The organism is Streptomyces sp. NPDC059917 (assembly GCF_042730635.1).
In the GTDB taxonomy this organism is placed as follows: domain Bacteria; phylum Actinomycetota; class Actinomycetes; order Streptomycetales; family Streptomycetaceae; genus Streptomyces.
On the sequence record NZ_JBHWLC010000042.1, the window covers coordinates 1 to 55,315 of the forward strand.

The 55,315-nt window shown below is 73.9% G+C and carries 52 protein-coding genes and 2 pseudogenes (1 of these 54 cut by a window edge); 28 read left to right on the top strand and 26 right to left on the bottom strand.

Annotated elements, in window-relative coordinates:
- Nucleotides 1–91 precede the first annotated feature (91 nt).
- Both ACFWAR_RS23475 and ACFWAR_RS23480 read right to left on the bottom strand, forming a co-directional pair.
- A complete protein-coding gene (locus ACFWAR_RS23475; protein ID WP_385780338.1) occupies nt 92–481 on the bottom strand; it encodes a VOC family protein in 390 nt (129 codons plus the stop codon).
- 89 nt (nt 482–570) lie between these two features.
- The gene (locus ACFWAR_RS23480; RefSeq protein WP_385780341.1) at nt 571–1,449 is read right to left on the bottom strand and encodes a LysR family transcriptional regulator; all 879 of its coding nucleotides are present in this window, start codon (nt 1,447–1,449) and stop codon (nt 571–573) included.
- A 96-nt stretch (nt 1,450–1,545) separates the two neighbouring features.
- On the opposite strand from ACFWAR_RS23480, the gene ACFWAR_RS23485 reads away from it, so the two are divergent.
- The 5 genes from ACFWAR_RS23485 (at nt 1,546) to ACFWAR_RS23505 (ending at nt 7,780) form a co-directional block, all read left to right on the top strand.
- The gene (locus ACFWAR_RS23485) at nt 1,546–2,250 is read left to right on the top strand and encodes a succinate dehydrogenase (protein WP_385780344.1); all 705 of its coding nucleotides are present in this window, start codon (nt 1,546–1,548) and stop codon (nt 2,248–2,250) included.
- Nucleotides 2,251–2,252: 2 nt separating this feature from the next.
- Nucleotides 2,253–4,220 (top strand): fumarate reductase/succinate dehydrogenase flavoprotein subunit, encoded by a 1,968-nt coding sequence (locus ACFWAR_RS23490; protein ID WP_385780347.1) that lies wholly within the window; start codon nt 2,253–2,255, stop codon nt 4,218–4,220.
- Nucleotides 4,217–4,963 (top strand): succinate dehydrogenase/fumarate reductase iron-sulfur subunit, encoded by a 747-nt coding sequence (locus ACFWAR_RS23495; protein ID WP_385780349.1) that lies wholly within the window; start codon nt 4,217–4,219, stop codon nt 4,961–4,963. The genes ACFWAR_RS23490 and ACFWAR_RS23495 overlap by 4 nt, the downstream gene beginning before the upstream one ends.
- 264 nt (nt 4,964–5,227) lie before the next feature.
- Nucleotides 5,228–7,060 (top strand): Stealth CR1 domain-containing protein, encoded by a 1,833-nt coding sequence (locus tag ACFWAR_RS23500; protein WP_385780351.1) that lies wholly within the window; start codon nt 5,228–5,230, stop codon nt 7,058–7,060.
- A 63-nt stretch (nt 7,061–7,123) separates the two neighbouring features.
- Nucleotides 7,124–7,780, top strand: a complete 657-nt coding sequence (locus tag ACFWAR_RS23505) for a hypothetical protein (RefSeq protein ID WP_385780354.1) — start codon at nt 7,124–7,126, stop codon at nt 7,778–7,780.
- On the opposite strand, the gene ACFWAR_RS23510 is transcribed toward ACFWAR_RS23505, so the two are convergent.
- Nucleotides 7,764–10,172 carry an ABC transporter gene (locus ACFWAR_RS23510; RefSeq protein WP_385780357.1) on the bottom strand — a complete coding sequence of 803 codons (2,409 nt, stop codon included), beginning with the start codon at nt 10,170–10,172 and terminating at the stop codon, nt 7,764–7,766. The two genes, ACFWAR_RS23505 and ACFWAR_RS23510, sit on opposite strands and share 17 nt — an antisense overlap.
- Before the next feature lie 186 nt (nt 10,173–10,358).
- Here ACFWAR_RS23510 and ACFWAR_RS23515 point away from each other — a divergent pair, with 186 nt between their 5' ends.
- Entirely contained in the window at nt 10,359–10,583 is a 225-nt protein-coding gene (locus tag ACFWAR_RS23515) for a DUF397 domain-containing protein (RefSeq protein WP_385780511.1), read from the top strand.
- Between the two features lie 89 nt (nt 10,584–10,672).
- Complete coding sequence (locus tag ACFWAR_RS23520; protein WP_385780360.1) at nt 10,673–11,647, top strand: helix-turn-helix transcriptional regulator; 975 nt, start codon at nt 10,673–10,675, stop codon at nt 11,645–11,647.
- 1 nt (nt 11,648) lies between these two features.
- Here the strand turns inward: ACFWAR_RS23520 and ACFWAR_RS23525 are convergent, their stop codons facing one another.
- Together ACFWAR_RS23525 and ACFWAR_RS23530 are read right to left on the bottom strand one after the other, a co-directional pair.
- A complete protein-coding gene (locus ACFWAR_RS23525) occupies nt 11,649–12,434 on the bottom strand; it encodes an SAM-dependent methyltransferase (RefSeq protein WP_385780363.1) in 786 nt (261 codons plus the stop codon).
- 168 nt (nt 12,435–12,602) lie between these two features.
- The gene (locus tag ACFWAR_RS23530; RefSeq protein ID WP_385780365.1) at nt 12,603–12,809 is read right to left on the bottom strand and encodes a hypothetical protein; all 207 of its coding nucleotides are present in this window, start codon (nt 12,807–12,809) and stop codon (nt 12,603–12,605) included.
- Between the two features lie 550 nt (nt 12,810–13,359).
- Here ACFWAR_RS23530 and ACFWAR_RS23535 point away from each other — a divergent pair.
- Nucleotides 13,360–13,854, top strand: coding sequence for a hypothetical protein (locus ACFWAR_RS23535; protein ID WP_385780367.1), 495 nt, complete (start codon nt 13,360–13,362; stop codon nt 13,852–13,854).
- Nucleotides 13,855–13,896: 42 nt separating this feature from the next.
- Here the strand turns inward: ACFWAR_RS23535 and ACFWAR_RS23540 are convergent, their stop codons facing one another.
- A complete protein-coding gene (locus tag ACFWAR_RS23540; RefSeq protein WP_330333846.1) occupies nt 13,897–14,112 on the bottom strand; it encodes a dodecin in 216 nt (71 codons plus the stop codon).
- 283 nt (nt 14,113–14,395) lie between these two features.
- Between ACFWAR_RS23540 and ACFWAR_RS23545 the strand changes: the two genes are divergently transcribed.
- From ACFWAR_RS23545 to ACFWAR_RS23555, 3 genes and pseudogenes are all read left to right on the top strand, one after another.
- Nucleotides 14,396–15,658 carry an extracellular solute-binding protein gene (locus ACFWAR_RS23545; RefSeq protein ID WP_385780372.1) on the top strand — a complete coding sequence of 421 codons (1,263 nt, stop codon included), beginning with the start codon at nt 14,396–14,398 and terminating at the stop codon, nt 15,656–15,658.
- A gap of 125 nt (nt 15,659–15,783) precedes the next feature.
- Nucleotides 15,784–16,602 (top strand): GNAT family N-acetyltransferase, encoded by an 819-nt coding sequence (locus ACFWAR_RS23550; RefSeq protein WP_385780374.1) that lies wholly within the window; start codon nt 15,784–15,786, stop codon nt 16,600–16,602.
- Nucleotides 16,599–17,177 (top strand): annotated as a pseudogene (locus ACFWAR_RS23555) (lysophospholipid acyltransferase family protein); the annotation flags it as partial. The gene ACFWAR_RS23550 and the pseudogene ACFWAR_RS23555, both read left to right, overlap by 4 nt.
- Nucleotides 17,178–17,365: 188 nt before the next feature.
- On the opposite strand, the gene egtD reads toward ACFWAR_RS23555, so the two are convergent.
- Genes egtD through egtA form a run of 4 tightly spaced genes read right to left on the bottom strand, consistent with a single transcriptional unit; the run spans nt 17,366 to nt 21,990 of the window.
- A complete protein-coding gene (egtD, locus tag ACFWAR_RS23560; RefSeq protein ID WP_385780513.1) occupies nt 17,366–18,415 on the bottom strand; it encodes an L-histidine N(alpha)-methyltransferase in 1,050 nt (349 codons plus the stop codon).
- Between the two features lie 7 nt (nt 18,416–18,422).
- Entirely contained in the window at nt 18,423–19,226 is an 804-nt protein-coding gene (gene egtC / locus ACFWAR_RS23565) for an ergothioneine biosynthesis protein EgtC (protein ID WP_385780377.1), read from the bottom strand.
- A complete protein-coding gene (gene egtB / locus ACFWAR_RS23570; protein ID WP_385780379.1) occupies nt 19,226–20,563 on the bottom strand; it encodes an ergothioneine biosynthesis protein EgtB in 1,338 nt (445 codons plus the stop codon). Before egtB ends, egtC begins: the two co-directional genes overlap by 1 nt.
- Entirely contained in the window at nt 20,560–21,990 is a 1,431-nt protein-coding gene (gene egtA / locus ACFWAR_RS23575) for an ergothioneine biosynthesis glutamate--cysteine ligase EgtA (protein ID WP_385780381.1), read from the bottom strand. Before egtA ends, egtB begins: the two co-directional genes overlap by 4 nt.
- Nucleotides 21,991–22,153: 163 nt before the next feature.
- On the opposite strand from egtA, the gene ACFWAR_RS23580 reads away from it, so the two are divergent.
- Nucleotides 22,154–22,966, top strand: a complete 813-nt coding sequence (locus tag ACFWAR_RS23580) for a TIGR02452 family protein (RefSeq protein WP_385780384.1) — start codon at nt 22,154–22,156, stop codon at nt 22,964–22,966.
- 84 nt (nt 22,967–23,050) lie between these two features.
- On the opposite strand, the gene ACFWAR_RS23585 is transcribed toward ACFWAR_RS23580, so the two are convergent.
- From ACFWAR_RS23585 to ACFWAR_RS23605, 5 genes are all read right to left on the bottom strand, one after another.
- Nucleotides 23,051–24,955 carry an SMI1/KNR4 family protein gene (locus ACFWAR_RS23585; protein WP_385780387.1) on the bottom strand — a complete coding sequence of 635 codons (1,905 nt, stop codon included), beginning with the start codon at nt 24,953–24,955 and terminating at the stop codon, nt 23,051–23,053.
- 62 nt (nt 24,956–25,017) lie between these two features.
- Entirely contained in the window at nt 25,018–25,488 is a 471-nt protein-coding gene (locus ACFWAR_RS23590; protein ID WP_385780390.1) for a type II toxin-antitoxin system PemK/MazF family toxin, read from the bottom strand.
- A gap of 239 nt (nt 25,489–25,727) precedes the next feature.
- Nucleotides 25,728–27,143 carry an amidase gene (locus ACFWAR_RS23595; protein ID WP_385780515.1) on the bottom strand — a complete coding sequence of 472 codons (1,416 nt, stop codon included), beginning with the start codon at nt 27,141–27,143 and terminating at the stop codon, nt 25,728–25,730.
- A gap of 213 nt (nt 27,144–27,356) precedes the next feature.
- On the bottom strand, nt 27,357–28,052 hold the full coding sequence (locus tag ACFWAR_RS23600) for an alpha/beta fold hydrolase (RefSeq protein ID WP_385780392.1): 696 nt from the start codon (nt 28,050–28,052) through the stop codon (nt 27,357–27,359).
- A 70-nt stretch (nt 28,053–28,122) separates the two neighbouring features.
- Complete coding sequence (locus ACFWAR_RS23605) at nt 28,123–29,388, bottom strand: MFS transporter (protein WP_385780395.1); 1,266 nt, start codon at nt 29,386–29,388, stop codon at nt 28,123–28,125.
- A gap of 244 nt (nt 29,389–29,632) precedes the next feature.
- Between ACFWAR_RS23605 and ACFWAR_RS23610 the strand changes: the two genes are divergently transcribed.
- On the top strand, nt 29,633–30,835 hold the full coding sequence (locus ACFWAR_RS23610; RefSeq protein ID WP_385780398.1) for a LacI family DNA-binding transcriptional regulator: 1,203 nt from the start codon (nt 29,633–29,635) through the stop codon (nt 30,833–30,835).
- A 204-nt stretch (nt 30,836–31,039) separates the two neighbouring features.
- Here ACFWAR_RS23610 and ACFWAR_RS23615 read toward each other — a convergent pair whose 3' ends face one another.
- On the bottom strand, nt 31,040–31,195 hold the full coding sequence (locus ACFWAR_RS23615) for a hypothetical protein (RefSeq protein WP_385780400.1): 156 nt from the start codon (nt 31,193–31,195) through the stop codon (nt 31,040–31,042).
- 275 nt (nt 31,196–31,470) lie between these two features.
- Between ACFWAR_RS23615 and ACFWAR_RS23620 the strand changes: the two genes are divergently transcribed.
- The 4 genes from ACFWAR_RS23620 to ACFWAR_RS23635 all read left to right on the top strand — a co-directional run bounded on the left by ACFWAR_RS23620 (nt 31,471) and on the right by ACFWAR_RS23635 (nt 36,366).
- Complete coding sequence (locus ACFWAR_RS23620; RefSeq protein ID WP_385780402.1) at nt 31,471–32,661, top strand: thiolase family protein; 1,191 nt, start codon at nt 31,471–31,473, stop codon at nt 32,659–32,661.
- A gap of 192 nt (nt 32,662–32,853) precedes the next feature.
- Nucleotides 32,854–34,293 (top strand): aldehyde dehydrogenase family protein, encoded by a 1,440-nt coding sequence (locus ACFWAR_RS23625; protein WP_385780405.1) that lies wholly within the window; start codon nt 32,854–32,856, stop codon nt 34,291–34,293.
- Nucleotides 34,294–34,386: 93 nt separating this feature from the next.
- A complete protein-coding gene (trxA, locus tag ACFWAR_RS23630) occupies nt 34,387–34,791 on the top strand; it encodes a thioredoxin (protein ID WP_385780407.1) in 405 nt (134 codons plus the stop codon).
- A gap of 126 nt (nt 34,792–34,917) precedes the next feature.
- A complete protein-coding gene (locus ACFWAR_RS23635) occupies nt 34,918–36,366 on the top strand; it encodes a dihydrolipoyl dehydrogenase family protein (protein ID WP_385780410.1) in 1,449 nt (482 codons plus the stop codon).
- Here ACFWAR_RS23635 and ACFWAR_RS23640 read toward each other — a convergent pair.
- Nucleotides 36,363–36,830 carry an Lrp/AsnC family transcriptional regulator gene (locus ACFWAR_RS23640; protein WP_385780412.1) on the bottom strand — a complete coding sequence of 156 codons (468 nt, stop codon included), beginning with the start codon at nt 36,828–36,830 and terminating at the stop codon, nt 36,363–36,365. The genes ACFWAR_RS23635 and ACFWAR_RS23640 overlap by 4 nt on opposite strands.
- A 93-nt stretch (nt 36,831–36,923) precedes the next feature.
- On the opposite strand from ACFWAR_RS23640, the gene ACFWAR_RS23645 reads away from it, so the two are divergent.
- The 4 genes from ACFWAR_RS23645 to ACFWAR_RS23660 all read left to right on the top strand — a co-directional run bounded on the left by ACFWAR_RS23645 (nt 36,924) and on the right by ACFWAR_RS23660 (nt 40,608).
- Entirely contained in the window at nt 36,924–37,793 is an 870-nt protein-coding gene (locus ACFWAR_RS23645) for an LLM class flavin-dependent oxidoreductase (protein WP_385780414.1), read from the top strand.
- Entirely contained in the window at nt 37,790–38,221 is a 432-nt protein-coding gene (locus ACFWAR_RS23650; RefSeq protein WP_385780417.1) for a nucleoside deaminase, read from the top strand. Before ACFWAR_RS23645 ends, ACFWAR_RS23650 begins: the two co-directional genes overlap by 4 nt.
- A 226-nt stretch (nt 38,222–38,447) precedes the next feature.
- Nucleotides 38,448–38,999 carry a hypothetical protein gene (locus ACFWAR_RS23655; protein ID WP_385780419.1) on the top strand — a complete coding sequence of 184 codons (552 nt, stop codon included), beginning with the start codon at nt 38,448–38,450 and terminating at the stop codon, nt 38,997–38,999.
- Nucleotides 39,000–39,024: 25 nt separating this feature from the next.
- The gene (locus tag ACFWAR_RS23660; RefSeq protein WP_385780422.1) at nt 39,025–40,608 is read left to right on the top strand and encodes a YncE family protein; all 1,584 of its coding nucleotides are present in this window, start codon (nt 39,025–39,027) and stop codon (nt 40,606–40,608) included.
- On the opposite strand, the gene ACFWAR_RS23665 is transcribed toward ACFWAR_RS23660, so the two are convergent.
- Entirely contained in the window at nt 40,605–40,919 is a 315-nt protein-coding gene (locus tag ACFWAR_RS23665) for a DUF2087 domain-containing protein (RefSeq protein WP_385780424.1), read from the bottom strand. The two genes, ACFWAR_RS23660 and ACFWAR_RS23665, sit on opposite strands and share 4 nt — an antisense overlap.
- Nucleotides 40,920–41,061: 142 nt before the next feature.
- Between ACFWAR_RS23665 and ACFWAR_RS23670 the strand changes: the two genes are divergently transcribed.
- Nucleotides 41,062–43,821 (top strand): penicillin acylase family protein, encoded by a 2,760-nt coding sequence (locus tag ACFWAR_RS23670; RefSeq protein ID WP_385780426.1) that lies wholly within the window; start codon nt 41,062–41,064, stop codon nt 43,819–43,821.
- A gap of 78 nt (nt 43,822–43,899) precedes the next feature.
- Here ACFWAR_RS23670 and ACFWAR_RS23675 read toward each other — a convergent pair whose 3' ends face one another.
- The 6 genes and pseudogenes from ACFWAR_RS23675 to ACFWAR_RS23700 all read right to left on the bottom strand — a co-directional run.
- Nucleotides 43,900–44,562 (bottom strand): hypothetical protein, encoded by a 663-nt coding sequence (locus ACFWAR_RS23675; protein WP_385780428.1) that lies wholly within the window; start codon nt 44,560–44,562, stop codon nt 43,900–43,902.
- Entirely contained in the window at nt 44,559–45,071 is a 513-nt protein-coding gene (locus ACFWAR_RS23680) for a DUF6114 domain-containing protein (protein ID WP_385780431.1), read from the bottom strand. The genes ACFWAR_RS23675 and ACFWAR_RS23680 overlap by 4 nt, the downstream gene beginning before the upstream one ends.
- Entirely contained in the window at nt 45,062–45,697 is a 636-nt protein-coding gene (locus ACFWAR_RS23685) for a DUF6230 family protein (RefSeq protein ID WP_385780434.1), read from the bottom strand. Before ACFWAR_RS23685 ends, ACFWAR_RS23680 begins: the two co-directional genes overlap by 10 nt.
- 107 nt (nt 45,698–45,804) lie before the next feature.
- Nucleotides 45,805–46,596, bottom strand: a complete 792-nt coding sequence (locus ACFWAR_RS23690; RefSeq protein ID WP_385780436.1) for a MerR family transcriptional regulator — start codon at nt 46,594–46,596, stop codon at nt 45,805–45,807.
- Nucleotides 46,597–46,676: 80 nt separating this feature from the next.
- Nucleotides 46,677–47,882 carry a methyltransferase gene (locus ACFWAR_RS23695; protein WP_385780439.1) on the bottom strand — a complete coding sequence of 402 codons (1,206 nt, stop codon included), beginning with the start codon at nt 47,880–47,882 and terminating at the stop codon, nt 46,677–46,679.
- 96 nt (nt 47,883–47,978) lie between these two features.
- Nucleotides 47,979–48,362 (bottom strand): annotated as a pseudogene (locus tag ACFWAR_RS23700) (tetratricopeptide repeat protein); the annotation flags it as partial.
- 177 nt (nt 48,363–48,539) lie between these two features.
- Here ACFWAR_RS23700 and ACFWAR_RS23705 point away from each other — a divergent pair.
- The 6 genes from ACFWAR_RS23705 to ACFWAR_RS23730 all read left to right on the top strand — a co-directional run bounded on the left by ACFWAR_RS23705 (nt 48,540) and on the right by ACFWAR_RS23730 (nt 53,609).
- Nucleotides 48,540–49,505, top strand: coding sequence for a pirin family protein (locus tag ACFWAR_RS23705; protein ID WP_385780442.1), 966 nt, complete (start codon nt 48,540–48,542; stop codon nt 49,503–49,505).
- A gap of 89 nt (nt 49,506–49,594) precedes the next feature.
- Nucleotides 49,595–50,452 carry a PP2C family protein-serine/threonine phosphatase gene (locus ACFWAR_RS23710; RefSeq protein ID WP_385780444.1) on the top strand — a complete coding sequence of 286 codons (858 nt, stop codon included), beginning with the start codon at nt 49,595–49,597 and terminating at the stop codon, nt 50,450–50,452.
- A gap of 67 nt (nt 50,453–50,519) precedes the next feature.
- Complete coding sequence (locus tag ACFWAR_RS23715) at nt 50,520–51,587, top strand: MASE1 domain-containing protein (protein ID WP_385780447.1); 1,068 nt, start codon at nt 50,520–50,522, stop codon at nt 51,585–51,587.
- A 151-nt stretch (nt 51,588–51,738) separates the two neighbouring features.
- Nucleotides 51,739–52,929, top strand: coding sequence for a cytochrome P450 (locus tag ACFWAR_RS23720; RefSeq protein WP_385780450.1), 1,191 nt, complete (start codon nt 51,739–51,741; stop codon nt 52,927–52,929).
- Entirely contained in the window at nt 52,926–53,138 is a 213-nt protein-coding gene (locus ACFWAR_RS23725) for a ferredoxin (protein WP_385780453.1), read from the top strand. The genes ACFWAR_RS23720 and ACFWAR_RS23725 overlap by 4 nt, the downstream gene beginning before the upstream one ends.
- A 132-nt stretch (nt 53,139–53,270) precedes the next feature.
- Nucleotides 53,271–53,609 (top strand): thioredoxin family protein, encoded by a 339-nt coding sequence (locus tag ACFWAR_RS23730; RefSeq protein ID WP_385780456.1) that lies wholly within the window; start codon nt 53,271–53,273, stop codon nt 53,607–53,609.
- A gap of 15 nt (nt 53,610–53,624) precedes the next feature.
- On the opposite strand, the gene ACFWAR_RS23735 is transcribed toward ACFWAR_RS23730, so the two are convergent.
- Both ACFWAR_RS23735 and ACFWAR_RS23740 read right to left on the bottom strand, forming a co-directional pair.
- Nucleotides 53,625–54,899, bottom strand: a complete 1,275-nt coding sequence (locus ACFWAR_RS23735) for an RNA polymerase sigma factor (protein WP_385780459.1) — start codon at nt 54,897–54,899, stop codon at nt 53,625–53,627.
- A 102-nt stretch (nt 54,900–55,001) separates the two neighbouring features.
- Nucleotides 55,002–55,315 carry the 3' portion of a YciI family protein gene (locus ACFWAR_RS23740; protein ID WP_385780462.1) on the bottom strand. 43 nt of this gene lie beyond the right edge of the window, so the window shows 314 of its 357 coding nt (coding positions 44–357); its start codon lies beyond the right edge, outside the window; its stop codon occupies nt 55,002–55,004.

The window sequence follows — 55,315 nt, forward strand, 5'->3', positions numbered from 1 at the left end:
GCCCGCCTACTGGACGTAATCGGGCGTTCCGACAACGCCGCGAGGCGCGGTACCAGGCGTCGCGAGCCAGGCGCTACTTTCGAAACACGCCCTAGCGCGACGCCAGCCACTCCTGGAGCTCGATCACATTCCCTTCCGGGTCCTCCAGGTGGGCGACCCGCATCCGGTCGCCCATCGGGCCCGGGTCCCGGAGGAACCGGGCCCCCCGTGCGCGGAGTTCGGCGTGGGCGGCGTCCAGGTCGTCCACCCGCAGGACCACCAGCGCGCGGTATCCCTCCGGCTCCGCCCCCAACCGCCCCAGCACGTCGGCCATCTGCGCCCGGTCCTGCAGTGCGATCGCGGCGCCCGCGGCGTCGGGGCTGAGCTTGGCGTAGGGGCCGTTCTCGGCGTCGAACTGCGGCTTCAGCCCGAGCACGTCCCGGTAGAAGCGGTAGACGGCGGGGAAGTCGGATACCAACAGGCGTATCTGGGTCAGTTCCATACGGACCTTTCTAGCCCAGCTCCGGCCCCCTGTCCGCTCCCTCGTCCCACCCCTTGCCCAGCCCGCCCTTTGCTCGGCCGGCCCTTCGCTCAGCCGACCAGGATCCGCTTCAACTCCCGGGCCGCGCGCGGCGGGGCCACGTCCGTGCGGTGGGCGAGAGCGATCGTGCGGCGCAGCGGCGAACCCGCCAGGGGAGTCGTGCGCAGCCCGTGCCCCGCGTGGTCGACCACCATCGCCGGGACCACGGCGAGTCCCAGCCCGGCCCGCACGAAACCGAGGACCGCGTCCATCTCGCCCCCCTCCACCGTGAACACCGGCTCGAAGCCCTCGGCCCGGCACGCGGTCACCGTCAGTTCCCGCAGGTCGTAGCCGTGCCGGAACATCACCATCGGCTGCTCGCGCAGGTCCCGGATGTGCAGCGGACCGCCGTCGCCGGGCGGCGGGAGTTCCGCCGAGGAGATCACCACGAGGTCCTCCGTCAGCAGCTCCACGGTCGTGAGCGCCGGCGCCGACGGCGGCAGCGGCAGCGTGACCAGGGCCAGATCCAGGGCCCCCCGCGCCAGCTCGCGCACCAGGTCCAGCGACCCGCTCTCCTCGATCATCAGCTCGATCCCCGGGTGCGCGGTGTGGAAGGCGCGCAGGACGTCCGGCAGCAGGCCCGTGCACACGCTCGGCGTGGCCCCCAGCCGCACCCGCCCGCGCCGCAGCTGCGCCAGTTCCTGCACTTCCAGGCGGGCCGTGTCCGCGTCGGCCAGGATCCGCCGGGCCAGCGGCAGCAGGGTCTCGCCCGCGTCCGTCAGCGTGATGTTCCCCCGCGCCCGGCTGAAGAGCTCGGCGCCCAGCTCCCGCTCCAGCGCCTTGATCTGCTGGGAGAGCGACGGCTGGGCGACGTGCACCCGCTCGGCCGCCCGGGTGAAGTGCTTGGTCTCGGCGACGGCCACGAAGTACACGAGTTGCTGGAATTGCATCGTCCCAGCTTAGACCACGTCATAGTCGTGACCTATCAAGATGAGCCTCATCATGTCTTGGACCTTTGGGGCCCTTGGTCCCTAACGTCTGGACCCATGGCTCTGGCAACGCGGACGGGCCGACGGCCGTCCACCACGCGCACGCTCTGGGACTCCACCGTCGGCAAGAAGACCGTCATGGCGGTGTCCGGGTTGATCATGCTCGGATACCTCGTGGTCCACATGTTCGGCAACCTGAAGATCTTCTTCGGTGCCGCGGAGTTCAACGGCTACGCGGCCTGGCTGCGCCACATGGGCGCGCCGGTCCTGCACAGCCACTGGGGGCTGTGGATCGCGCGGATCGCCCTGGTCGCCGCCGTCGTCGCGCACGCCGTCTCGGCCTACCAGCTGAGCCGCCGCGACATCAGGGCGCGCCCCGTCAAGTACGCCCACAAGCGGCGGCGCGCCAGCTACGCCACCCGCACGATGCGCTGGGGCGGGGTGATCCTCGGCCTGTTCATCGTCTGGCACATCCTCGACCTGACCACCCTGACGGTCAACGAGCGGGCGCTGGAGGGGCATCCGTACGAGAACGTCGTGGCGACCTTCTCCACCTGGTACGGCAACGTCATCTACATCACCGCGATGGCGGCCCTCGCCCTCCACGTCCGGCACGGATTCTGGAGCGCCGCCCAGACCCTCGGCGCGGGCAACGCCCGCCGCGACCGGACGCTCAAGGCCCTCGCCGACCTGTTGGCCCTCGTCCTCTTCGTGGGATTCGTCTCGGTCCCCGTCGCCGTCATGACCGGATTGGTGGGTTGACCATGAGCGCGCACAGCCACGCGAACACCTACGCCGACTACCGCACCGGCGAGCCGATCGCCGATGCCAAGGCCCCCGAGGGCCCGATCGCCGAGCGTTGGGACCGCCGCCGCTTCGAGGCGAAGCTGGTCAATCCGGCCAACCGCCGCAAGCACACCGTCATCGTCGTCGGTACCGGCCTCGCCGGGGGCGCCGCCGGCGCCACCCTCGCCGAACAGGGCTACCACGTGGTCCAGTTCTGCTTCTCCGACTCTCCGCGCCGGGCCCACTCCATCGCCGCGCAGGGCGGCATCAACGCGGCCAAGAACTACCGCAACGACGGCGACTCCGTGCACCGGCTGTTCTACGACACGGTCAAGGGCGGCGACTTCCGCGCCCGCGAGTCCAACGTGCACCGGCTCGCGCAGATCTCCGTGGAGATCATCGACCAGTGCGTGGCCCAGGGCGTCCCCTTCGCCCGCGAGTACGGCGGCCTCCTCGACACCCGCTCCTTCGGCGGGGTCCAGGTCTCCCGGACGTTCTACGCCCGCGGCCAGACCGGCCAGCAACTGCTGCTCGGCGCCTACCAGGCCCTCTCCCGGCAGATCGCCGCCGGAGCCGTCGAGATGCACGCGCGCACGGAGATGCTCGACCTCGTCGTGGTGGACGGCAGGGCGCGCGGCATCGTGGCCCGCGACCTGATCACCGGGAAGATCTCGACCCACTTCGCCGACGCCGTCGTCCTGGCCAGCGGCGGCTACGGGAACGTCTTCTACCTCTCCACCAACGCCATGAACTCCAACGCCACCGCGATCTGGCGGGCCCACCGCCGCGGCGCGCACTTCGCCAACCCCTGCTTCACCCAGATCCACCCGACGTGCATTCCGCGCACCGGCGACCACCAGTCCAAGCTGACCCTGATGAGCGAGTCGCTGCGCAACGACGGCCGGATCTGGGTGCCCAAGGCCCACGGGGACACCCGTCCCGCCGCCCGGATCCCCGAGGAGGAGCGCGACTACTACCTGGAGCGGATCTACCCCTCCTTCGGCAACCTCGTGCCCCGCGACATCGCCTCCCGCGCCGCGAAGAACGTCTGCGACGAGGGACGGGGCGTGGGCCCGGGCGGTCAGGGCGTCTACCTCGACTTCGCCGACGCCATCCGCCGCATGGGCAAGGACAAGGTGGCCGAGAAGTACGGCAACCTCTTCGAGATGTACGAGCGGATCACCGCGGAGAACCCCTACGAGGTCCCCATGCGGATCTACCCCGCCGTGCACTACACGATGGGCGGCCTCTGGGTCGACTACGACCTGGCGACGACCGTCCCCGGCCTCTTCGCGATCGGCGAGGCCAACTTCTCCGACCACGGGGCCAACCGGCTCGGCGCGTCCGCCCTCATGCAGGGCCTGGCCGACGGCTACTTCGTGCTGCCGTCCACGATCAACGACTACCTCGCCCGTCACCCCCGTACCGAGGCCCTCGACGACACCCACCCCGAGGCCGTGGCCGCCGTACGGGAGACCGAGGCCCGCATCGCGCGGCTCATCGCGGTCGACGGCGACCGCACCCCCGACTCCTTCCACCGCGAGATCGGTGAGCTGATGTGGGAGTACTGCGGCATGGCCCGCACCGAGGAGGGGCTGCGCAAGGCGCTCGACCGCCTGCCGGAGATCCGGGAGGAGTTCTGGCGGCGGATCAAGGTCCCGGGCAGCGGCGAGCAGTTCAACCAGACCCTGGAGAAGGCCAACCGGGTCGTCGACTACCTGGAGCTGGCCGAGCTGATGTGCCTCGACGCCCTGCACCGCGCCGAGTCCTGCGGCGGCCACTTCCGCGTCGAGTCCCAGACGCCCGACGGCGAGGCCGAGCGCCGCGACGAGGAGTTCTCCTACGCCGCGGCCTGGGAGTTCACCGGGACCGCCGCCGCCCCCGTCCTGCACAAGGAACAACTCGCCTTCGCCTACGTCCACCCCACCCAGCGGAGCTACGCATGAAGCTCACCCTGCGCGTCTGGCGCCAGCAGCACGCCGACGCCCCCGGCGCCATGAAGGCCTACGAGGTCGACGGCATCTCGAAGGACATGTCCTTCCTGGAGATGCTCGACACCCTCAACGAGGACCTGATCCTGCGCGGCGAGGACCCGGTCGCCTTCGACCACGACTGCCGCGAGGGCATCTGCGGTGCGTGCAGCCTGGTCATCAACGGCGACGCACACGGCCCCGAGCGCACCACCACCTGCCAGCTGCACATGCGGTCCTTCGCCGACGGCGACACCATCGACGTCGAACCCTGGCGGGCCGCGGCCTTCCCGGTGGTCCGCGACCTGGTGGTGGACCGCAGCGCCTTCGACCGGATCATCCAGGCGGGCGGATACATCACCGCGCCGACGGGAGCCGCGCCCGAGGCGCACGCCACGGCGGTGCCCAAGCCCGTCGCCGACCACGCCTTCGAGAACGCCGAGTGCATCGGCTGCGGCGCCTGCGTGGCGGCCTGCCCGAACGGTTCGGCGATGCTCTTCACCGCGGCCAAGGTCAACCACCTCAACGTGCTGCCGCAGGGCTCCCCGGAGCGGGAGACCCGGGTGCTGGACATGGTGGCCCGGATGGACGGCGAGGGGTTCGGCGGCTGTACGCTGACGGGCGAGTGCGCCACCGCCTGCCCCAAGGGCATCCCGCTCCCGTCGATCGCGGCGATGAACAAGGAATGGCTCCGGGCCGTCCGCAAGGGCGGCCATTAGGATCGGTCATCGGGTCGGGCGGACATTCGGCGCCGGGCATTTCCGGAGCCGTTTCGGGAAAGTCCGGTTTTGTCGAAGGCTTCTCGGTGGGGCGGGTACGAGATTCCTGTGCGGGGCCTGTGACCTGCATCGACTTGTACGGAACGCCAAAGGTCCAAGGTCCTGTTCAACATTCAGCCATCTCGGCTTATTGTGATGTTGACCTGGGCGGAACCGCCGTTCACGGCCGAGGGAAAACACGACCGCGACCCCCGAGGTGTGAGCATGAGCGGCTTCCGCAGGCGCCTGCGCTGGACCGGCCTGCACCGACTCGTCCGCGTCCTGCGCCCGTCCGCCCGCGTCCCGAAGCAGCCGGGGCGCACGGAGCGCGAACGCCTCGACGGCGCGGCCCAGCCCCCGCGCCCGCCGGACCGCGAGGAGGAGCTGCTCGCCGCCCTCGCCCCGAGCGAGGGCGCCGTCCGCTACCGGGGGCGACTCGCCCTCGTCCGGGACGACCTGCTGCCCGCCGACATGCGCGCCGTGAACCTCCGGGCCGCGGCCGAAGCGCTCGAAACCGCGGGCATCGGCTACGGCCTGGTCCCCGACGGCGGCCTGCTGCACCGGGTCGCCCTCGCCCCCGGCACGCGCGCCTCCGCGCTCGCGGCGTGCGCGCGGGCCTTCACCGGCCGACCCGTCTACGCCGAACTGCTCGGCGACGGCGGAACCCTCGGCGTGACCCTCGCCGAGGCGCTCCCCGCGGCCGTCGCCGCCAAGGAGGCCGAGCGCCGCCACGACGCGGCTCCCGAGGACGAGGACCCGCACCACAAGGTCAAGGGCGTGCGCCTGCACCAGCCCGTGGTGACCTCCGGGCGGACCCTCTACCTCGGCGCCGACCACGGCTGCGACCTGGAGTTCTGGGACCCTCCGGCGTCCGGCTCGGGCGGGATCGCCTCGCTGCGCGACACCCCCTTCGGCTGGTGGGTGCCCTCCCTCGCCGCCACCTCGACCCGCCGCGTCGGCGACCGCGAGTACCCCGTCGTGGACGCCCTCGCGCGGCGCTTCCCCGACGACATCGACTTCCCGATCGACGCGGTGATCACCTGGGTGGACGCCGCCGACCCCGTCTGGCGCCGCCGCAGGGACCGCACCAAGGCCGAGTACGCCGAGTACGCCGACGGCGCGGCGCGCGACGGTCGCGCGGCCGGTGGCTCCACGGGCGTCCCCGCCGTCGACGACGCGGACCACCGCTACCGGGACCGCGGCGAGCTGCGCTACTGCCTGCGCTCCATAGCGGCCCACGCCCCCTGGATCCGGCGGATCTTCCTCGTCACCGACGACCAGGTGCCCGGATGGCTCGCCACCGACCATCCGCAGGTCACCGTCGTCTCCCATCGCGAGCTCTTCGCCGACCCCGGCGCGCTGCCGGTCTTCAACTCGCACGCCATCGAGACGCAACTGCACCGCATACCCGGTCTCGCCGAGCACTTCCTCTACTTCAACGACGACATCTTCCTCGGCCGTCCCCAGCGGCCCCAGGGCTACTTCCTCCCCTCCGGGCTGCCCCGGGTCTTCCACGACACCCGGGCCGTCCCGCCCAGCTCGCCGGAGACCCACGACGACGTGTTCACCGCCTCGCAGCGGGCCACGCGCCGCGCCGTCGAGGAGGTCGCCCAGCGCACCTACCCCCGCATCCTGGCCCACGCGCCGTACCCGATGCGCCGCTCCTTCTTCGCCCGGCTGGAGGAACGGCTCCCCGGCCGGCTCGCGGCCACCAGCCGCTCCGCCTTCCGCAGCGCCACCGACCTCGCACCGATCACCCTGGCGGCGCACCTCGCGCTGGCCGAGGGCCGGGCCGTCGAAGGCGAACTGACCCTCGCCTACGTCTCCACCGACCGCTCGCAGGAGATCGAACGGCTGCCGGAGCTGGTCCACGACCGGCGCACCGACGCCTTCTGCCTCGCCGACGACTGCGGAACGGAGCTGTCGCCGGACGAACAGCACCGGGCCGTCACCGCCTTCCTGGAGGCGTACTTCCCGGTCCTCTCCCCCTACGAGAAGTCCGCGCCCGTCCCGGCGGCCGAGGGGCAGCGCGCCCCCGAGCCTGCGCCGATCGGCTGACCCGGGCGGTCCGCACCGCGCCGCGCCCCTGACCGCGCACGGTCATGGGCGACAGTGTTCGGCATGGCAGAAGCACCCGAACTCGCCCGCAGCGGACCGCGGCGCCGGACCGTGCTCGCCGCACTGGCCCCGATCGCCCCGCTGGCCCTGGCCGGCTGCGCCGCCGAGGACCGACCGGCCGCCCCCGCACCGGGGCCGCAGCCGCCCCCCAAGGACGTCCTGGTCATGGTGATCCGGCACGCCGAGAAGCCGTACGCGGGCGACACCGGCGAGGACGACGAGGGAAACGACGACGCCGGATCCCTGGCCGTGCGCGGCCGCCGCCGCGCCGAAGCCCTGCCGCAGCTCTTCCCGCCCACCCCGGGCGCCCTCCTGCCCCGGCCCACGGTGATCTTCGCGGGCGGCGCCGCCGGAGCCGCCCGGTCCCGCCAGACCGTCGCCCCGCTGGCCGAGGCACTGCGCACGCCGGTACGGGCCGACCTCGCCGTCGGCCGCGAAGCGGACCTGGCCCGCGCCGTCCTCGCCGCCCGGGCCCCCGTCCTCGTCTGCTGGGAGCACACCGGCGTCCCGCGCCTGGTCACCGCCCTCGGCGCCGACCAGGTGCTCGGGATCCCGGCGGGCTGGCCCGACCGCTACGACCTCGTCTGGCTGCTGGCCCGCCGCCAGGGCCGCTGGAGCTTCCGCGAGCTCCCGCAGCACCTGCTCACCGGAGACGCATAGCCCGCGCCAGGTACCCGGCCGTACGCCCCTCCCCGGCCGCCACCCGGGCCGGTGGTCCGGCCGCCACCACCCGGCCACCGTCCCCGCCACCGCCCGGGCCCAGGTCGAGCACCCAGTCCGCGCCCGCCACCACCGTCATGTCGTGCTCCACGACCACCACCGAGTGCCCGGCGTCCACCAACCCGTGCAGCCGGTCCAGCAGCACCTCCACATCGGCCGGGTGCAGCCCGGTCGTCGGCTCGTCCAGCACGTACAGGGTGTGGTCGCGGCGCACCCGTTGCAGCTCGTTCGCCAGCTTGATCCGCTGGGCCTCGCCGCCCGAGAGCTCCGTCGCGGGCTGGCCGAGCCGCAGGTAGCCCAGCCCGATGTCGCCGAGCGCGCGCAGCGCGCGGTCCGCCGCCGGGACCTCGGCGAAGAACGCGGCCGCCGCCTCCACGGTCAGCTCCAGCACCTCGGCGATGTTCAGGCCCGCGTGGCGGACCTGGAGGGTCTCCTCGTTGTACCGGGCGCCCGCACAGAGCGGACAGGGGGCGTAGGTGCTGGGCAGGAAGAGCAGCTCCACCGAGACGAAGCCCTCGCCCTGGCAGGTCTCGCAGCGCCCGCCCGCCACGTTGAAGGAGAACCGGCCCGCCTTCCAGCCGCGCGCCCGCGCCTCGGGGGTGGCCGTGAAGAGCGCGCGGACCGCGTCGAACAGGCCGGTGTAGGTCGCCAGGTTGGACCGCGGGGTCCGGCCGATCGGCTTCTGGTCCACCTCCACCAGCCGCCGGACCGGGAACTCCGGCCCGCCCGCCGCGATCCGCTCCCGCACCGTCTCGGCCAGCACCTGGCCCACCAGCGTGGACTTGCCCGATCCGGAGACCCCGGTGACCGCCGTGAACACGCCCAGCGGGAACGCGGCCGACACGTCCCGCAGGTTGTGCCGGGTGACCCCGGACAGCCGCACCTCGCCGGTCGCCGTCCGCGGCGCCCGCCCGGCCCGCCCCCCGGTCCCCGCGCTCACCGGCGCGGGGTGCAGGAACCGCGCCGTGGCCGAATCGGGCACCCCGGCCAGGTCCTTTGGCGGCCCGCTGTACAGCACCCGGCCGCCGTGCTCCCCGGCCCGCGGCCCGACGTCCACGAGCCAGTCCGCGTGGCGCACCACGTCCAGGTCGTGTTCCACGACGAAGACGGTGTTCCCCGCCTCCTTCAACCGGTCCAGCACGCCGAGCAGCGCCTGCGTGTCGGCCGGGTGCAGCCCGGCCGACGGCTCGTCCAGGACGTACACCACGCCGAACAGCCCGGACCGCAGCTGCGTCGCCAGGCGCAGCCGCTGCAGCTCGCCCGCCGACAGGGTCGGCGCCGTCCGGTCCAGGCTCAGGTACCCCAGGCCCAGTTCGGTCACCGCGCCGATCCGCGCCCGCAGGTCCGCGGCCAGCACCCGGGCCGCCTCGCCGGTCGGGGGAGCGGAGGCCAGTACGGCGTCCAGCTCGGTCAGCGCCAGGGCCGCGAGCTCCGCGATCGTGCGGCCCGCGAAGGTCACGGCGAGCGCCTCGGGGCGCAGCCTGCTGCCCGCGCAGGCGTCGCAGGGGGAATCGGCGAGGAACTTCTCCGCGCGCGCCCGCAGGGTGGCGCTCTTCGTGGAGCCGAAGGTCTTCATCACGTAGTGCCGCGCGCTCATGTACGTGCCCTGGTAGGGCCGTTGGATCCGGTCCGCGTCCCGCACCGGGTGCACGGTCACCACCGGCTGCTCCTCGGTGAAGAGGATCCACTCGCGGTCCCGCGCCGGCAGCTCCCGCCAGGGACGGTCGACGTCGTGGCCCAGCACCTCCAGGATGTCCCGCAGGTTCTTGCCCTGCCAGGCGCCGGGCCAGGCCGCGATCGCGCCCTGGCGGATCGACAGGTCCGGATCGGGCACCAGGAGTTCCTCGGTGGTGCGGTGGACCCGGCCGAGCCCGTGGCAGGACGGGCAGGCCCCGGCGGCGGTGTTGGGCGAGAAGGCGTCGGAGTCCAGCGGGGACGCGTCCGGCGGATAGGTGCCGGCCCGGGAGTACAGCATCCGCAGGGAGTTCGACAGCAGGGTCACGGTTCCGACGGAGGAGCGGGAGCCCGGCGTGGAGCGCCGCTGCTCCAGGGAGACGGCGGGCGGCAGACCGGTCACCGAGTCCACCTTCGGCGCGCCGATCTGGTGGATGAGTCGACGGGCGTAGGGCGCCACGGATTCGAAGTACCGGCGCTGCGCCTCGGCGTAGAGGGTGCCGAAGGCGAGCGAACTCTTCCCGGATCCGGAGACCCCGGTGAAAACGGTCAGCGCGTCGCGGGGGACGTCCACGTCGACCCCGCGCAGATTGTGCTCCCGGGCACCCCGCACGCGGACGAAGGAATCACGGGCGGGGGGATCGGTCGACTGGCGCATTCATCACATTTTACGGGGTCCGGGTCACCGTGCCGGGCGCCGGGACACCCGTTAGGGGGACTTACTTCGCCGGGGCCACTGGCTACGCTCGTCCCTGAATCCACCCGCATGCAATTGCATATGGGATGGAGGGAGTGTCGGATATGGGATTTCGGGAAGAGGTGGCCCGTGGGGTTCGAGAACGGCATGGCGGCGGACGGCATCACATCGGTGCGCTGGGTGAAGAGCAGCGCGAGCAGCGGAATCGGGAACTGCGTGGAGGTGGCGGCCCTGCCCGGGGGCGAGTTCGCGGTGCGCAATTCGCGGTTCCCGGGCGGTCCCGCACTGGTCTTCACCCAGGACGAGATGACGGCGTTCGTGGCGGGCGCGGGCGCGGGGGAGTTCGATCACCTGCACGGAGCGAGTGCCTAGGGTAAATTCCTGGCCAATGCTTGATGAAACGGGCATGCGAGATCCAGACTGGGCCGCTGATGGCGCTTTTCAGTCAGCAAGGAGCTCGCATGCCCGGTCGTCCGCGACCACGGCGCGGGGCCACCGCCCCCCTGCCCCCAGGTCCGTCCCCCGCCGTTGCCCCCGCCGAACGCGGTCCCGCATCACGGTTGTTGGGCGAACGGCTGCGGAGATTGCGGGAGGACCAGAAGATGTCCCTCGTGGACGCCGCGGCCCTGATCCGGGGGTCCGCGTCCAAGCTGAGCAGACTGGAGCGGGGCGAGAGCCCGCCCAAGACCAACGACGTCTGGGACCTGGTGCGCCACTACGGGCTGCCCGCGACCGAGTACGACGAGATCCACGAACTCCTCGGCCAGGTGCGGCTGGAGGGCCGTGCCCGCAAGTACGAGGACCTGACCCCGGACTTCCTGCGCAGGCTCATCTCGCTGGAGGCGCAGGCGAAACGGATCTGCGCGTACGAGACCCATGTGGTCCCCGGCTTGCTCCAGACCAAGGAGTACGCCGAGGTGCTGGTGGGCCAGGCCACGGAAGCGGACCAGGTGGAGATCAGCCGGCACGTCCGGGTCCGCGAGGAGCGCCAGCGGCTGCTGCACCGCCCGCACCGCCCCGAACTCATCATGATCCTGGACGAGAGCGTCCTGTACCGGCCCGTCGGCGGACCCCGGGTGATGTGCGACCAGATGCGGCACCTGAGGAACTTCGCCTCCGACGGATCCACCGACGCGCACATCCGGATCCTGCGCTTCGACCACGAACAGGTCGGCACGGCGCCCGGGTTCCCCGTCACCCACCTGCAGTTCGTCGACGGCGGGCCGGCCGAGCTGGTGTACGTCGAGCAGTTGGAGAGCGCCGACTACGTGACGGCGCCCGCCCGCGTCCGGCGCTACCGGGAGGTCATGGACCACCTGATGGAGCGCGCCCTGCCGTGGCGGGAGAGCGTCGACTTCCTCGACGAACGGATCCGGGACTACGCGCGGCAGGCACAGCGTCCGGGGGCGGTGGAACCGGCCCCGGACGGAGGCTGATTCAGGGGATCCGCCCCACCCCGCCCCACGCGATCAGGTCCGTGGCGCGGGGGAGCGGTGCTCGGACCGGGTCCGGGCGCCAGTCGGTGACGTCCCCCAGCCCGGGGTCGATGATCTCCAGCCCGTGCAGGAAGCCGCGCACCTCGTGCTCCTCGCGCACGCGGCCCCATCTGCCTTGCGTGGCGTCCCTGATGAGCGAGGTGACCTGGGCGCGGACGTCGGGGCAGCGGCTGGTGTACTGGCACACGACCAGGAAACTGCCGGGCGCCAGGCGCTCCTTGACCCGCTCCAGCATGGGGACGACGTCCTCGTCGGGCAGACACTGGGAGACGGCGACGAACAGGGCGGCCGTGGGTTCGTCGGGCCGGACGAGCCCGCGCACCTGCTCGCAGTCGAAGATGGCCCCGGTGTCCCGGACGTCGGCGTCGACCACGGCGGTCCACGGGTTCTCGACGAGCCGGGCGCGGGCGTGGGCCAGTACCAGCGGATCGTTGTCGATGTAGACCACGCGGGCCTCGGGGGCGACGGCCCCGGCGACCTCGTGCACGTTGTCACGGGCGGGCAGACCGCAGCCGTGCTCGAGGAACTGGCGCACGCCGTAGTCCCGGGCCAGCACCCGGACCGCGCGGCGCAGGAAGGACCTGCTCGCGAGGGCCAGGGTGCGGGACCCGGGTGCGATGCCGATCAGGTCGTCGCAGACCTTCTGGTCCACGGGATGGTTGTCGACCCCCCCGAGCAACCGGTCGTAGATCCGCGCGACGCTCGGCGTGCGCACACCGTGGTGCATCCGTCCCCCTCAACCCTTGCCAGGAGTTGTTCCGGTCACAACCGACCATGTTAGAGAGGATGCGGGGCCCGCGCCGTCACCTGATGGTGTGGAAACCGGGGCGCGCGGGGGCAGGGGTCGCGCGAGATCGCGTCCGGCGGTCCCGTGGGACCGCCGGAGCGGCGGTCGTCAGGGCGCGCGGCGCCGGGCGCGCTCCCGGCGCTCGCGCCGGATCCTGCGGACCCGGCGTTCCCGCGCGACCCACGAGGCGATCGCGAAGAGGAGCGCCACCAGGGTCAGCGCGAAGCTGACGACGTCGAGGGTCACGGAACCGCCCCACCGGTACAGGACCAGGGCGATGACCAGGCTGAGCGGGGCGAGGACCGTGGCCAGCACGAGGCGCAGGAGGGTTTGCCTCCCGGACGGCTGAGGGATACTGCGCTTACGGTGCACCGGGTTCCATGCGAGGACCCCCCGGCGTAGCGGGTTGAGCAAGGTGATTCCTTTTCCCTTCGCTTGACGGACGGCCCTGGGCGCGCCAACGCTCGGGGCCGTCTTGCTGTGTTGAATGCGGAGCCGAATCTACCGTCTCCTCAACGGAAGTGACGTCCCAGCAGAACGTGCAAGGGCGCCCCTCATGGGAATTCGAATCTCCCTATGATCGGCCCACTGTTGTCAATCCGGCCGATACGGCCTGGCCCGGGTCCTGCGGGCGGTGAAAGGGGCTTTGCGCAGCGGAGGTTAGGGTGTGCCGAAGGGTCGGGAAGTGCCTCGCGAATTCACTCTCAGGAATGAAGATCGAATATCCAGGGCGACGCCGTCCCCTTGCGTGCTGACGCAATCGCCCGTGCGTATGCAACGCGTGGTGCGGGTGGAATTCGCGGAGGTGAAGGTTTCGCGGTCGCAGCCGCCGTGGCTGTCGGTGCCCGCGCCTAGGCTGGCCCGCATGAGTGATCACGCCACCCGCCGCCCCCTGGCCGTCTTCGACATCGACGGGACCCTCGCCGACACCGCGCACCGCCAGCACTTCCTGGAGGGCCGACCCAGGGACTGGGACGGCTTCTTCGGCGCGGCGCAGGACGACCCGCCGCTCGCGCGGGGCGTGGCGCTGGCGGTCGAGAGCGGCGCCGACTGCGAGGTGGTCTACCTGACCGGGCGGCCCGAGCGGTGCCGGGCGGACACCCTGGAGTGGCTGGCGCGGCACGGGTTGCCCGAGGGGCGGGTGTGGATGCGCGGGAACCAGGACCGGCGTCCGGCGCGGACGACCAAGCTGGAGGTGCTGCGCCGGATCGCCCGGGGCCGGGAGGTGCGCATGCTGGTGGACGACGACGAACTGGTGTGCCAGGCGGTGCGCGCCGCGGGGTTCCGCGTCGTGCGGGCCGACTGGGCGGCGGACGCGCCGGAGCTGCGCGAGGCGCAGGAGGGCGAGGGGCGCACCTGATCGGGGCGCGCGGGCGGGGCCGGGCTGGCAGGGCCGGGCGGGTCAGTCCTCGCCGTCGAGGCGGAAGCCCACCTTGAGCCCCACCTGGAAGTGCGCGACCTCGCCGTTCTCGATGTGCCCGCGCACCTGGGAGACCTCGAACCAGTCGAGGTTGCGCACGGTCTGGCCCGCGCGGGCGATGCCGTTGCGGATGGCCTGGTCGATGCTCTCGGTGGAGGTGCCGACGATCTCGGTCACCCGGTAGGTGTGGTTGGACATGGGGCTCTCCCGAGGGTGGGGACTGGTGCCTCGTTCCACGGTGCCCCAGTACGTCCCGGTCCGCGAGGCGGAGGCGCTGGCCGAGCGGTGCGCGGGGGGTCGTGCGGGGCTCCGTACGGGCCACATGCGGCGTTCCTGTGAACCCGTTGTGTGCACCAGGTGGAGGGGTCGTACTGGTTTGCCGCTTTTGCGCAGAGAATCCACAGCCTGAGCCCCTTGACCCGCCCATTGGTCCATGCCAATTTCAAGCCATCTGAGATCAACCCCCCAGAAGGTGACCTTCGTGAAAATGCGTTTCCTCGCCGTGTGCACCGCCCTGGTGGCCGCCACCGCGCTGACCGGCTGCAGCGTGCTGGGCGAATCGGACGGCGGGCCCCAGAAGGTCACCCTGTGGCTCATGAAGGGCAGTGCCTCCGACGGCTTCATCAAGAAGTTCACCGACTCCTACGAGAAGGACCACCCCGGGATCGACCTCGACGTCAAGATCCAGGAGTGGACGGGCATCGGCGACAAGGTCAACGGCGTCCTGAAGGGCAAGGGCAAGGAGAAGGCCGACGTCATCGAGGTCGGCAACACCCAGGTCGCGCAGTACATCGAGACCGGCGGCCTGTCCGAAGTCACCCTGGAGGGGCTGCGCGAGTGGGGCAGCAAGGACTGGCTCAAGGGCCTCGCGGACCCCGGTAGCGTGGGCGGCGCCCAGTACGGCGTCCCCTGGTACGCGGCCAACCGGGTGGTGATCTACAACAAGGACATGTTCGCGAGCGCCGGGATCAAGACGCCGCCGAAGAACCGCGCGGAGTGGATCTCCGCCACCCAGAAGCTCGACAAGGGCGCCCAGCAGGGCATCTACCTGCCGGGCCAGAACTGGTACGTGCTCTCCGGGTTCATCTGGGACGAGGGCGGCGACCTGGCCGTGGAGACCGGCGGCCAGTGGGTCGGCACCCTCGACACCAACGAGGCCCTCGCCGGCATGGACTTCTACAAGCAGCTCCAGGCGCTCGGCGACGGACCCAAGAGCTCCGACGAGGAGAGCCCCTCGCAGGCAGAGGTCTTCGCGCGCGGCCAGATCGCGCAGATCATCGCCCCGCCCGGGCAGGCCGCACAGATCGAGGAGCTCAACCCGGCCCTCAAGGGCAAGCTCGGCTTCTACTCGATACCCGGCAAGACCACCGAGAAGCCGGGCGCCGTCTTCACCGGCGGCTCCGACCTGATCATCCCCGACCACACCGCCGACCGGAAGGCCGCCGTGGACGTGATCTCGGCCCTGGTCAGCGAGAAGTGGCAGACGGAGCTGGCGCGCGAGATGAGCTACGTGCCCAACAAGACCACGCTCGCGCACGTCGTCGAGGGCAACGACGGCGCCACCGCGATGGCCCCCGGAGCCGCCCAGGGCCGGGCCACCCCGAAGTCCGCGCGCTGGGCCGAGGTCGAGGCCAAGAACCCCATCAAGCCCTACATGACGGCGGTCCTGTCCGGACAGGACCCCAAGGAAGCCGCCAAGACCGCCTCCGAGGCCATCAGCAAGGTCCTCAGCTCCGACCGCTGAGTTCAGCGTTCGCACATCCGGGTGCCGCCGCTCGGTCATGTCGAATCCAGCCGGTCACGGAAGAAGTAGGGGAGTCGGGCCGATACGCCGCCGGCCCGGCTCCCGCTTCCGGATCAGGAGCCGTCATGACCATCGCCCCCCTTTCCCCCGTCGACCTCACCAGCCTCCCCGCGGCCCCGCGCCCCGCACCCCCGCAGGCCGCCCCCGCCCACCCCGCGCCCCGCTACGCCGTCCGCCTGGCCCGCGACGAGAGCGAGGTCCGGGCCGCCCAGCGACTGCGCCACCGGGTCTTCGCGGGCGAGCTGGGTGCCCGCCTCGACGGCCCCGAGCCGGGACTGGACGCCGACGCCTTCGACGCCTACTGCGACCACCTCCTCGTCGTCGAGGAGGAGACCGAACAGGTCGTCGGCACCTATCGGCTGCTCCCCCCGGAGCGCGCCGCGATCGCGGGACGGCTCTACTCCGAGGCCGAGTTCGACCTCTCCGCACTCGCGCCCATCCGCCCCGACCTCGTCGAGGTCGGCCGCTCCTGCGTCCACCCCGACCACCGCAATGGCGCCGTCATCGCCCTGATCTGGGCCGGGCTGGCCCGCTACATGGACCGCTCCGGGCACAACTGGTTGGCCGGTTGCTGCTCCGTCCCGCTCGCCGACGGCGGGGTCCTGGCGGCCGCCACCCGCGAGTCCGTCCTGGCCCGCAACCTGGCCCCGCGGGAGTACCGGGTCACCCCGCACCACCCGTGGAGCCCCGAGGGCGTCGTCTTCCCCGACCGCGTCGAGCTGCCGCCGCTGCTGCGCGGATACCTGCGGCTGGGGGCCTGGGTGTGCGGGGAGCCCGCGCTCGACGCCGAGTTCGGCGTCGCCGACCTGTACGTCCTGCTCTCGCTGCGCCGCACCAACCCGCGCTACCTGCGGCACTTCCTCGCGCTCGCCCCCGGCGCATGAGCGCCTGGCTGCCCACCTCGCCCTGCACCCCCGACGCCTGCGCCGCCCACCACGGCCCGGCGGCGGGCGCCGTGCGCGCGGCGGCGCGCCTGGCCACCGCCGTGCTGGTGCTGCTGCTCGGCATCCTGGCCGCGCCGACCCTGCGGCTGCTGCCGGCCGGGCCCCGCGGGGCGCTCGTACGGGCCTGGGCGCGCGGGTTCGTCCGGTCCTTCGGCATCCGGATCACCGTCCACGGCAACCCCGGGCCCGAGGGGGCCCGGCTCGTCGTGCCCAACCACATCTCCTGGCTCGACATCCCGCTGGTCGCGGCCGCACTGCCCTCCCGGATGCTGGCCAAGAGCGAGGTCCGGCAGTGGCCGGTGCTGGGGCGGCTCGCCACCGGCGCCGGGACCCTGTTCATCGAACGCGAGCGGATCCGGGCCCTGCCGGACACCGTGGGGGCGCTCGCCGCCGCGCTGCGGTCGGGGGACCGGGTGACGGTGTTCCCCGAGGGCAGCACCTGGTGCGGCCGCGGCCAGGGGCCCTTCCGCCGGGCCGCCTTCCAGGCGGCGCTGGACGCGGGGGCCGCCGTACAGCCCGTCAAGATCGCCTACCGGCTGGCCGACGGGAGGCTCGCGGGGGCGCCCGCCTTCGTCGGGGACGACCCGCTCACCGCCTCGCTGTGGCGGATCGCCCGGTCCCGCGGGGTCCGGGCCGAGCTCACCCTGCTGCCGCGGATCCCGCCGGGCCGCCACCCGGACCGGCGGGAACTCGCCGCGGCCGCTCAGGCGGCCGTCACGTCCGCGCCGGTACCGCTGAGCGCGGTCCCCACCCCGCGCCGCGCGCCCTCGCGCACGGCGCCGTCCTCCGTCGCCGCGGCGACGGACAGCGACAGCGCGAACCGGCCCTCCCGGTCGGTCCACCACTGGGTCAGTTCGAGCCCCGCGGAGGCCAGTTCGTCGCGCACTCCCTCCTGACGGAACTTCGCGGAGACCTCGGTGAGGATCTCCTCGCCCGCCGTGAACGGCACCACGAGGTCCAGGGCCCGGATCTTCACCAGGGCGTCGGCGCGGGCCCGCAGCCGCATCTCCATCCACTCCTGTTCCCGGTTCCACACCGCCACGTGCGCGAAATCGGCGGTGTGGAAATCGGCGCCCAACTCCCGGTCGATGACGGCCAGGACGTTCCGGTTGAACTCGGCCGTCACGCCCTGTGCGTCGTCGTACGCCGCGACCAGCACCGCCTCGTCCTTCACGAGGTCGGTCCCCATCAGCAGCGCGTCCCCGGGCGAGAGCATCGCCCGGACGGACGCGAGGAAGGCGGCCCGCTCGGCCGGCCGCAGGTTCCCGATCGTCCCGCCCAGGAACACCACGAGCCGGGGCCCCGGCGAGGGCGGGAGTGCCAACGGCCGGGTGAAGTCCGCCACCAGCGCGTGGACCCGCAGGCGCGGCCGGTCCGAGAGCAGTACGTCGGCCGCCCCCCGCAGGGCGCTCTCGCTCACGTCCACCGGGATGTAGGTGTCCAGCGCGGGCAGCGCCTCGATCAGGTGCCGGGTCTTCTCCGAGGACCCGGACCCCAGCTCCACCAGCGTGCGCGCGCCGCTGACCGCCGCGATCTCCCCGGCCCGCTCCAGCAGGATCTCCCGCTCGGCGCGCGTCGGGTAGTACTCGGGCAACCGGGTGATCTCCTCGAAGAGTTCGCTGCCCCGGGCGTCGTAGAACCACTTGGGCGGCAGTGATTTGGGCGAGCCGGTCAGCCCCTCGCGCACATCGGTGCGCAGCGCCGCCTCCGCCGCGTTCTCGTCGAGGGTCCGGGTCAACCGGAAGTCGCCCATCGGGAATTCACTCACTGTCCTGGTTCTCCTTGCTCGGTTTCGGCGTGCTCGCGTGCGGGGGGATCTCCTTGATCGCGGTCAGGTCGACCCGGGTGCGGGAGGCGGTCAGCAGGGTCCGGTCGGGCACCTCGCACCACCGCGGGTCGTCGTCGTAGGGCTCGGACGCGACGACCGTGCGGCTCGTGCGGGCGTCGGCGAGGTACCACAACGAATCGCCCCAGGCCGTCGCCGCGATCGTGTGGCCGTCGGTGAGCAGCAGGTTCAGTCGCGACCCGGGAGCGGCGGCCGCCAGCTCCCGCACCGGTCCGACCAGCGCGTCCCCCGGACCCGCACCGGCCCGCAGGGCGCGCAGTACGAGCGCCCACACCAGCGCGGAATCGGACCGGGCCGCCAACTGGAGCAGTTCCAGGGGCGGTAGCGCCGCGGCCGCCGCGGCGGCCGAGTCCGGCCAGTCCCGGACCGCTCCGTTGTGGCTGAACAGCCAGGGCCCGTCGGCGAAGGGCGCGGCCGCGGCCTCCCCGTCCGCGCCGCTCAGGGTCGCGTCGCGGACGGCGGCCAGCGCGGCCCCGCTGCGCACGACCCGGGCCAGGTCGCCGAAAGCGGCGTCGCCCCACACCGGGCCCGCCCTGCGGTAGCGGGCCGGTATCGGGTCGCCCTCCGCGTACCAACCCACCCCGAAGCCGTCGGCGTTGACCGTGCCGTACCGCTGGTGGCGCGGCTCCCAGGACTGGCGCACCAGGGAGTGCTCCGGCTCGGTCAGCAGTCGGCCGAGCGGTGTCACGGGCCCGAGCCAGGCCATGTGACGGCACATCAGGCATCCCTCGCGGTACGGAAACCGGCGAAGATCTGGCGGCGCACCGGCAGGTCCCAGTTGCGGAAGGTGCCCCGGCAGGCCACCGGGTCCACCGCGAACGAACCGCCGCGCAGCACCTTGTGCTCCGGGCCGAAGAACACCTCGGAGTACTCGCGGTACGGGAACGCCCTGAAGCCCGGGTACGGCAGGAAGTCGCTCGCCGTCCATTCCCACACGTCGCCGATGAGCTGGCGCACCCCGAGCGGGGAGGCCCCGGCCGGGTAGCTGCCCGCGGCGGCCGGGCGCAGGTGCCGCTGGCCCAGATTGGCGTGCGCGGGCGTGGGGTCGGCGTCGCCCCACGGGTAGCGGCGCGAGCGGCCGGTCGCCGGGTCGTGGCGGGCGGCCTTCTCCCACTCGGTCTCGGTCGGCAGCCGCCGTCCGGCCCACCGGGCGTACGCGTCCGCCTCGTACCAACTGACGTGCAGCACCGGCTCCTCGACCGGGACCGGCTCCACCACGCCGAAGCGTCGGCGCAGCCACTGGTCGGCCTCGCGGTACCAGAACAGCGGGGCCTCGATGCCGTGGGCCCGGATCTGCTCCCAACCCTCGGCCGCCCACCAGCGCGGCTCGCCGTAGCCGCCGTCCGCCATGAAGGCCAGGTACGCGGCGTTGGTGACCGGGACCGTGTCGATCCAGAAGGGGTCGGTGTCGCGGACGTGCGCGGGACGCTCGTTGTCCAGGGACCACGGCTCGGTGGAGGTCCCCATCGTGAAGGGGCCCCCGGGAACGAGGACTTCGGCGGCCGACGGCGCCGGGCCGCTCGCCGGTCCGGGCTCCGGGGCGGTCAGCACCGGGCCGCCCAACCGCAGCTGATGGGTGATCAACATCGTTTCGTCGTGCTGCTGCTCGTGCTGCGCGATCATGCCGAAGGCGAAGCCGTCGTCGAGCAGGGCCGAACCCTCGAAGGCGGTGCGCTCCAACAGGTCGAACACCCGCCCCCGCACCTCGGCGCTGTAGCCGCGGGCCTCGGCGGGCCCGAGCAGGGGCAGGGCGGGCCGCTGGGCGCGGGGATGCGCGAAGGCGTCGTACAGCGGGTCGATCTCGGGACGCATCGGCGCGCGCCCGGCGACGCGGCGCAGCAGCCACAGCTCTTCCTGGTTGCCGATGTGCGCGAGGTCCCACACCAGCGGGGACATCAGCGGCGAGTGCTGCGCGCTCAGGTCGGCGTCGGTCACCGGATCGGTCAGCGCCGCCGTCCGGGCCCGGGCGGCGATCAGCGCGGCGGCCGCCCGTTCGCGCAGGTCGCCCGGCGGCTGCTGGTCGGTCCCGCCGGGCGGGGCGGTCGCGGCGCTCACGGGCGTTCCTCCTTGCGGACGGGGGTGCGGACGGGTGCGCGGCACGACGAGCGCGGCGGGGCGGCGGACCGGGACCGTGCGTCGTCGAAGCCGTCGACCTCGTCGGCCGGACAGCGGCCGCGGCGCACGAACCGTTCGGTGAACTCCCCGACGGCGTCCCGCACCCGGGTGTCCGCGCCGAGCCGGGGCAGGGCCTCGGTCGCGGCCCGGAAGCACGCGCGGGCCGCCGCGCGCAGCTCCGGATCGCGCGGACCGTACCGGGCCGCCGAGCGCCAGAGCGGATTGCGGGGCGCGGGCCCCGGGCCGTAGGAGTCGGCCAGCCCCTTCGCCACGCGGTAGGCCGTCTCCGCGGCCTCCGGGTCGTCGAACAGGGCGTGCACCACGGCCACCGGGACCAGCCAGCCGTCCGCGCCCGGCTGCGCGTCGATCATCCGCAGTTCCAGGTGCCCGCGCGGCCGGATCGGCGGGAACAGGGTGGTCAGGTGGTAGTCGAGGTCCGCGGCGGTCGGCGGCCTGGTCCCGGCGCCGCGCGCCCAGGCGCGGAAGCTCAGGTCCCGCGGGACCTCCCACGCCGCGACCGCCTCGCCCGGGTCGGCCGCGCCGTCGCGGCCGGTCGGGTCCTGCGGACGTACGCACATCACCGCGGTGTCGAGCGCGTGCCGCACCCAGGCCCCGCGCGGGTCGGCGTCCAGCGGTGGGGCGAGGGCGCGCGCGGTGTCGAGGTCGCTCCAGACGCCCTGGCGGGAACACCGCCAGCCCGCGTACGGGCCGCTGTGGGCGGGGGAGTTCGCGAAGGCCGACACCAGCACCGCGCCGAGCAGGTGCGCGGAGCGCCAGCGCCTGCCGTGGCCGAGCGGTCCGGGTTCCTCGTGGCCCGCGTCGACGCAGACCTGCACGGAGGCGGACGCGCGCATCATGGCGCGCCCGGCCGGTCCGGTGCGGTCGAAGTAGGTCTCCATGGCCCGGTAGCGCGGACTGTCCAGCAGTCGCCGCAGCGGTCGGCGCAGATCGTGCCCGAGCCCGTCGAGCACGACGCCTTGGGCGCCCAGGGCGGCGCGCACGGCGTCCAGGTCGGCCTGGAGGTCGCCCACGCACCCCATCAGGGAGGTGGCGGGCGGTGAGCTGAGCTCGAGCTGGCCGCCCGGTTCGACGGTGAACCGGGAGCGCAGGGGCAGTGCGGCCGCCGCGTCGTGGGCGGCGGTGAGCCGCTCCGGCGGCAGCGGCCGCGCGGGGTCCTCGGCGTCCAGCAGCAGCCACTCCAGTTCGGCGCCGAGCAGTCGGGGCGGGCCCGTCTTGAAACAGATGCCGCGTACGAGGTCCTCGGCGGCGGTCTCGGTGAGCGGCCGCGGGGAGTGCTCGGCGGCGCGTCCGGGGGGCGACCCCGGCGGATGTGCGCGCAGGTGCGTCAGGGGTGAGTCCTGGGGCATGACCGGATCCTCTTCTCCTGTCGTGAGCCGTGACGTCACCGTTGCCTACCCGTCGTGGTCGGGGCGTGAAGCGTGCGGATCGCATCAAGATCGAGCAAACCCGTGCTGATTCGCGCAAGTAATTGCGTTGCCACTTGCGGTGCCCGTTGCGGAGGATCGGTGGATGAGCAGCAGATTGAGGGCCATCGCGCAGGGGAACGCGCAGATCGTGGCGGCCGGGGGGTACCGGTCGCCGTCGGGGCGGGAGGTGGCGCTCGCCGCCGCCGTGGCGAAAGCCAAGGCAGGAACCACGATATATGGCCCCAATCCGGTCATCCAGGGCGAACCGGAGGGAGCGCGGAGCCGGGAGACCGTGTTCGAGGTGACCGGGGAGAGCAGTACGGTCGCCGCCCGCAGGCTCGCCCCGGGCGGACCGGTCGCGGTCCTCAACTTCGCCTCGGCCCGCAATCCCGGGGGCGGATACGTCCGAGGGGCCAAGGCGCAGGAGGAGGCCCTGTGCCGCGCTTCGGCGCTCTACGAGACGCTGCTGGAGGCCCGCGAGTACTACGAGGCCCACCGCGCCGAGCCGAGCACCTTCTACACCGACCGGGTGATTCACTCGCCCGGGGTCCCGGTCTTCCGCGACGACCGGGGCGAACTGCTGGAGGAGCCCTTCCGGGCGGGCTTCCTCACCTCCCCGGCTCCGAACGCGGGCACCATCCGCCGCCAGGAGCCCGAGCGGACCCACGAGATCCCGGCGGCGCTGGCCCGGCGGGCCGAGCGGGTCCTGGAGGTGGCGGCGCTGCACGGCTACCCGCGGCTGGTGCTGGGGGCGTGGGGGTGCGGGGTGTTCATGAACGACCCGGCCGAGGTCGCCGAGGCGTTCCGGGCCCTGCTGACGGGCCGGTTCGCGGGCGTCTTCGACCGGGTGGCGTTCGGGATCCTGGACCGCGCGCCGGGCCCGCGCCCGGCCTTCGAGGCGGCCTTCCCCGCCTGAGGCACGCCCTAGGGCGTGTTTCGAGAGTCCCGCCTGGCTCGCGCCGCGCCCTTCGGGCGCCCGGCGCTACTTTCGAAACACGCCCTAGTGGCGGACCCACGTGTACGTCCCACCGTCCGCGGGCGGCCGCGTCCAGGAGCGGGTGGTGAAGGTGTGCAGGCGCCCCTGCGCGAGCGCGTGCCGCGGCAGCCGGACGCCGAACTCCCCGGTCACCGCCTCCAGCAGCGCGCGCTCCGTCGCGGCGGCGCCGCGCGGGTCGTCGAAGAACCGGTGCGGGTCCAGCCCCGCCGGGATCGCTCCGGTGGTGCGGAGCCCACCCTCCGCGTACGTGAACGCGTACCGCTCGACACCGTCCCGGGCCACCGACAGGTGGAAGAAGGGCTCACCGCCGTCCGCTCGCAGCCCGCTCCACACCACCACCGCTCGGGTGCCCGCCCCGGCGGCCGCGGCGGGGGAGCGCAGCCGCTGCCGGTCGAAGGGGGCGGGGTGGCCGTCGAAGGCGAAGCTCCAGCCCTCACCGGCGTGCCCGACCGACACGAGCGCCCGGTCGTCGTGGGACGAGGACCGCCACCGGCCCCGCAGGGCCCTGTCGCGGGCCTCCCAGGAGGTCATCGGCAGCTGGAGGAGGAGGCCCTCCCCCTCCGGGCCACCGTCCGCGAGCCGTCCGGGCAGCTCCGTCGGCTCCACCCCCTCCACCAGGACGAACCGGTAGGAGCCGCGCCGTCCGCTCGGATCCGGCTCCGCGAGCCAGGCCAGGCCGCCCGGGTCGAGCCCGGCCGCCGGTTCCGGGACCGCGCCCCGCGCCCCGCCCCTCGGCGTGGCCAGCAGCTCACGGCCCCGCTCCGGGGTGAGCAGCGGCCCGAGCAGCGGGTCGGCCACCCAGCCCAGCGGCGCCAGGTGGTCCGGCCCGCACGGCTCCCACCGGGGCAGGGCCTCCCGCAGCGTCCGCCACGCCCCGTCGGTGTCGCCCCACCGGGCCAGCTCCCGGGCCCGCTCGACGGCCTCCCCGTACGCTCCGGTCGCCGCGTACCGGTACAGGCCGCCCCGCAGGCGCTCCAGCAGCACGCGGGCCAGGTCCACCACGCCCTCGTCGGTGCCCGGCACCGCGAACCTCGGCGCGGAGCCCCCGTGGCGCGCGTGCGCCGCCAGCAGCGGCGGCAACAGTTCGGGCGCGTACCGGGGGTCCGTCACGAGGTCCTCGAAGGACACCGCGTGGGCCTGCCCGAGCAGCCGGCGGATCTGGTCGCCGAGCGCGGCGGCGCGCGGCCTGCCGTAGCCCTTGGCCCCGTCCAGGGCGACCAGGGCCCGCTCCCATCCGCCGCGCAGCGCCTCCTGGCGGGCGCCGTTCACGAGGGCGTCCAGCTCCCGGGTCGTCTCGTTGGCGAACTCCGGCTCCCCCTCGGCCGGGCGCGCCCGCAGGGAGTGGAACTCCCGGTGCATGTCCCGCATGAACGCGCCGAAGTCGGCGTACCGCTCGGGCGGCGCGGCCCGCCAGCCCGCCCAGGTGTACACGGCCCACTCGCCGTTCTCGTCCACGTCCTCGGGGTCCATCAGGACCCGGGTGGCATCGGACTCCACGTCGAGCTGCAACCCGCGCCGCCAGAGGCCCGCCTCCCGCCGCCGCTCGGCACCGGCGTCCTTGTCGAGGTACGCCTCGAACACCTCCGCCAGCCCGGACGCGTTGTCGTGCCAGCGAGCCCGCGCGGTCCCCGCCAGCCGCCACACGAACCCGCCCGCGTGCCGCCACCCGTCGCTGACCGCCAGGAACTCCCGGTAGGACGGGGGCATCCGGCGGCCGAGGCGCTCCTCCATGGCCGCGATCCGCTCCTCGGCGGCGGGCGGGAAGCCCAACCATCGGGCGCGCGCGGCGGCCTCGTCCCGCGCGCCCCGGCCGCCACCGTCCGGCGAGGCGTCCGGTAAGGAATCCGCCCACTCTCCGCTCCACTTGAGCAGGAAGGGCCGCCAGTCGAATGCCGTGGTGTCCGTCATCCACGGGATGCTGCCAGCGACCACTGACAGCGCCCGGCCCGGCAAGATCCGAAAGAGGCGCCCTAGGCCCAGCCGTACCGCTCGCGCAGGCGGTCGACGACCAGGTGGAAGCGGCCGCGGTCCAGGGCGCACGCCTCGCGCCGCATACCGGCGTCGTGCACGCGCAGCACCCGGTCCACGTCCACCCAGGACTCCCGTCCGGACGCGTCCCAGGGCCCGGTCCCGATCGGGACCCATTCGCGGTCGTGGTCGTGGCGCTTGCTGGAGAGCTGTACGGCCAACACGGTGTCGCGGTCGGTCTCGCGGGCCACGACCAGCACCGGCCGGTCCTTGCCCCGGCCGTCGTTCTCCTCGTAGGGGACGAAGGTCCACACGATCTCGCCGGGGTCGGGGTCCCCGTCGTGGTCGGGTGCGTAGGAGGTGCGGACGGGCCCGATGGCGCGCGGATCGACCTCGGCGGTCGCCCCGGCGCCGTCGCGGCCGGGCTGGTGGGGCTGGTCGGTGTGCGGGGTGTGGTGCGAAAGTGCCGTCATCCGGCAGAGGTTAGCGGTGAGCGGGCGCGGCCGGTGCGGGACGTGCCGCGGCGGTGCCCCGACCTAGGGCGTGTTTCGAAAGTCCCGCCTGGCTCGCGACGCCTGGTACCGCGCCTCGCGGCGTTGTCGGAACGCCCGATTACGTCCAGTAGGCGGGCGATCCTCCGCCTTGCGAGGCACGGCACCAGACGCCGCGAGCCGCGCCCTTCGGGCGCCCGGCGCTACTTTCGAAACACGCCCTAGACCGGACCCGGACCCGGGGCCGCTGCGGTCGCCGCTCCCAGCGGGGCGGACCAACGTGGCCAGTGGGACTGCCAGTTCTCCGCCGCCTCCAGCTGGGCCGCGAGCGAGATGAGGAGCGGCTCCGAGGCCTCGGGGCCCAGCAGTTGCGCGCCCACGGGGAGCCCCTGGGGGGTGAAGCCCGCCGGGACGTTCACGCCCGGCCAGCCGAGGACGTTCCAGGGCCAGGCGTACGGGCAGGCCGCGATGATCGCCCGCTCGGTGTCCAGGGAACCCCGGTCCTCCAGGGCGCCGACGCGCAGGGGGGCGGTGGCGGTCGTGGGGGTGAGGACCACGTCGTAGCGGTTGAAGATCTCCCCGATCCGGTGCTGGTGCAGGGCCTCCGCGCGGCGGGCCGCCCGCAGGGGCAGGCCGCTGAGGATCCGCCCCATGAGCGTCGCCTCGCTCGTCCGCGGGTCCAGCAGCGAGGGATCCGGCACCCGGGCGGCCCACTCGTGCACGCCCCCGGTCGCGCGGGGTATGAAGCTCAGCCCGATCTGCCCGTACCGGGGGTCCTCCAGGGCCACCTCGTGACCCAGCTCCTCCAGCCGCCCGGCCAGCCGCTCCACGGCGCGGCGGATCGAGGGGTCCAGCGACTTGGAGGTGCCGGTGAACGGCATCGCGAAGGCGAGCGCGATCCGCAGCCGCCCCGGTTCGGTGCGGGCGGCCCGGGAGGCGGAGATCGGCGCGGGCCGGTGCAGGTCGCCGCGGTGGGACCCGCTGGCCGCGTCCAGCAGGAGCGCGGCGTCCGCGACCGTACGCGCCAGCACGCCGTTGACCGTCAGCCCGCGGAAGGCCTCCGGCTCGGGCCAGGTGGAGATGCGGCCGCGCTGCGGTTTGATGCCGACCAGGTGCGTCCAGGCCGCCGGGATCCGGATGGAACCGGCGCCGTCCGATCCCAGCGCGGCCGGGATCAGCCCGGCGGCGACGGCGGCCGCCGATCCGCCCGAGGAGCCGCCGGGGGTGAAGGCCGGGTTCCACGGGTTGCGGGTCGCGCCGAAGGCGGGTCCCTCGGTGAGCGGCCACTGGCCCAGCTCCGGGGTCTGCGTCTTGCCGACGACGACCGCGCCCGCGGCGCGCAGGCGGCGTACCGCCTCGCTGTCCTCGGCCTTCGGCGGGAAGTCACCGGCGCACCCGAAGGCCGTCGGCAGCCCCGCCACGTCCATGTCGTCCTTGACCGCGAGCGGCACGCCGAGCAGCGGGAGCCGCTCCCCGGCGGCGAGCCGCCGGTCGGCCGCGTCCGCCTCCGCGAGGGCCGCCTCGGAGTGCACGATCCGGAACGCGTTCAGCTCCGGCTGCGAGGCCTCGATCCGCTCCAGGCACTGTTCGGTGAGCCAGCGCGAGGTCACGCTGCCGTCGGCGAGCGCCCTGACCATGTCGGCGAGGCCGGGCACCCGGTGCGGGGTCGGGAAGGGGGGCGGGCCCGGCGGCGAGCCGGGAGCCAGGACGGCCGTGGTGCCCGGGGCCAGGAGCGCGGTCGTCGTACCAGGAGCCCTACCAGGAACCGTGCCAGGAACTGTGGTCATCGAAACCGGACCTCCCCGTTACTCATCGGTATACCGACCGTAACGGGGAGTTCTGGAAGCTTGCTATATCCATCCTTCAAGCGAGGTCATGAAGCCCTCGAAGTCGTCGCGGTGGATGGTGTGACCGGCGCCCGGCACCGAACGGACCTCGAACCCGCGGGAGGTGAGGACGGCGCCGCGCTCCGCGTCGATCAGGAAGCTCGGATCGGCCAGCTGGACCAGGGACGGCACCACCGGCGCGGCGGGCAGCAGGTCCGTACCGGCCAGGGGGGCCAGGCACAGCGCGGTGGCCTCGTCCCAGGCCGCCAGGGTGAGCAGCTCGACGTCCACGTCGGCCTCCTCCCAGCGCGGGCTCAGCATCCGGATCCGCTCCTTGGACGCCGACTTGAACGCGGCGAACATCTCGGGGCCGAAGCCCTCGCCGAGCGGGGCCAGGTGCCAGGCCGGGTCGGAGTACACCGCGCGCCGCGGCCGCAGCCGGTCCACGGCCAGGGAGAGCGTGAGGCCGCCGAGGGAGTGGCCGAGGGCGAGGTCCGCCCCGGCGGGGAGGGTTTCGACCAGGTCGTCGGCGAAGCCCTGCGGGGTGTAGTCGCCCCGGCCGCTGGCCCCGTGGCCGCGCAGGTCGACCGCGATGACGCGGTACCCGAGGGCGGCGAGCGCGGGGCCGACCCGGCGCCAGGTGCGGTGGTCGGACATGATGCCGTGGACGAGCAGGGCGACGCGGTCGCCCTCGCCCCAGGTGTGGGTGTGGAGTTGCACGGAGTGCCTTTCTGCGGGACGCGTGGTGCGTGGTGCGGGTGTGTCGTACGAGTCTGCCGGTGAGCGGTCGTCAGCGGACGCCGCGGATCGGCTTCACGGCCAGCGCCCCCGCGATGGAGAGCACCGCCGCGATGACGAACAGGGCGGTGTACCCGCCGCTGACGGACACGATCACCGAGGCCACGAACGGCGCGACGATCTGGGGTCCGGCGTTGGCGATGTTGAGGACGCCCATGTCCCGGGCCGCGTCCTCGGCCTTCGGGAGCACCATCGTCACCAGCGCCGTGTCGACGGCCATGTAGCTGCCGAAGGCGAGGCCGTTGACCACGGAGAAGGCGAGCATCGCCGACCAGCTCGCCGACAGGGCCGGGATGAGGAGCGCGACGGCCGACAGCAGCGCGGAGGCGCCGACGAAGAGCTTGCGCCGGTCGAAGCGGTCGGAGAGGTAACCGCCCAGGACCGTCGAGACCACCATCGCGACGCTGGTCAGCGGCATCAGGAGGGCCACCGCCTCCTCCGGCTCCATGCCGGCGGGCAGCAGGGTGTGGTCCTGGAGGATGTACAGCTGGTAGCCGCTCACCGAGAAGTACCCGAGGACCAGCAGCGCGCGCCCGATGAAGGCCCACCGGAAGTCGTGGTCGCGCAACGCACCGACGAAGGCGGCCAGTTGGGCGCGGACGGGCAGCGGGGCGCGGGCCGGGAGGCGCTGCTCGCGGCTGCTCGCCGTGAAGAGCACGGCGGCGCCCGCCACGACCGCGCCGAAGACCAGGTAGCCGGTGCGGTAGTCGTCGGAGAAGGCCGCGCCCAGCAGGGCGCCCAGGGTCGAGCCGAAGGGCAGGCCGAGTCCGACCGCGGCCGAGGCCTTGCCGCGGGCGCCGACCGGGATCCGGTCGGGGACCACGGAGGTGATGGCGGCCTGGTAGACGTTCATCACGGCCTGGCCGAGGCACCAGGCGATGGTGATCAGCAGGATCGTGTCGGCGAGCCCGAGGAGGAACATCGCGGGGACCGCCGCGAGGCCGCCGCCCAGGATCCAGGGGTTGCGGCGGCCGCTGCGGTCCGAGAGGGCGCCCGCGACCGGGTTGAAGACCGTGGCGAAGACCGCGGAGACCCCCGCGATCAGGCCGAAGTTGGCGACCTTGTTCGCCGGGTCGATGTGTTCGACCTGCAGCGCGAGCAGGATGCCGGCGACTCCGATGTAGAGCGCGTACATCGCGGTGTTGCCGATGAGGAGCAGGGGGAGCAGGCCGCGTGCGGGCGCGGGTGTCGAGGGCGCGGCGGCGGATGCGGCGGGGGTGGCGTCGGCGGTGCCGGTGCCGGGGGAGGAGACGGCCACGGTGCCCTCCTGGGCAGGGATGTCGGGCGGGTGAGGGGGTGCGCGCCGCCCCGTCGTGACGGCGGGGGTGCGTCGGAACACGACGGGGCGGCGGCACGGTGCGACACGGGTTGCGGCACGGTCGGTGCAGGGGTTGTGACGACCGGGTTACACGTGTCAATGAATCGTGTAACCACTGTGTAGCATCCGATTCCGGCCATCCGCTAGCCCCCGAGCCCCACCGGTCTGGAAAGATGCCACGGCAATGCCTCCCTCACCGAAGTCGTCCCCGAAGCGACCGTCGCCGCAGTCGTCCGCCCCCTCGGCGCCGCCCCCGCCGCCCGTCCCGGGGTCCACGCGGGGCCCCGCCGCGCCCGGACCGCCCGCCGCCACCGAGGTCGTCGCCGCCGCGCCCGCCGCCACCGAGCTGGTCGCCGCCGCGGCCGCCGCCCCTCCCGTGTCGCCCGCCCCCGCGCTGCCCGCCGCGCCGACCAGCGCCGACGTGGCCCGGCTCGCCGGTGTCTCGCGCGCCACGGTCTCGTACGTCCTGAACAACGCCGAGGCCGTGCGCATCAGCGAGCCGACCCGCCGCAAGGTGCGCGAGGCCGCGGAGGAGCTGGGCTACGTCCCGCACGCGGCCGCCCGCAGTCTGCGGGCCGGGCACACCCGGATCGTGCTGCTGCCCACCTCGCACGTCCCGGCCGGGCCGCTGTACAGCGCCTTCTTCAACGAGCTCCAGTGGGCGCTGCGCCGGCTCGACTACACGGTCGTCCAGTACGGCAGCCTCGGCCTCACCGGGGACCAGGCTGCCCGCGCCTGGGCCGAGCTGCGGCCCGTGGCGGTGATCTCCCTCGGCGAGATCGTCCTGAGCGCCCACAACGTCGAGACCCTCAAGCGGGCCGGTGCCCGCGCCGTGATCACGCTGGGGCCGGTCGGCGTCGCCGGGGCGCACGCGCTCGTCATGGACCAGGCCGAGGTCGGCGCCCGGGCCGCGGCCCACCTCGTCGAGCGCGGCCACCGCCGGATCGGTGTGATCGTCCCCGAGGAGGCGGGCCTGGAACTCTTCTCCGCGCCGCGCCTGGCCGGCGCCCGGGCGGCGGCCGCCGGTGCGGCCGCCATCGAGCCGCTGCCGATGGCCTACACCGAGGAATCGGCGCGGGCCCTCGCGGCCACGTGGCCGGAAAACGCCCCCGATGCCGTCTTCGCCTACAACGACGAGTACGCGATGCTCCTCATGCGCGCCCTCCAGGACGCGGGGCTGCGGGTGCCCGAGGACGTGGCCGTGATGGGCGCCGACGACCTGCTGCTCGGCCGCCTCCTGCGGCCGCGCCTGAGCACGGTGCGGATCGAGATGCCCACGGGCGACCACCTCGCGTCGCTGGTGGACCGGGCGGTGCGGGAACCCTCGGAGGTACCGGCCCGCCGCGACCTGCTGGCCGCGCGCGCCGTCCCCCGCGAGTCCACCTGAGCGCTCGGGGCCCGGGCGAGGGGCCGGGCCGGGCGCGGCACGGGGCGCGGCGATGGTTCCGACCGCGCTTCCGTGACGGCTGCGCGCGACGGGCGGCCCTCGTCCGGGCTTTGGCTGACCCGGCACGCGATCACTCGCAGCCGTGCACGCCCCGCGGTTCCGGCGCGTCCGCGGACCCGCCGACGCGCCGGAACGGTCGGTCCGCTAGCTGGGCTCGCCGGTGATGGGCAGGTTGATGACGGCGTCAGCCTCGAGGCCGGTGTCGATCGCGGCCGCCGCGACCGTGGCCTCACCCGAGAGGGTCAGCTCGAGGGCATGGGACTGAAGCTTCCGGTCGTCAGAGGAAGGCGTTTCGGGCACGGAACTCTCCGATCATGAACGGCGACAAGGCGGCACACAGTGTGGCAGCCCCGGCCGCGGCGGAGTGCGGGAACCATGACCTCGTCCCCGGCCCGTGAGCGCGCCCAGCACGGAAGGGCGGTCGGAACCCGGAGATCGGGGCGGTGCGGCCGGCGCGCGGGGCGGCCGGCCAGGTCAGGGCGGCGCCGGGGGGCGTTGACAGGCCGCGAGCCGGGGACGGAGACTGCGGGCGCGCCCACCGGCGCGCCCGCACGGATCTGCCCAGGAGACCCCGCATGCGCATCCGCGACGTCTACATCGTCGACGCCGTCCGTACCCCGATCGGCAAGTTCGGCGGTGCCTACGCCGGGGTGCGCCCGGACGACCTGGCCGCGCACGTGGTCCGCGCCCTGGTGGACCGTACGCCCGCGCTCGACCCCGCGCGGATCGACGACGTGGTCTTCGGCGACGCCAACGGCGCCGGAGAGGACAACCGGGACGTCGCCCGCATGGCGGTACTGCTGGCCGGTCTGCCGGTCACGGTCCCCGGGGTCACCGTCAACCGGCTCTGCGGATCGGGCCTGGAGGCCGTGATCCAGGCGGCCCGCGCCATCGCCCTCGGTGACGCCTGCGTGGCGATCGCGGGCGGGGTGGAGTCCATGACCCGCGCCCCCTGGGTGATGCAGAAGCCGGAGCGGGCCTTCCCCGCGGCCCACCAGCAGATGTGGTCCACCACCTTGGGCTGGCGGATGACGAACCCCCGGATGCCGCAGGAGTGGACCGGGTCGCTGGGCGAGGGCGCGGAACTGGTCGCGGACAAGTACGCCCTCACCCGCGAGGCCCAGGACGCCTTCGCCCTGGAGAGCCACCGCAAGGCCGCCGCCGCCTGGGCGGCGGGGGAGTACGCGGCCGAGGTCGTCCCGTACCCCGGCGTCGACCTGCTGCGCGACGAGTGCATCCGGGAGGGCTCGACCATGGAGGCCCTCGCCCGGCTGAAGCCGGCCTTCCGCACCGACGGCCGGGGCACGGTCACCGCGGGCAACGCCTCCCCGCTCAACGACGGGGCCGCGGCCCTGCTGCTCACCGACGAGGCGGGGCTCGCGGCGACCGGGCGCGAGCCGCTCGCCCGGATCCGGGCCTCCGCGGTCACCGGGATCGAGCCGCAGCTCTTCGGGCTGGGGCCGGTCGAGGCGGTCCGGCGGGCCCTGGAGAAGGCGGGCCGCGGCTTCGCGGACCTGACCACCTTGGAGCTCAACGAGGCCTTCGCCGCGCAGGCGTTGGGCTGTCTGGAGGCCTGGCCCGAGCTGGACCGCGGCGTGGTCAACCCGCGCGGCGGGGCCATCGCGCTGGGCCACCCGCTGGGCGCCTCCGGGGCCCGGCTCGCGGGCTCGGTCGCCCACCAGTTGGCGGCTGCCGGTTCGGGGACGGGGATGGCCGCGCTGTGCATCGGGGTGGGTCAGGGCATCGCCCTCGTGCTGGAGCGCTGACGGGCCGGGGCGGGGGCCGGGAGCCGCCGGGGCGCGGGGTCGGCGGGCCGCACGGACACGCGATCGATTCCGGACACGTGCCGGCGGCAACTGCCCAATAAGTGAACAGAATTGGGAACTCCGTTCTGACACGATGGCGCGTGCCGCCCCCCACCCCCGCAGCTCCGCCCCACCCATCGGAGGCCCCGCGCCATGCCGCTCCTCGATCCGCAGCTCTGGCAGGACGGACCGACCCTGGCCGGGGGTACGGCACCGGTCGTCGAACCGGCGACCGGCCGCACCCTGGCCACCCTCGACCTGGCCTCGGCCCCCGACGTCGCCGAGGCCGCCGTACGGGCCCGGGCCGCGCAGCGTGACTGGGCGCACGCCACGCACCTGGAGCGCGCCGCGGTGCTCCGCCGGGCGGGCGACCTCTTCACCGCCCACGCCGAAGAACTGCGCGGGTGGCTGATCCGCGAATCCGGCTCGATCCCCGGCAAGGCGGACTTCGAACTGCACGTCGCGGCCCAGGAGTGCTACGAGGCCGCGGCGCTGGCCTCGCGCCCGACCGGGCAGGTGCTGGCGACCGAGGCGCCCCGGCTCTCGTACACCCGGCGCACTCCGGCCGGGGTCGTCGGGGTGATCGCCCCCTTCAACGCCCCGCTGATCCTCGCCATCCGCTCGGTCGCGCCCGCGCTCGCCCTCGGCAACGCCGTGCTGCTCAAGCCGGACCGGCGCACCGCCGTGTGCGGGGGGCTCGCGCTCGCCGCGGTCTTCGCCGCCGCCGGGCTGCCGGCCGGGTTGCTGCACGTCCTGCCCGGGGACGCGGACACCGGGGCGGCGGTGGTCGCCGACCCGCTGGTGCGCGTCGTCTCCTTCACCGGCTCCACCGCGAGCGGCCGCACCGTCGGGGAGTCGGCCGGTCGTCACCTCAAGCGCGCGCACCTGGAGTTGGGCGGCAACTCGGCGCTGGTCGTGCTGGCCGACGCGGACGTCGAGGCCGCCGTGGCCCAGGCGTCCTGGGGGTCCTTCTTCCACCAGGGCCAGATCTGCATGACCGCGGGCCGCCACCTCGTGCACGCGTCGCTCTACGACGAGTACGTCGAGCGGCTCGCCGCCCGGGCCGAGGCGCTGGTGGTGGGGGACCCGTACCGGGAACAGGTGCACCTGGGGCCGCTGATCGACCGCGCCCAGCTGGAGCGGGTCCACGCGCTGGTCGAGGCGAGCACCGAGCGGGGCGCGAAGCTGCTCGCCGGCGGCACCCACCAGGACCTCTTCTACCGGCCGACGGTGCTCGCGGGCGTCGGCGACGACACCCCCGCGTACGCGCGGGAGGTCTTCGGGCCGGTGGCGCCGGTACGTTCCTTCGCCACGGAGGAGGAGGCGATCGGCCTCGCCTCGGCGGGCCCGTACGGGCTCTCCCTCGGCGTGGTCACCCGTGACGCGGCGCGCGGGCTGGAGCTGGCCGATCGGATCCCCACCGGGATCGTGCACGTGAACGACCAGACGGTGAACGACGAGGCGGTCGCCCCCTTCGGCGGTGTGGGCGCCTCCGGCAACGGGGCCCGGTTCGGCGGCGAGGCCAACCTCGACGCCTTCACGGAGCTGCGCTGGACGACGGTCCGCCGCACCCCGGCCGGCCACCCGTTCTGACCCGACCGGCCCCGGTCGCGGGGTCGCGGAATGCCTGCGGGGCCCCGTTCGTTCCAGGGAGCAGGAAGCGCGACAAACGGAGGTCTGGAAACCGTGGCTACAGTCGAACTCACCAAGGAGAACTTCGACCGGACGGTCAGCGAGAACGAGTTCGTGCTGATCGACTTCTGGGCGTCGTGGTGCGGTCCCTGCCGGCAGTTCGCCCCGGTCTACGAGAAGGCGTCGCAGACCCACTCCGACCTGGTCTTCGCGAAGGTGGACACGGAGGCGCAGCAGGAGCTGGCGGCCGCCTTCGACATCCGGTCGATCCCGACCCTGATGATCATCCGGGACCAGGTGGCCATCTTCGCCCAGCCGGGGGCGCTGCCCGAGGCCATGCTGGAGGACGTCATCGGCCAGGCCCGCGCGCTGGACATGGACGAGGTCCGCACGAAGATCGCCGCGGAGAAGGCGAAGACCGAGGGGGCGGGCCCGGCCGAGCCCCCCGCGCAGGCGTAGCACCACGCCGGGCCGCCCGGATCCTCCGCACCTCCCGCGGGCCGCACGTACAGTGACCCGGTACGAGCCCCTGACCGGGATTCCCGCGGGTCCTGGTGGACCGTGCGGAACCCCTGGAAGGTGTGTATGTCACAAGCGGTGGAGTACGACGTGCTGGTCCTCGGCGCAGGACCGGCCGGGGAGAACGTCGTCGACCGGGTCCGGGCGGCCGGGCTGAGCGCGGCGCTGGTGGAGAGCGAACTCGTCGGCGGGGAGTGCTCGTACTGGGCCTGCGTGCCCAGCAAGGCACTGTTGCGCCCGGCCCTCGCGCGCGCGGACGCGCGCAAGGTGCCGGGGCTGGCCGACGCCGTCCGCGGGCCGCTCGACGCGGCGGCCGTGCTGGCCCACCGGGACTACTGGACGAGCAACTGGAAGGACGACGGCGGACGCGACTGGCTCGCGTCCATCGGCGTGGACCTCTACCGGGGGCACGGCCGCCTCTACGGGATCCGGAAGATCGCCGTCACCAGCCCCGAGGGGGAGCACACGGTGCTCTCCGCCCGGCAGGCCGTGGTCGTGGCGACCGGCACCCGGGCGCTGCTGCCCGACCTGCCGGGGCTGGCCGGGGCCCGTCCGTGGACCAGTCGCGAGGCGACCTCGGCCGGGCAGGCCCCGGAGCGGCTGCTGATCGTCGGGGGTTCGGTGGTGGCGGTCGAGATGGCCACCGCGTGGCAGGCCCTCGGCTCGCGGGTGACGCTGCTGGTGCGCGGCGCGGGGCTGCTGCCCCGGATGGAGCCCTTCGCCGGGGAACTGGTCGCCGAGGCGCTGCGGGAAGCGGGCGCGGAGGTCCGTACGGGCGTGGACGTGGAGGCCGTGGTGCGCGACGGGGCGACCGGGCCCGTCACGGTCGTGCTCACCGGCGGGGAGACCCTGGAGGGCGACGAACTCCTGATGGCCACCGGTCGGGTGCCGCGCACCGACGACATCGGCCTCGACACCGTGGGCCTGGAGCCCGGTGGGTGGATCGCGGTCGACGAGAGTTGCCGGGTGCCCGGCACCGATTGGCTGTACGCGGTCGGGGACGTCAACCACCGTGCGCTGCTCACCCATCAGGGCAAGTACCAGGCGCGGATCGCGGGGGCCGCCATCGCCGCCCGGGCGGCAGGCACCGCGACCGGGGCGGACGAGGGGCGCTGGGGCCCGTACGCGGCCACCGCGGACACCGTCGCCGTACCGCAGGTGGTGTTCGGCGACCCCGAGGCGGCGGCGGTCGGGCTGACCGTCGCGGAGGCCGAACGGGCGGGTCACCGGGTGCGCGCCGTCGACTACGACCTCGCGCGGGTGTCCGGGGCGGGGCTGTACGCCGACGGGTACCGGGGCCGGGCCCGGATGGTCGTGGACCTCGACCGCGAAGTCCTCCTGGGCGCCACCTTCGTGGGCCCGGGGACCGCCGAACTGGTGCACGCGGCCACCGTGGCGGTGGTCGGGGAGGTACCGATCGCCCGGCTGTGGCACGCGGTTCCCGCGTTCCCGACGATGAGCGAGATCTGGCTGCGGCTGCTGGAGACGTACCGGGACGCCGACGGCGGGTCCTAGGAGGCGGTCGGGCCGGGAGGGCGCGGGCCGCGGAGGGGGAGGGGGCGGCTGAGGACGAGGTTGGTGGTGGTGCTGCCGAAGGCGGCCAGCTCGTCGACCACCTCCTCCAGGTGGCCCATCGAGGTGGTCGCCACCTTGAGGACGTAGCAGTCGTCCCCGGTGGTGCGCAGGCATTCGAGGATCTCCGGGCGCGCCTCCAACAGGCGCCGCAGCGGCTCGTGCCGGGTGCCCGGGCCGGGGTACTTGAGCCGGACCACCGCCAGCACGCCGTACCCGGTCCGCTCCAGGTCCACGTCCGCCCGGTACCCCGTGATCACCCCGGCCTCCTCCAGCCGCCGCACCCGCTCCTTCGTCGCGGAGGCGCTCAGGTTCACCCGTCGGGCCAGCTCCGTGAAGGCGACCCGGCCCTCGCTCTGGACCTCCCTCAGGATCGCCCAGTCCGTCGCGTCAAGAGTCTCGGTCATCGGGCCAGAATACCGGCGGATCCACGGCCGAACTGCCCTGGCGCAGGCGGGAGTCACTTCTACGGGTCCCGCCGCCTGGCTAGGCTCGACGGTGTGAAGATCGGAGTGAACGTCCCCAATTTCGGCCCCGGCACCGATCCGGGAGTCCTGCGCGGCTGGGCCCGGACCGTGGAGGACCTGGGCTACGACCTGTTGATGGTCTCGGACCACGTGGCCATCACGCCCGACGTCGCCGCACGCTATCCCGCGCCCTTCTACGAACCGTTCACCACCCTGTCCTGGCTCGCCGGCCTGACCACCCGGGTCCGGCTCGGCACGACGGTGCTCATCGCTCCCTACCGGCACCCGCTGCTCACGGCCCGGATGGCGGCCAACGTCAACGAACTGAGCGGCGGACGCCTGGTCCTGGGCATCGGGGCGGGCTGGGCGCGGCAGGAGTTCGCGGCCCTGGGCGTCCCCTTCGCGCGGCGGGGCCGGTTGACCGACGACCACCTGCGCGGCCTCCGCGAGGCCTGGGCGGACACCGCCGGATACGGGGACCGGCCGATCCCGGTGTGGGTCGGCGGCAACAGCGACGCGGGTCAGCGCCGGGCCGTGCGCTTCGGCGACGCGTGGCATCCGCTGCGCCCCACCGTGGCGTGGCTGCGCGAGGCGGCGGTGCGGCTCGCCGCGCACGCGGACGACCTGGGGCGGCCCGCGCCCGCCCTCGCGCCCCGGATCGCCCTCGGGCTCACGGCGCGGCCGGTCGTCGGGCCGGACCGGCTCGCCGGGCAGGGAACGATCGGGCAGGTCGTCGAAGACCTCGCCGCCCTGCGGTCGTTGGGCGCCGAGGCCGTGATCCTCGACCCCTACGGCGGCGACCCCCGCCAGACGTGCCACCCGGAAGCGGCCTGGCAGGCACTGGCGACGGTGGCCGCGCACCTCACCCCCTCACCACGCACCGGAACGGAGCACCCGTCATGACCACACCCGAGGACCGGGCCTTCCTGCGGCGGGCGATCGCGCTCGCGGGAGAGGCGGGCGAGCGCGGCGATCCCCCCTTCGGCGCACTGCTGGCGGGGCCGGACGGGGCGGTGCTGGCGCAGGAGCGCAACACGACCCGCGGCGACGCGGACATCACCGCGCATCCGGAACTGAAGCTGGCGCGCTGGGCCGCGCGGGAGCTGGACGCGCCCACGGCGGCGGGCACCACGCTGTACACCAGCTGCGAGCCGTGCGGGATGTGCGCGGCGGCCATCCGGCAGGCGGGCCTGCGGCGGGTGGTGTTCGCGCTGTCCGGTGAGCAGCTGGCCGGCATCAGGCCGGGCAGCGGGCGACCGCCCGTACCGCAGGAGGGTCCCTTCCTCTTCGAGGAGGTGCGGGAGACGGTCGCCCGGTACTACCCGCGGTAGGGCCCGGGCCCACCGGCGCGCGCCGCAGGTGCGGGTGGCGGAGGGCGAACCGGTCGTGGAGCGGGCGGAGTTCCCGACGGAGCGGCCGGGTCCGGACGGCCGGAACCACCCTTCCCATCTTGATCGAAATTAGGTTAGCCTCACCTAAGTCGAGATGGACGGGGCGGGCTCCGCGCCGTCCTCCGGCCTTCCCACCCCTGCTTCCGCGCCCGAAAGGTGTTCCCCGATGAGTGCCGCCCGCACGCCCCGCACCGCCGCCCGCAACCTCGTCCGCACGGCCGTCGCCGCCACCGCCACCCTCGCCGTGGCCCTGGGCATGGCCGGCTCCGCCTCGGCCGCCACCTCGACCCGCACGGTCACCGACGGCGGCGCGACCTACCACCTCTCGCTCACCGCGCCCGGCGCCGCCGCCGCGACGGGCCAGAACATCACCGTCACCGGCAGCGGCTACAACACCGCCAAGGGCGTCTACGTCGGTCTCTGCGCGGTCAGCGGCGCCCAGGGCGCGGCCAAGCCCACGCCGTGCCTGGGCGGTTCGGACCAGGCCGGCACCACCGGGGCCTCCCACTGGGTCTCCAACGTCGGCGGCGGCACGCTCCCCAACACCTCCGTCTTCGGGCCCGGCGGCAGCTTCAGCGTCACCATCCACGTCAAGGCCGACCTGGGCAACGGCCAGATCTGCGGCGAGACCGTGGAATGCGCGGTCGTCACCCGCGCCGACCACTTCAACTCCGGGAACCGCGCGTACGACGTGCACGCCCCGGTGACCTTCAACTAGCCGCCCCGGTCGACCGGTCGATCCCATGACACTCCGCCATCACAGCATCGTCGGCGCCACCGTCACGGCCACCGCCGTCACCTCGGTCGCCGTCGTCCTCGGCGCGCTCGCGGCGGGCACCGCGGCGTCCGCCGCGAGCGGTGCGCCCGCCGCCACCGCGAGCTACCGGGCGGTGGCGCAGTTCACCACCACGGGACGGCCCCGCGACCTGCTCCTGCACCCCGACTCCGGCAAGCTGTACGTCGGTTCGGCGGATCTGCCGGACACCACCGGGGTCAACGAGAACGGGCTGTACGTACTGGACCCGGCCGACGGGAAGGTGCGCAGCACGGTCGGCCGGGCGCCCGGACCCACCGGCGCGCTCGGCCCGCGCGCGGTGGGCCGCTTCGCGGGCCCGCTGCCCGGTGACGGCGCCGCCTTCGTCTATCCGCTGCGCGGCATCGGCACCGCCAAGGACGGGGACCCGGCCGTGACGGGCGGCTGGCTCCCGGGGGCGACGGTCACCGACGTCGGCCCGGGCGCCACCCCCGGCACGGTCCTCGTGGCGCAGGGCTCCGTGCTGGAGGAGGTCGACACCGCCGCGGTGAAGGTCGGGCGCACCCTCGCGCTCGACGGCGGAACGGAGTTCGCCGTCGACGCGGCGCGCGGCGCGGCCTGGTTCGCCGACTACGCCGGTCGCGCGTTGTACCGGGTCGACCTCGCGTCCTTCGCGGTCGCCGCCACGGTCCGGCTCCCCGCGGGGGAGGGGTTCGGCGGATTCGTCGAGGTGGACCCGGAGACCGGGGCCGTGTGGGTCGGGCTCGACAACTCCGTGCTCGTGTACGACCGTGCGGGCGCCCCCCTCGGCACGGTCACCGGAGCGGACCTGCCCCGGGCGGCCGCCTTCGACCGTGCCACCCACCAGGTCTTCGTGGTCTGGCAGGACGCGGGGGACCCGGCCAGCCCGGGCAGCGACGGCGACGGCACGCTCACCGTGCTGGGCTCGGCGGACCGGAAGGAGGCCGCGCCGCCCGTCGTCCTGCCGGGCAACCAGGTGCAGTTGGGCGCGGCCGCCATCGCGGTGGCCCCCGGCGCAGGCGTGGTGTTCGTGTCCGACCCGGCCGGAGCACGGATCACCCGGCTGGAGCGGGTCGAGCCGAGCCCGACGCTTACCCCCGCTCCCACGGACGGGAGTTCGCCGCCGACGACCCCGGGTCCGGGGCCCTCGCCGACGTCCACGCCCGGCCCCACGGGCCCGCCGGGGCCCTCACCCGCGCCGTCGGGTTCGTCGCCCGCCCCGTCCGCGTCGACCGGCGCCCAGGTGCCGGTGATCACGACCGGCGACGGCGGAGACCCGGGTACCGCGGGCGGTGCGGGAGGCGGGTCGGGCGGTGCTCCGGCATCCGGCGCCGGGGTGTCGGGATCGGCTTCCGGTGGCACGGTCGGCGGCGCTGGTTCCGGCGCCGCGGGTGGCGCGCTCGCGTCCACCGGTGTCGCCGTCACCGCCCTGGCCGGTGCCGCGTCGGCGCTCCTGGCCGGTGGCGGCTGGCTGCTCGCCCGCCGTGGCCGCCGCACGCCGGACGCCGGAGACCTCTCCGGGGACCGGCAAGGTCCGCACGGGACGATCTAGGTCGGGAGCGTCGCGCGCCGGTAGCTGCCGCCGTCGCGGGTCCGCGTCAGCAGGCCCGCGATGACCAGGTAGCGCCGCAGCGCGGCGCTGTCGTCGTGCACGGAGCGCAGCGCCCCGTTGACCTCGGGCTCGGTGTAGTCGCGGTCCGGCTCGAACAGGGTCTCGGCCAGGTGTCGCAGGAGCTGCTCGCGGCGGGCCGGTTTGCGTGGGACCGCCTTGAGTCGGCCATGGGCGGAGAAGAGGTCGGCCACGGGGTCGCGTTCGGTGCGGCCGGACGGATGGGGCGGGTGCTGCGCTGCGTTCTGGGACATGAGCGGCAGCCTCGCCCGGCGGCCGTGGGCGGGGCAACCGGTTTTCCCCGCCCGGCAAAAAGTGACGCTCCTTCATCTTACTGATTGGTAGTCCCCGCCAGTACCCTCCGGGAACCGTTCCCCGCCTCTCGGAGGAGCACCCATGAATCGCCCCACCGCCCGCCTGCGCGCCGCCGTCGCCGGCGGGCTCATCGCCCTGGGCGCCGCCCTGTTCTCCCCCCTCGCGACCGCCTCGGCGGCCCGGGCCGCCGCCGACCCCGTCCCGCTCCCCGTCGCGGACTACTGCGGCGGCCAGTGCTCCGACATCCTGCCGCCCGGCCAGAGCGGCAACGCCACCCTCGCCCAGATCCTGCTCCACAAGGCCTTCGGCACCCTCCCGGCCCACACCTCGGACCAGTTGGCCCGCTACGCCTCGCTGGCGGGCGGGTACCAGGGCCTGACCGACGCCAAGATCAACGACTTCTTCAACGACTCCTCCTTCGGCGTCCCCGCCGCCCAGGTCGAATCGACCGTGAGCCCGCGCCCCGACGTCACCATCACCCGGGACAAGAAGTCCGGCGTGCCCCACATCAAGGGCACCACCCGCTACGGCACCGAGTACGGCGCGGGCTACGCCGCCGCCCAGGACCGGCTGTGGCAGATGGACCTCTTCCGGCACGTCGGCCGCGGGGACCTGACCCCCTTCGCCGGCGGCGCCCTCGCCAACCAGGGCCTGGAGCAGGAGTTCTGGCCCCAGGCCCCCTACACCGAGGCCGACCTGCAGGCCCAGGTGGACCGGATCCGCACCACCGAGGGCGAGCGCGGCCGCCAGGCGATGGCGGACGCGCAGGCGTACGTCGACGGCGTCAACGACTACCGGACGCAGTCGAAGAACGGCCGCTACTTCCCCGGCGAGTACGTCCTCACCGGACACATCAACTCGATCACCAACGCGGGGGAGATCCAGCCCTTCACCCTCACCGACCTGATCGCCCTCGCCTCCGTCGTCGGCGGACTCTTCGGCGGCGGTGGCGGCGGCGAGGTGCAGGCCGCGCTCTCGCTCCTGGCCGCGCAGCAGAAGTTCGGCCTGGAGGAGGGCACCCGGGTCTGGGAGTCCTTCCGCGAACGCGAGGACCCCGAGGCCGTGTTGACGGTCCACGACGGAACGAGCTTCCCCTACGCCCAGAAGCCGGCGGACCCGCAGGGCACCGCGCTCCCGGACGCCGGGTCGGTCGTCGCCGAACCGCTGGTGTACGACCGCAAGGGCGCCGCGGCCACCGCGGCCGCGGCGAACCCGCCCAAACCGATCAAGCAGAGCATGTCCAACGCGCTCCTCGTCTCCGGCGCGAAGACCGCGAGCGGTCACCCCGTCGCCGTCTTCGGCCCGCAGACCGGCTATCTGGCACCCCAGTTGCTCATGCTCCAGGAGCTCCAGGGCCCGGGCCTGAGCGCGCGCGGGGCCTCCTTCGCGGGCGTGAGCATGTACGTACAGCTCGGACGCGGCCAGGACTACGCCTGGAGCGCGACCTCCGCCGGGCAGGACATCACCGACACCTTCGCCGTCGAGCTGTGCGAGCCGGGCGGCGGCGCGCCGAGCACCGCCTCCGCCTCCTACCTGTTGCGCGGGACCTGCACGCCCATGGAGAAGCTGGAGCACAGCAACGCCTGGACCCCGAGCGTCGCCGACGGCACCGCGGCGGGCTCCTACCGGATGCAGGTGTGGCGCACCGCCTACGGCATCGTCACGCACCGCGCGACCGTCGCGGGCAAGCCGGTCGCCTACACCGCGCTGCGCTCGACCTACCGCCACGAGGCCGACTCGATGATCGGCTTCCAGATGCTCAACGACCCCGCGTACGTGACGGACGCGCACGCCTTCCAGGAGGCCGCGCAGCACATCGGCTACGCCTTCAACTGGTTCTACGCCGACTCCCGCGAGGCCGCCTACTACAACAGCGGGCTGAACCCGGTCCGCGCCGCCGGGGTCGATCCCGCGCTGCCCGTCTTCGGCCGGGCCGCCTACGAGTGGCGGGACTTCGACCCGACCGCGAACACGGCCCGCTACACGCCGCCCGCCGAGCACCCGCGGTCCATCGGGCAGGACTACTACATCAGTTGGAACAACAAGCAGGCCAAGGGGTACGGCGCGGCCGGCTTCGGGATGGGCGCGGTGCACCGCGCCAGCCTCCTGGACGACCGGGTCAAACCGCTCGTCGCCGCGGGCGGGGTCACCCGGGCCTCGCTCACCCGGGCCATGGAGGACGCGGCGGTCACCGACCTGCGCGGGGAGAACCTGCTGCCCGAGCTGATCGACGTCCTCACCAGCGCGCCCGTGGGCGATCCGGCTGCGGCCGCCGCGGTGCAGAAGCTGACCGCCTGGCGCGACGCCGGCAGCGAGCGCAAGGAGACCGCCCCGGGTTCGCAGACCTACGCGAACGCCGACGCGATCCGCATCATGGACGCGTGGTGGCCGCTGCTGATCGAAGCCGAGTTCAAGCCCGGCCTCGGCGCCCCCCTGTACGACGCGCTACGGGCCTCGCTGACCATCGACGAGGCGCCCAACGCGGGCCACGGGCCCACCGGTTCGCACGCCGGATCCGCGTTCCAGTACGGCTGGTGGAGCTACGCGGACGAGGACCTGCGGATGGTCCTCGGGCGGCCGGTGGCCGATCCGCCGTCCCGGGTCTACTGCGGGGGCGGCTCGCTGAGCGGCTGCCGCGAGGTCCTGCTCGCCACCCTGAAGCAGGCGGCGGCCGCTACCCCGGCCGCGGTCTACCCGGCCGACGGCACCTGCGCCGCCGGAAAGCAGTGGTGCGCGGACGGCATCGTCCAGCGTCCGGTGGGCGGGCTCGCCCACCCGATGACCACCTGGCAGAACCGGCCGACCTACCAGCAGGTGGTGGAGTTCCCGGCGCACCGCTGAACCGGCCCGCCCCGCGCGAAGGCCCCGCCGCCCCCGGTGCGTACCGGAGGCGGCGGGGCCGCGTTCACCGTGCGGGGATCAGGGAGCGACGGTGATCTGCTGGGCCGGGTCGGTGGTGTCCGTCACCTTGTACACGGCGTTGAAGGTCGAACTGGTCGCGCTCGTCGGACAGCCGAAGCCGCCGGTGACCGTGACCGGCACGGTGGCGTTCGTGAAGGTCAGGCTGGAGGGGGCGCCGTTGGTCCAGGTGCCCGCGACCGCGGCCGGACCGCTGGGGGCGGTGGTCACGGTGCAGGTGGCGAGGCCGGTCGTGTGCACGACCAGACCGCCGGTGGGCACGGTCATCGTGGCCGTGATCGGCGAGCCGTTCTGCATCGAGACGGACCACGCGCCGCTCGTGGTGACCGTCGGCGTGACCCCGGGGATGCTGGAGGTGCACGAGCTGTACGTCGGCGGCGAGATGGGCGAGGAGACGGGCCCGGCCGCGTTGTGGTTGCCGGGAGCGGCCGGGACCGAACCCGTCGAGACGGAGACCGAGCAGGTCACGGTGACCGAGCCGGCCTTGAGGGTGGCCTTGCCGCTGAGCGTGGCCTTGAAGGCGTGTCCGGCGGGCGAGACGGTGGTCGAGCCCGCCAGGGGTAAGGGGCTCGCCGTCGCGGGGACGGAGCCCAGGGTCAGGGCCCCGGCGGCCGCGAGGGCGGCGGACAGGGCGAGTGCGGTGCGGGTGCGCGTACGGGTCATGACGGCGCTCCTTGGGGATCGGTGTCCTGCGTGGGGGGCGCAGGAGAGGGGGGAGGAGTGGTGTCCGTGGGGGGAGTGGCGGACGTGCGGCGGGACGCGGCGGAAGGCTGCCAGGCGAACATCAGACCGCCGCCGAGGATGCCGAGCAGGGTGCCGATCAGGAACCCGCCCAGATTCGACAGGACCAGCGCGGCGGTGGCGATGAGCGTCGTGAGGATCCCCGCCAGGGTGCGGTGCTGAGGGGAGAACCAGGCGGAGAGCCCCATCACGATCATGACGATCCCCATCAGGACGGACGGGATGCCCGCCACGCCCTGCTGGAGCATGATCTTCAGCGGTGCCAGCGGCAGCGCGCAGATCTCGGCTCCGGCGAGGAGGGCGAAGAAGCCGCCCCAGAAGGGTCTGCTCCGCCTCCAGCGACGGAACCTGCCGGGCCGCCGGCCGCCGCCGGACGGGGTGCCGGTCTCCGGGCCGGTGCCGTCCCGGGCGCCGCCCCGGGTCAGAAGCATTCCTTCTTGCCCTTGCTGATGTTCATGTTGAGGCCGGAGAGCTTGAAGGTGCCGGCGTTGGTCGCCCACGCCGTCTGGTGCAGGTTGCTGATGGTGACGCTGTCGGCCTGCTGGGCGAAGAGGTCCTGCATGCCCACGGCCTCCGTCGGACCCTTGTCCAGGGTGGAGGCGTCCCGGCCGATCTCGATGTTGCTGAAGACCGCGTCGCCGGAGAGCTGGGTCGCGTCCACGAAGAGGTTGCTGGCCTCGACCGGAGCCTTCTGACCCGCCGTGAGGTTGAGCGAGATGTCGCCGATCAGCGGGAGCGTGGTGACCACCGACTGGCAGAGGCTGTGGAGCTTGGCCTCCTTGATGGCGGTGACCGCCACCGGGATGAGCTCGTTGCGGGCGTTGACGTCGACGCTGCCGTACTGGGCGAAGCCCTCGCCCTCCAGGCTCTGCGCCGAGACCTTGAACTGCTGCCCCGAGACGGCGAAGGAGGCGGCGAGCGCGCCCTGCGCCAGGGCTATCCCGAGGCCGGCCGTGACCGCGACCGCCGGGAGGGTCAGGACGGCGAAGCGCCGCCATCTGACCCGGCCGTCAGCGCTGTTGACAGCGTTGTCAGGTAAGTTCTGGGAATCTTCCACCGGATGCCCCTATATATCGGCTGTGCACCGTTGTTACCGACGAGTTGAATGTAAGAGTGCCAATGGTGGTTGGCAAGGTTGCGGGAACGCCCGGTTTCGGCCGACTCCTACTGCTCCGTACGCAGCAGTTCGGCGGCCTCGGCCTCCACCCGCCGGGCCATCGCACGGGCGAACTCGGCGGCCACGACCTCGCCCGCCACCGGACGCAGGGCGGCGACCGCATCCGTGATGTGCTGAACCTGGGTGGCCGAAAGGTGCTCCAGCCCGGCCGGGCCGATCACATGCGATCGGAAGAGTCCCACGAACCGGTCCGCGAGCGCAGCCGCTTGGGTCTGTACGAAGTCCCCCGCGTCCAGGATCTCGGTCAGCGGCACCCCCTGGCGCACCAGCGCCACGGTCGCCTCCAGCAGCCCGCGACTTGGGAAGGTCACCGCGTCGCCCTCGATCGTGAGGTACCGCAGGGCCGCGGCGCGCCGGGTGTGCTGCGCGGTGGCCGCCGCGCCGAACAGCGCGCGCAGCTCGGCCAGGGTCATCGTGACCGGGTCCTCGCGCACCCAGCCCCGGGTCATCTCCCGCTCCAGGCCCAGGAGTCGGCCGATCCCGCCGCCCTCCTCCCAGGCGCGCAGCAGCTCCGCGATGCCGTTGACGGTGTAGCCCCGGCCCAGGAGGTCGCTGATCAGTCGCAGCCGGGCGAGGTGGTCGTCGGAGTACCAGGCGATCCGGCCCTCGCGCAGCGGCGGCGGGAGCAGGCCGCGTTCCTGGTAGTAGCGCAGGTTGCGCACCTTCACGCCCGCCGCGAGGGCGACTTCCTCCCGGCGGTAGCGGGCCGGGGGCCCGTCGTCGCGGTGCGCCGCGCGCTCGCCCGCCGATGGGGTCGGCCCGACCCGGCTGCTGCTCACGGGGCGAGTCTAGGGCGTGATCAGGACGTGCCTGGCCGGTACCGGCGGGTACCCACCGCTCGCCGTCCGGTGGCGGGCGCTCACTCCCCGGCGGGTCGGTCCTTGGGCGCGGGGGCCTGCTTGACCGCGCGCAGGACCACGAACTTCGGGTCGCTCGCGACGAGTTGGCTGTTCCCGAAGAGCCGGCGCAGCCGGACGTGGTAGCCGAGGTGGCGGTTGCCCACCACCCACAGCTCGCCGCCGGGCCGCAGGGCCTGGCGGGCCTGGGCGAACATCCGCATCGCGGTGGCCTCGGTCGTCGCCTGGTGCGAGTGGAACGGCGGGTTGTTCAGCACCAGGTCCACGGAGCCGTCCGGCACCCCGGCGAGCCCGTCGCCGACCAGGAACTCGGCCCTGTGGTCGCCCTCCGGGACGTTGGCCCGGTAGGTCGCCCGCGCCGAGGCCACCGCCTGGTACGACTCGTCGGTGAAGATCACTTCGGCGCCGGGCTCGGCGAGCGCGGCGGCCGTGCCGACCACGCCGTTGCCGCAGCCCAGGTCTACGATCCGGGCGGCGCCGGTGCGCTGCGGGAAGTGCTGGAGCAGGAAGCGCGTGCCGATGTCGAGCCGGTCCGCGCAGAAGACCCCGGCCTCGTTGACCGCGGTGAGCCCGGAGGCCGCGCCGGAGTCCTCGTCCAGGGTGTAGGTCAGCGGCCAGGGACCGGGCGCGGCGGCCTCGCGGGCGGCCTGCGGTCCGGGCGTGGCGAAGATCAGCCGGGCCTTCTTCTCCGCGAGGGAGGTCCGGGTCGGGCCGATGATGCGCTCGAAGAGCCGCAGCGTGGAGGTGTGGATGTCCTTCACCATGCCGGTGCCGACGACCACGGTGTCCGCGTGCAGGTGCGGGGCCAGCCGGTGCAGCTGGTCCTCCAGCAGCGCCAGGCTCTTGGGCACGCGGACGATCAGGACGTCGATCCGCTCCGGCGGGGCGTCCTGGGTGGTCAGCAGCCGGACGTCGGCCTCGGGCACCCCGGCGCGCGCCAGATTGAGGCGGGTCGCCTCGTGGGCGAGGGAGGAGTCCGTGATCTGTACCGGCCGGTGCGCGGCCAGCGCCGTCACCAGGGCCCCCCAGCGGTCCCCGAGGACGGTGATCTGCCCGTCCAGCTCCACCGGGGGGCGCTCGCCGGTACCGGCGGCGAGGTGCCGCAGCAGGTACTCGTCGGCGGCGTCCCAGGCGCGGAGCCGGTCACGGGGGTCCTCGGGGAAGCGGGTGAGCTGGTGGGAGCCGAAAGGCGTGGTGAGGCAGTTCATATGGGACCCAGGCTAACCGAGTGCGGGCTCCGCGCCCGCACCCGGCGGCGCCGGGGCGTCCGTACGGGCCTCCCCGGCGCGGTCCGCCTCCCGGGACTCGGGGAACTCACCGGCCATCGCGGCGGCGATGCGCAGGTGCGGGGCCGCCTCGGCCGCCCGCCCCTGGCGCTCCAGGGTGCGCCCGAGCAGCAGCTGGGCGTAGTCCTCCACGGGCCAGCGCTCCAGCAGGGCGCGCAGTTCGCGCTCGGCGAGCGAGAGCCGGGCCGAGTGGTAGTAGGTGCGGGCCAGCAGCAGCCGGGGAGCCAGCTGCTCGGGGGCCTCGGCGGTCAGGGTCTCCAGCACACGGGCGGCGGGGACGTACTCCTTGGCGTCGAAGAACAGCCCGGCGCGGGTCCAGCGCTCGGCCGCCGTGCCCTGCTCGTAGTACGCGGCCGGTGCCTGGGCCGGGGCCTTGCCCTCAGGGTTCGGCGTCGGGTCCATCGGCGTGTCCATCGGTTCCTCCCGGCCCTGCCGGACCGTTCGGTCCGTCCGGCCTGTTCGGTCGTCGGGTGTGCGGTGGCTGCAACACGCGCGCCGCGCCGGACATTCCGTGCGGTCGCGTCGTGCCGGGCGCCGTGACGCGGTGAAGCTTTCCGGTCACGGCACTAGGTTGTGCCCATGAGCAATCTCGAACGCCAGCCCGCCCTGTCCGCCTGCGGCGGGCGCGGCTTCGTCGTCGCCGAACCGGTCCGTGAACTCCTCAGCCCCCGCCGGGTCACCCTCGGCGCGGGCACCGAAGTGCGCCGACTGCTGCCGAACCTGGGACGCCGCATGGTCGGCGCCTGGTGCTTCGTCGACCACTACGGCCCCGACGACATCGCCGACGAGCCCGGCATGCAGGTGGCCCCGCACCCCCACCAGGGGTTGCAGACCGTCAGCTGGCTGCACCAGGGCGAGGTCCTGCACCGCGACAGCGTCGGCAGCCTGCAGACCGTCGGGGTCCGCGAACTGGGCCTGATGACCTCCGGCAGCGGCATCAGCCACTCCGAGGAGAGCCCCCGCCGGCACGCCCGTTTCCTGCACGGCGCCCAGCTGTGGGTGGCGCTCCCGGACGCGCACCGCCAGGTGGCCCCGCACTTCGAGCACCACGGCGAGCTGCCGCACGTCACCGCTCCGGGGCTGTCCGCCACGGTGATCATGGGCACGCTCGACACCGCGACCTCGCCCGGCACCACGTACAGCCCCCTCGTCGGCGCCGACATCACCCTGGCCGCCGGGGCCGGGGCCAGGCTGCCGCTGGAGCCCGACTTCGAGTACGCGGTCCTGTCGATGGCGGGCGAGGCGGTGGTGGACGGCGTTCCGGTGCTGCCCGGATCGATGCTCTACCTGGGCTGCGGGCGCACCGAGCTGCCGCTGCGGGCCTCCTCGGACGCGAGCCTGATGCTGCTGGGCGGGGAGCCGTTCGAGGAGGAGATCCTCATGTGGTGGAACTTCGTGGCCCGCACCAACGAGGAGATCCAGCAGGCCCGTTCGCAGTGGATGGGCGGCACCCGCTACGGCGAGGTGAAGGGGTACGACGGCGCGCCCATCCCGGCCCCCGAGCTCCCGCCGGTCCCCCTCAAGCCCCGGGGCCGCGTCCGCTGACCCGGGGGCGGCCCCCGGCTCCCGACGGGCGCCGGGGGCCGCCCCGAAATATGATGTGCGCGCCAGTCCGTCACACCTGGGAGCGGTCCATGGCCCCGCCACGTGCTCCGCGGCCGACGAGCGCCGACGACCTGCTCAACAGGCTCGGACTCCTCACCGCGCAGGCCCGCGAGCGGGCGGAGTTCCAGCAGGCCCGGGTGGAGCTGGCGGAGGCCCTCCAGCGCCGGATGCTCCCGGCCGCCCTGCCGAACGTGCCCGGGCTGCGGACCGCGGCGCGCTACGCGCCCGCCCGGCACGGCCTGGACATAGGCGGCGACTGGTACGACGGCTTCCCGCTGCCGGGCGGCGCCCTGGGCTTCTCCCTCGGCGACGTCCAGGGCCACGACGTCGAGGCGGCCGCCTTCATGGGCCAGGTGCGGATCGGGCTGCGCGCGGTGGCGGCCTCCGCGGCGGACCCGGGCGAGGTGCTGAGCCGGGCCAACGACCTGCTGCTGTCGGTGGACTGCGACCTCTTCGCGACCTGTAGTTTCCTGCGCTTCGACCCGGGGAGCTGGGCGCTGGAGAGCGCCCGCGCGGGCCACGTGCCGGCCGTCTGGGCGACCGTCGACGGGGAGTACGGCATATCCCTGGACGCCGGGGGAGTGCCGCTGGGGATGCTGGCGGGGGCCGTCTACCCGGTGACCCGGCGCAGGCTGACCAAGGCGGGGGCGTTCGTCCTGCTCACCGACGGGGTGGTCGAAGGGCCGACCTTCCCGATCGACGAGGGGCTGGACCGGGTCGCCCGGGTGGTCAGGGAAGGGGCGGGCGCCGAGCCGGGCGAGCTGGCCGCCGCGGTGATGGAGGTGGCGGACTCCACCGGCCACGCGGACGACGCCGCGGTGCTCGTCCTGTGCCACGACGCGACGGGCGGCCCGCCGCAGGAGGCCCCTACGGGCCCCTGCGGGTGAGCCCGGGCAGCCGCCGGGGCGCGTGTCACGTCCTGCCGGGACGCGGGGACGGTGTTCTGATGGTGCGGTGCGCAACGAGCGGTGGCGACGGTGGGGCGTTGCGGTCCTGCGGATCCTCGCCGTGGCCGTCGCCTACTACGTGACCGGGCGGATCGGCCTGCTCCAGCGGGTCGAGATCGACGGCGCCGTCGTCACGCCCCTCTTCCTGCCGACGGGCATCGCGCTGAGCGGCCTGCTGCGGCTGGGGCTGGGGGTCTGGCCGGGAATCGCCCTCGGCAGCTACCTCGTGATCGAGACGATCAACGGGTTCCAGCCCTCCGGTCTGGCGATCCTCGCGGGCAACACCCTCGCGCCGGTGTGCGCGGCCCTGCTCCTGCGCAGGGTGGGCTTCCGCCCCGCGCTGGACCGCCTCGGGGACGGCGTGGCGCTGGTCTTCCTCGGCGGCATGGTCCCGATGCTGATCAGCGCCACCGTGGGTTCGGTGGTGGTGCTGCTCAGCGGCAGCCTTCCGGGAGACGGGTTCTGGTCCTTCTGGGCGGCCTGGTGGGCCGGGGACGCCATGGGGGTGCTCGTCCTGACCCCCTTGCTGCTCGTCCTGCGGCGGCCGTACGGACTGTCCCGGGACCCCCTGCGATGGGCGGAGGCGGTGGCGCTGGCGGTCGGTGTCGTGCTCGTCTCGCTGTTCGTCACCCGCAGCTCGATCGCCCTGCTCTTCCTCGTCTTCCCGCTGCTGATCTGGGCCGCGCTGCGGTTCCGGCTGCCGGGGGCCGCGCCGTGCGTGCTCCTGGTGTCCGTACTGGCGATCTCGGCGGCGAACGACCGGGTCGGGCCCTTCGCCGGCCAGTCGCTCCTGGAGGTCATGGTGAACCTCCAGGCGCTCAACGGCTCCGTGGCGCTGACCGGGCTGCTGCTGTCGGCGATGGTCACCGAGCAGCAGAACGTCCGGGAGAAGATCGAGCAGGCGTGCCTGGACATGGCCGAGCTGGTGGAGCGCCTCGTGCCGGGGCGGCCGGTGGACACGTGGCCACCGCCGGACCGGGACGGGCCGCGCGGATCCGGCACGGCGGGGGACCGATCGGCCGGGGAACGATCGGCGGGGGATCGACCGGCCGGGGACCGACCGGTCGGGGACTGATCGGTCGGGGACGGATCGGTCCGGGCCGGGTGCCCGCTCCGGCCGTGCGGCCGTGCGGGTGATTTGGCCGAACTTCACATAGCACCTATAGATGCCTGAGGCATCTAATGGAGGGGTCACACGACCGATCGATCGCTTGTGAGGTCAATTCATGACGGAACCCGCCGTTGCCTTTCCCCAGGACCGCACCTGTCCCTACCACCCGCCGGCCGCCTACCAGCCGCTGCGCGAGGCGAGGCCCCTCTCCCGGGTCACCCTTTACGACGGCCGCTCCGTATGGGTGGTCACCGGCCACGCCGAGGCGCGGGCCCTGTTGACCGATTCCCGGCTCTCCTCCAACCGCCAGAACGAGGCGTTCCCCAACCCCGCCGCCCGCCTCAAGGGCCTGCGCAACCGCCGGGTCGCCCTGCTCGGGCTGGACGACCCCGAGCACAACGTCCAGCGCCGGATGCTAATCCCCAGCTTCACCCTCAAGCGGACGGCGGCCCTGCGGCCGCAGATCCGCGAGACCGCGGACCGCCTGATCGACGCCGTGATCGCCAACGGGCCGACCGCGGACCTCGTCGACGCCTTCGCCCTGCCCCTGCCGTCGATGGTGATCTGCGCCCTGCTCGGGGTGCCGTACGCCGACCACGACTTCTTCGAGGCGCAGTCGCGCCGGCTGCTGCGCGGGAAGGACGCCGCCGAGGTCGAGGACGCCCGCGACGAGCTCTACCGCTACCTGGGCGAACTGATCGACCGCAAGCGCGTCGAACCCGGCGACGGGCTGCTCGACGAGCTGATCGCCCAGCGCCTGCCCACGGGCGAGGTGGACCGCGGCGAACTCGTCGAGCTGGCCACGATCCTCCTGGTCGCCGGACACGAGACGACCGCGAACATGATCTCGCTCGGCACCTTCACGCTGCTGCGCCATCCCGAGCAGTTGGCCGAGTTGAGGGCCGAGCCGGAGCTGATGCCCGCGGCCGTGGAGGAACTCCTGCGGTTCCTCTCGATCGCGGACGGCATGCTCCGGGTCGCCACCGTCGACCTCGACGTCGCGGGGGTCACCATCCGCAAGGACGACGGGGTGGTCTTCTCCACCTCGGTCATCAACCGCGACGAGTCGGCCTATCCGGGGCCGGACGCCCTGGACTGGCACCGGTCGGCCCGCCACCACGTCGCCTTCGGCTTCGGCATCCACCAGTGCCTCGGGCAGAACCTGGCCCGGGCCGAGGTGGAGATCGCCCTCCAGGTCCTCTTCGAGCGCCTGCCGGGACTGCGCCTCGCCGCGCCCGCCGAGCAGATCCCCTTCAAACCGGCCAACACCATCCAGGGGATGCTCGAACTCCCCGTGACCTGGTGAGCCGCGCCGTGGCCCAGCACATCGACATCGACAAGGACGTCTGCATCGGCGCCGGACAGTGCGCCCTGACCGCACCGGGCGTCTTCACCCAGGACGACGACGGGCTCAGCGAACTGCTGCCCGGAAAGGAGGACGGCGGCGGCAGCGCGCTGGTCCGCGAAGCGGCCCGGGCCTGCCCGGTGGGAGCCATCGCCGTACGGCCCGTCTGAGGGCGCACGCCCGGGCCCCCCGGTGCCCCGCGCCACCCGGCGGCGCGCGGCACCGGGGGGTCGGTTGGCGGCCGCGGGGCCCGTCCTCGCATGATGGTGCTGCCGCACCGATCACCACCCCCAGGAGCCCCGATGGCGAGCCCGGTCCACCAGCCGCTGGAGAACGCGGAGTTCGACTTCATCCTCGGGCACGCCCCCGGGCCGGTCCTCGCCTACTTCACCGGCACCTGGCCCAAGGCCGCCGCCGTGTGCAAGGAGGCCGACGCCCTGGTGCGGGAGGCGGCCCTCGCCCACGCCGGGCGGCTGACCGCCGTCAAGGCCGACATGACCCGCTGCCCGGGACCGACCGCCCGCTACGGGGTCACCAGCGCGCCCTGGTTCGTGCTCGTGGCCGCGGGCGAGGTGGTGGCCACCCGGGAGGGGCCGCTGGACCGGGCGGAGCTCGCGGAGTTCCTGGCCGCGGCCCTCTGAACCCGGGCGGCCCCGTCAGCCCCGGCCCGGCGCGCCGGTGGGGCCCGCCGGTTCCGGTCCGGGCTCCGGCGCCGCGACCGCGTCGGCCCGCCGCAGCAGCAGGGTCCGCTCCCGCGCGTTGCGGGTCAGCCGCGCGGCGCGGGCGAACTCCGCCCGGGCCTCGGCGCTCCGGCCGAGCCGGGCCAGCAGCTCGCCCCGGACGCTGGGCAGCAGGTGGTAGGCCTTGAGCACGGGCGCCCCGGCCACGGCGTCCACCACGGCCAGTCCGGCCTCGGGCCCCTCGGCCATCGAGACGGCGACCGCCCTGTTCAGCTCGACCACGGGCGAGGGCGCGAGCGCCGCGAGCCGCCCGTACAGCGCGGCGATCGCCGTCCAGTCGGTCTCCTCGTAGCTACCGGCCCGGGCGTGGCAGGCCGCGATGGCGGCCTGGAGGGCGTAGGGCCCGGGCGGGCCGCCCAGGTCGCCCGCCGCCGTCAGGGCCGCGAACCCGCGCCGGATCAGCAGCCGGTCCCAGCGGCCGCGCCGCTGGTCGGCGAGGAGGACGGGTCGGCCCTCGGGGTCGGTACGGGCCGCCGTCCGCGAGGCCTGGATCTCCAGCAGCGCCGCCAGCGCGTGCGCCTCGGACTCCGCGGGCATCAGCGCGGCCAGCTGCCGGGCGAGCCGCAGCGCGTCCTCGCAGAGCGCCGGGCGGATCAGATCGTCGCCGACGGTGGCCGAGTAGCCCTCGTTGAAGATCAGGTAGATGACCTCCAGCACCCCCGCGAGCCGCTGGGTGCGCTCGGGCCCGTACGGCACCTCGAAGGGCACCCGCGCCTTCGCCAGCGACCGCTTCGCCCGCACGATGCGCTGGGCGACCGTCGCTTCCGGCGCGAGGAACGCCCGGGCGATCTCGTCCGTGGTCAGCCCGCCCAGCAGCCGCAGGGTGAGCGCGATCCGGGCGTCCGGCGGGAGCACCGGGTGGCAGGCGGTGAAGATCAGCCGGAGCACGTCGTCGTCGATGTCGTCCGGACCGGCCGGTTCGGGATCGTACGCCGCCTCGTCCAGGTCCCGGCCCAGCTCCGCGAGCTTGCGGGCGTAGGTCTCGCGCCGACGCACCAGGTCGACCGCCCGGCGGCGGGCGGTCGTCGTCAGCCAGGCCGCCGGGTTGTCCGGCACCCCCGTGCGCGGCCACTGCTCCAGGGCTTCGACGAGGGCGTCCTGGGCGATCTCCTCGGCGAGCCCGACGTCCCGGACGATCCGCGCGGCCGAAGCGATGATCCGCGCGGACTCGATCCGAAAGACGGTCTCCACCGTGCTGTCTGTCCTCACGGCCACCCATCAGAGCACCCCACCGCCCGGCCCGGCAAAGAGGCCGGGCCGGGCGGTGGAGCGGTGCGCCGCGGTGCGGGCGGCTCAGCCCTCGGCGACCTCGCGGACCTCACAGGTGATCGTCCAGTAGTCCTCGTGGACGGCGAGGAACCGCTTGGTCCACTCGACCGCCTCCGCCAGGTCCTTGCACTGGAGCATCGCGTAGCCGCCGACGACCTCCTTGGCCTCGGTGAACGGGCCGTCCACGACCGAGGTCCGGCCGCCGTCCCAGGTCACCCGGGCCCCTTGCGCGGTGGGGGTCAGACCGGCGGTGTCCAGCAGCACCCCGGCCTTGGTCATCTCCTCGATCAGCAGACCCATCCGCTCCATCAGCGCGTCGCTGGGACCCTCGACCGGGG

Excerpts from the sequence above, each read along its gene's own strand:
- ACFWAR_RS23695 (WP_385780439.1), bottom strand. The coding sequence starts at position 47,882 with ATGAACTGCCTCACCACGCCTTTCGGCTCCCACCAGCTCACCCGCTTC.
- ACFWAR_RS23710 (WP_385780444.1), top strand. The coding sequence starts at position 49,595 with ATGGCCCCGCCACGTGCTCCGCGGCCGACGAGCGCCGACGACCTGCTC.
- ACFWAR_RS23520 (WP_385780360.1), top strand. The coding sequence starts at position 10,673 with ATGCCCGGTCGTCCGCGACCACGGCGCGGGGCCACCGCCCCCCTGCCC.
- ACFWAR_RS23730 (WP_385780456.1), top strand. The coding sequence starts at position 53,271 with ATGGCGAGCCCGGTCCACCAGCCGCTGGAGAACGCGGAGTTCGACTTC.
- ACFWAR_RS23485 (WP_385780344.1), top strand. The coding sequence starts at position 1,546 with ATGGCTCTGGCAACGCGGACGGGCCGACGGCCGTCCACCACGCGCACG.
- ACFWAR_RS23635 (WP_385780410.1), top strand. The coding sequence starts at position 34,918 with ATGTCACAAGCGGTGGAGTACGACGTGCTGGTCCTCGGCGCAGGACCG.
- ACFWAR_RS23585 (WP_385780387.1), bottom strand. The coding sequence starts at position 24,955 with ATGACGGACACCACGGCATTCGACTGGCGGCCCTTCCTGCTCAAGTGG.
- ACFWAR_RS23720 (WP_385780450.1), top strand. The coding sequence starts at position 51,739 with ATGACGGAACCCGCCGTTGCCTTTCCCCAGGACCGCACCTGTCCCTAC.
- ACFWAR_RS23680 (WP_385780431.1), bottom strand. The coding sequence starts at position 45,071 with ATGCTTCTGACCCGGGGCGGCGCCCGGGACGGCACCGGCCCGGAGACC.
- ACFWAR_RS23550 (WP_385780374.1), top strand. The coding sequence starts at position 15,784 with ATGACCATCGCCCCCCTTTCCCCCGTCGACCTCACCAGCCTCCCCGCG.
- ACFWAR_RS23515 (WP_385780511.1), top strand. The coding sequence starts at position 10,359 with ATGGCGGCGGACGGCATCACATCGGTGCGCTGGGTGAAGAGCAGCGCG.
- ACFWAR_RS23535 (WP_385780367.1), top strand. The coding sequence starts at position 13,360 with ATGAGTGATCACGCCACCCGCCGCCCCCTGGCCGTCTTCGACATCGAC.
- ACFWAR_RS23490 (WP_385780347.1), top strand. The coding sequence starts at position 2,253 with ATGAGCGCGCACAGCCACGCGAACACCTACGCCGACTACCGCACCGGC.
- ACFWAR_RS23540 (WP_330333846.1), bottom strand. The coding sequence starts at position 14,112 with ATGTCCAACCACACCTACCGGGTGACCGAGATCGTCGGCACCTCCACC.
- ACFWAR_RS23590 (WP_385780390.1), bottom strand. The coding sequence starts at position 25,488 with ATGACGGCACTTTCGCACCACACCCCGCACACCGACCAGCCCCACCAG.
- ACFWAR_RS23625 (WP_385780405.1), top strand. The coding sequence starts at position 32,854 with ATGCCGCTCCTCGATCCGCAGCTCTGGCAGGACGGACCGACCCTGGCC.
- ACFWAR_RS23705 (WP_385780442.1), top strand. The coding sequence starts at position 48,540 with ATGAGCAATCTCGAACGCCAGCCCGCCCTGTCCGCCTGCGGCGGGCGC.
- ACFWAR_RS23480 (WP_385780341.1), bottom strand. The coding sequence starts at position 1,449 with ATGCAATTCCAGCAACTCGTGTACTTCGTGGCCGTCGCCGAGACCAAG.
- ACFWAR_RS23610 (WP_385780398.1), top strand. The coding sequence starts at position 29,633 with ATGCCTCCCTCACCGAAGTCGTCCCCGAAGCGACCGTCGCCGCAGTCG.
- ACFWAR_RS23640 (WP_385780412.1), bottom strand. The coding sequence starts at position 36,830 with ATGACCGAGACTCTTGACGCGACGGACTGGGCGATCCTGAGGGAGGTC.
- ACFWAR_RS23510 (WP_385780357.1), bottom strand. The coding sequence starts at position 10,172 with ATGCGCCAGTCGACCGATCCCCCCGCCCGTGATTCCTTCGTCCGCGTG.
- ACFWAR_RS23660 (WP_385780422.1), top strand. The coding sequence starts at position 39,025 with ATGACACTCCGCCATCACAGCATCGTCGGCGCCACCGTCACGGCCACC.
- ACFWAR_RS23500 (WP_385780351.1), top strand. The coding sequence starts at position 5,228 with ATGAGCGGCTTCCGCAGGCGCCTGCGCTGGACCGGCCTGCACCGACTC.
- ACFWAR_RS23495 (WP_385780349.1), top strand. The coding sequence starts at position 4,217 with ATGAAGCTCACCCTGCGCGTCTGGCGCCAGCAGCACGCCGACGCCCCC.
- ACFWAR_RS23595 (WP_385780515.1), bottom strand. The coding sequence starts at position 27,143 with ATGGTCAGGGCGCTCGCCGACGGCAGCGTGACCTCGCGCTGGCTCACC.
- ACFWAR_RS23650 (WP_385780417.1), top strand. The coding sequence starts at position 37,790 with ATGACCACACCCGAGGACCGGGCCTTCCTGCGGCGGGCGATCGCGCTC.
- egtD (WP_385780513.1), bottom strand. The coding sequence starts at position 18,415 with ATGGGCGACTTCCGGTTGACCCGGACCCTCGACGAGAACGCGGCGGAG.
- ACFWAR_RS23665 (WP_385780424.1), bottom strand. The coding sequence starts at position 40,919 with ATGTCCCAGAACGCAGCGCAGCACCCGCCCCATCCGTCCGGCCGCACC.
- ACFWAR_RS23525 (WP_385780363.1), bottom strand. The coding sequence starts at position 12,434 with ATGCACCACGGTGTGCGCACGCCGAGCGTCGCGCGGATCTACGACCGG.
- ACFWAR_RS23505 (WP_385780354.1), top strand. The coding sequence starts at position 7,124 with ATGGCAGAAGCACCCGAACTCGCCCGCAGCGGACCGCGGCGCCGGACC.
- egtC (WP_385780377.1), bottom strand. The coding sequence starts at position 19,226 with ATGTGCCGTCACATGGCCTGGCTCGGGCCCGTGACACCGCTCGGCCGA.
- ACFWAR_RS23620 (WP_385780402.1), top strand. The coding sequence starts at position 31,471 with ATGCGCATCCGCGACGTCTACATCGTCGACGCCGTCCGTACCCCGATC.
- ACFWAR_RS23670 (WP_385780426.1), top strand. The coding sequence starts at position 41,062 with ATGAATCGCCCCACCGCCCGCCTGCGCGCCGCCGTCGCCGGCGGGCTC.
- egtA (WP_385780381.1), bottom strand. The coding sequence starts at position 21,990 with ATGCCCCAGGACTCACCCCTGACGCACCTGCGCGCACATCCGCCGGGG.
- ACFWAR_RS23675 (WP_385780428.1), bottom strand. The coding sequence starts at position 44,562 with ATGACCCGTACGCGCACCCGCACCGCACTCGCCCTGTCCGCCGCCCTC.
- ACFWAR_RS23580 (WP_385780384.1), top strand. The coding sequence starts at position 22,154 with ATGAGCAGCAGATTGAGGGCCATCGCGCAGGGGAACGCGCAGATCGTG.
- ACFWAR_RS23655 (WP_385780419.1), top strand. The coding sequence starts at position 38,448 with ATGAGTGCCGCCCGCACGCCCCGCACCGCCGCCCGCAACCTCGTCCGC.
- ACFWAR_RS23475 (WP_385780338.1), bottom strand. The coding sequence starts at position 481 with ATGGAACTGACCCAGATACGCCTGTTGGTATCCGACTTCCCCGCCGTC.